This window comes from Blastococcus sp. MG754426 (assembly GCF_021699055.1).
Lineage (GTDB): Bacteria > Actinomycetota > Actinomycetes > Mycobacteriales > Geodermatophilaceae > Blastococcus.
This window is the reverse complement of sequence record NZ_SSXC01000001.1, coordinates 113353-171023: the sequence shown is the minus strand read 5'-3', so window position 1 is coordinate 171023 and position 57671 is coordinate 113353. Positions and strand designations below refer to the sequence as shown.

50 protein-coding genes (2 of these 50 only partly in view) are annotated in these 57671 nt (G+C 73.7%); 36 read left to right on the top strand and 14 right to left on the bottom strand.

Annotated features, from left to right (window positions below; all coding sequences use genetic code 11):
* From E9549_RS00835 to E9549_RS00780, 12 genes are all read left to right on the top strand, one after another.
* Positions 1–137, top strand: partial view of a hypothetical protein gene (locus E9549_RS00835; protein WP_236824677.1) — the 3' end only. 346 nt of this gene lie to the left of the window's left edge; the window shows 137 of its 483 coding nt (coding positions 347–483); the start codon falls outside the window, past its left edge; the stop codon is at positions 135–137.
* A 92-nt stretch (positions 138–229) separates the two neighbouring features.
* Entirely contained in the window at positions 230–478 is a 249-nt protein-coding gene (locus E9549_RS00830; RefSeq protein ID WP_236824676.1) for a hypothetical protein, read from the top strand.
* Positions 475–1302: a F0F1 ATP synthase subunit A gene (gene atpB / locus E9549_RS00825; RefSeq protein ID WP_236824675.1), complete on the top strand. Its 828-nt coding sequence runs from the start codon at positions 475–477 to the stop codon at positions 1300–1302. Before E9549_RS00830 ends, atpB begins: the two co-directional genes overlap by 4 nt.
* Positions 1303–1416: 114 nt before the next feature.
* Entirely contained in the window at positions 1417–1644 is a 228-nt protein-coding gene (atpE, locus tag E9549_RS00820) for an ATP synthase F0 subunit C (protein ID WP_236824674.1), read from the top strand.
* A 52-nt stretch (positions 1645–1696) separates the two neighbouring features.
* Positions 1697–2269, top strand: coding sequence for a F0F1 ATP synthase subunit B (locus E9549_RS00815; protein WP_236824673.1), 573 nt, complete (start codon positions 1697–1699; stop codon positions 2267–2269).
* Positions 2269–3141, top strand: coding sequence for a F0F1 ATP synthase subunit delta (locus E9549_RS00810; RefSeq protein ID WP_236824672.1), 873 nt, complete (start codon positions 2269–2271; stop codon positions 3139–3141). Before E9549_RS00815 ends, E9549_RS00810 begins: the two co-directional genes overlap by 1 nt.
* 48 nt (positions 3142–3189) lie before the next feature.
* Positions 3190–4827, top strand: coding sequence for a F0F1 ATP synthase subunit alpha (atpA, locus tag E9549_RS00805; RefSeq protein ID WP_255714380.1), 1638 nt, complete (start codon positions 3190–3192; stop codon positions 4825–4827).
* 4 nt (positions 4828–4831) lie between these two features.
* Positions 4832–5800 (top strand): F0F1 ATP synthase subunit gamma, encoded by a 969-nt coding sequence (locus E9549_RS00800; RefSeq protein WP_236824671.1) that lies wholly within the window; start codon positions 4832–4834, stop codon positions 5798–5800.
* Positions 5801–5848: 48 nt separating this feature from the next.
* Positions 5849–7291, top strand: a complete 1443-nt coding sequence (gene atpD / locus E9549_RS00795; protein ID WP_236824670.1) for a F0F1 ATP synthase subunit beta — start codon at positions 5849–5851, stop codon at positions 7289–7291.
* 184 nt (positions 7292–7475) lie between these two features.
* Positions 7476–7664, top strand: coding sequence for a hypothetical protein (locus E9549_RS00790; protein WP_236824669.1), 189 nt, complete (start codon positions 7476–7478; stop codon positions 7662–7664).
* Between the two features lie 141 nt (positions 7665–7805).
* Positions 7806–8195 (top strand): F0F1 ATP synthase subunit epsilon, encoded by a 390-nt coding sequence (locus tag E9549_RS00785; protein WP_236824668.1) that lies wholly within the window; start codon positions 7806–7808, stop codon positions 8193–8195.
* A 21-nt stretch (positions 8196–8216) separates the two neighbouring features.
* On the top strand, positions 8217–8618 hold the full coding sequence (locus tag E9549_RS00780; RefSeq protein ID WP_236824667.1) for a DUF2550 domain-containing protein: 402 nt from the start codon (positions 8217–8219) through the stop codon (positions 8616–8618).
* A gap of 7 nt (positions 8619–8625) precedes the next feature.
* Here the strand turns inward: E9549_RS00780 and E9549_RS00775 are convergent, their stop codons facing one another.
* Complete coding sequence (locus E9549_RS00775; RefSeq protein WP_236824666.1) at positions 8626–9237, bottom strand: cob(I)yrinic acid a,c-diamide adenosyltransferase; 612 nt, start codon at positions 9235–9237, stop codon at positions 8626–8628.
* A gap of 178 nt (positions 9238–9415) precedes the next feature.
* Here E9549_RS00775 and murA point away from each other — a divergent pair, with 178 nt between their 5' ends.
* The gene (murA, locus tag E9549_RS00770) at positions 9416–10696 is read left to right on the top strand and encodes a UDP-N-acetylglucosamine 1-carboxyvinyltransferase (protein ID WP_236824665.1); all 1281 of its coding nucleotides are present in this window, start codon (positions 9416–9418) and stop codon (positions 10694–10696) included.
* On the opposite strand, the gene E9549_RS00765 is transcribed toward murA, so the two are convergent.
* Entirely contained in the window at positions 10693–11022 is a 330-nt protein-coding gene (locus E9549_RS00765) for a hypothetical protein (protein WP_236824664.1), read from the bottom strand. The two genes, murA and E9549_RS00765, sit on opposite strands and share 4 nt — an antisense overlap.
* A gap of 100 nt (positions 11023–11122) precedes the next feature.
* Between E9549_RS00765 and E9549_RS00760 the strand changes: the two genes are divergently transcribed.
* From E9549_RS00760 to E9549_RS00750, 3 genes are all read left to right on the top strand, one after another.
* On the top strand, positions 11123–13141 hold the full coding sequence (locus E9549_RS00760; RefSeq protein WP_236824663.1) for a protein meaA: 2019 nt from the start codon (positions 11123–11125) through the stop codon (positions 13139–13141).
* Between the two features lie 257 nt (positions 13142–13398).
* Positions 13399–14169 (top strand): enoyl-CoA hydratase-related protein, encoded by a 771-nt coding sequence (locus E9549_RS00755; protein WP_236824662.1) that lies wholly within the window; start codon positions 13399–13401, stop codon positions 14167–14169.
* A gap of 233 nt (positions 14170–14402) precedes the next feature.
* Positions 14403–15749, top strand: coding sequence for a dicarboxylate/amino acid:cation symporter (locus E9549_RS00750; RefSeq protein WP_236824661.1), 1347 nt, complete (start codon positions 14403–14405; stop codon positions 15747–15749).
* 52 nt (positions 15750–15801) lie between these two features.
* On the opposite strand, the gene E9549_RS00745 is transcribed toward E9549_RS00750, so the two are convergent.
* Complete coding sequence (locus tag E9549_RS00745; RefSeq protein ID WP_236824660.1) at positions 15802–16683, bottom strand: hypothetical protein; 882 nt, start codon at positions 16681–16683, stop codon at positions 15802–15804.
* A gap of 45 nt (positions 16684–16728) precedes the next feature.
* Complete coding sequence (locus E9549_RS00740; RefSeq protein ID WP_236824659.1) at positions 16729–17946, bottom strand: EAL domain-containing protein; 1218 nt, start codon at positions 17944–17946, stop codon at positions 16729–16731.
* A gap of 113 nt (positions 17947–18059) precedes the next feature.
* Here E9549_RS00740 and nucS point away from each other — a divergent pair, with 113 nt between their 5' ends.
* The 3 genes from nucS (at position 18060) to E9549_RS00725 (ending at position 20906) form a co-directional block, all read left to right on the top strand.
* Positions 18060–18731 (top strand): endonuclease NucS, encoded by a 672-nt coding sequence (gene nucS, locus E9549_RS00735; RefSeq protein ID WP_236824658.1) that lies wholly within the window; start codon positions 18060–18062, stop codon positions 18729–18731.
* A gap of 84 nt (positions 18732–18815) precedes the next feature.
* On the top strand, positions 18816–20597 hold the full coding sequence (locus tag E9549_RS00730; protein ID WP_236824657.1) for a 3-hydroxyacyl-CoA dehydrogenase family protein: 1782 nt from the start codon (positions 18816–18818) through the stop codon (positions 20595–20597).
* A 3-nt stretch (positions 20598–20600) separates the two neighbouring features.
* Positions 20601–20906, top strand: a complete 306-nt coding sequence (locus E9549_RS00725) for a hypothetical protein (protein ID WP_236824656.1) — start codon at positions 20601–20603, stop codon at positions 20904–20906.
* Positions 20907–20915: 9 nt separating this feature from the next.
* On the opposite strand, the gene E9549_RS00720 is transcribed toward E9549_RS00725, so the two are convergent.
* The 4 genes from E9549_RS00720 to mce form a co-directional block, all read right to left on the bottom strand.
* Positions 20916–22073 carry a class F sortase gene (locus E9549_RS00720; protein ID WP_255714447.1) on the bottom strand — a complete coding sequence of 386 codons (1158 nt, stop codon included), beginning with the start codon at positions 22071–22073 and terminating at the stop codon, positions 20916–20918.
* A 134-nt stretch (positions 22074–22207) separates the two neighbouring features.
* Entirely contained in the window at positions 22208–23449 is a 1242-nt protein-coding gene (locus tag E9549_RS00715) for a hypothetical protein (RefSeq protein ID WP_236824655.1), read from the bottom strand.
* 156 nt (positions 23450–23605) lie between these two features.
* Positions 23606–24937, bottom strand: a complete 1332-nt coding sequence (ccrA, locus tag E9549_RS00710) for a crotonyl-CoA carboxylase/reductase (RefSeq protein WP_236824654.1) — start codon at positions 24935–24937, stop codon at positions 23606–23608.
* 112 nt (positions 24938–25049) lie between these two features.
* On the bottom strand, positions 25050–25511 hold the full coding sequence (gene mce / locus E9549_RS00705; protein WP_236824653.1) for a methylmalonyl-CoA epimerase: 462 nt from the start codon (positions 25509–25511) through the stop codon (positions 25050–25052).
* A gap of 211 nt (positions 25512–25722) precedes the next feature.
* Here mce and E9549_RS00700 point away from each other — a divergent pair, with 211 nt between their 5' ends.
* From E9549_RS00700 to E9549_RS00675, 6 genes are all read left to right on the top strand, one after another.
* A complete protein-coding gene (locus tag E9549_RS00700) occupies positions 25723–26913 on the top strand; it encodes an acetyl-CoA C-acetyltransferase (protein ID WP_236824652.1) in 1191 nt (396 codons plus the stop codon).
* Positions 26910–27932 carry a methylmalonyl Co-A mutase-associated GTPase MeaB gene (gene meaB, locus E9549_RS00695; protein WP_236824651.1) on the top strand — a complete coding sequence of 341 codons (1023 nt, stop codon included), beginning with the start codon at positions 26910–26912 and terminating at the stop codon, positions 27930–27932. The genes E9549_RS00700 and meaB overlap by 4 nt, the downstream gene beginning before the upstream one ends.
* A gap of 62 nt (positions 27933–27994) precedes the next feature.
* Positions 27995–29464 carry an NAD(P)/FAD-dependent oxidoreductase gene (locus tag E9549_RS00690; protein WP_236824650.1) on the top strand — a complete coding sequence of 490 codons (1470 nt, stop codon included), beginning with the start codon at positions 27995–27997 and terminating at the stop codon, positions 29462–29464.
* 58 nt (positions 29465–29522) lie between these two features.
* A complete protein-coding gene (locus E9549_RS00685; RefSeq protein ID WP_236824649.1) occupies positions 29523–30038 on the top strand; it encodes a MarR family winged helix-turn-helix transcriptional regulator in 516 nt (171 codons plus the stop codon).
* Positions 30039–30077: 39 nt separating this feature from the next.
* A complete protein-coding gene (locus tag E9549_RS00680) occupies positions 30078–31757 on the top strand; it encodes a methylmalonyl-CoA mutase (protein ID WP_236824648.1) in 1680 nt (559 codons plus the stop codon).
* A gap of 164 nt (positions 31758–31921) precedes the next feature.
* Positions 31922–32884 carry a tetratricopeptide repeat protein gene (locus E9549_RS00675; protein ID WP_236824647.1) on the top strand — a complete coding sequence of 321 codons (963 nt, stop codon included), beginning with the start codon at positions 31922–31924 and terminating at the stop codon, positions 32882–32884.
* 7 nt (positions 32885–32891) lie between these two features.
* Here E9549_RS00675 and E9549_RS00670 read toward each other — a convergent pair whose 3' ends face one another.
* The 5 genes from E9549_RS00670 to E9549_RS00650 all read right to left on the bottom strand — a co-directional run bounded on the left by E9549_RS00670 (position 32892) and on the right by E9549_RS00650 (position 42620).
* Positions 32892–34283: a hypothetical protein gene (locus E9549_RS00670; protein ID WP_236824646.1), complete on the bottom strand. Its 1392-nt coding sequence runs from the start codon at positions 34281–34283 to the stop codon at positions 32892–32894.
* A 120-nt stretch (positions 34284–34403) separates the two neighbouring features.
* A complete protein-coding gene (glgB, locus tag E9549_RS00665; RefSeq protein ID WP_236824645.1) occupies positions 34404–37244 on the bottom strand; it encodes a 1,4-alpha-glucan branching protein GlgB in 2841 nt (946 codons plus the stop codon).
* Between the two features lie 52 nt (positions 37245–37296).
* Positions 37297–38679, bottom strand: coding sequence for a phosphotransferase (locus E9549_RS00660; RefSeq protein ID WP_236824644.1), 1383 nt, complete (start codon positions 38677–38679; stop codon positions 37297–37299).
* The gene (gene treS / locus E9549_RS00655) at positions 38676–40493 is read right to left on the bottom strand and encodes a maltose alpha-D-glucosyltransferase (RefSeq protein ID WP_236824643.1); all 1818 of its coding nucleotides are present in this window, start codon (positions 40491–40493) and stop codon (positions 38676–38678) included. Before treS ends, E9549_RS00660 begins: the two co-directional genes overlap by 4 nt.
* A gap of 93 nt (positions 40494–40586) precedes the next feature.
* Entirely contained in the window at positions 40587–42620 is a 2034-nt protein-coding gene (locus tag E9549_RS00650; protein WP_236824642.1) for an alpha-1,4-glucan--maltose-1-phosphate maltosyltransferase, read from the bottom strand.
* Positions 42621–42766: 146 nt separating this feature from the next.
* Between E9549_RS00650 and glgP the strand changes: the two genes are divergently transcribed.
* Both glgP and E9549_RS00640 read left to right on the top strand, forming a co-directional pair.
* Positions 42767–45316: an alpha-glucan family phosphorylase gene (gene glgP / locus E9549_RS00645; protein ID WP_236824641.1), complete on the top strand. Its 2550-nt coding sequence runs from the start codon at positions 42767–42769 to the stop codon at positions 45314–45316.
* Positions 45317–45437: 121 nt separating this feature from the next.
* Positions 45438–46385: an FHA domain-containing protein gene (locus E9549_RS00640; protein WP_236824640.1), complete on the top strand. Its 948-nt coding sequence runs from the start codon at positions 45438–45440 to the stop codon at positions 46383–46385.
* Between the two features lie 63 nt (positions 46386–46448).
* Here E9549_RS00640 and glgX read toward each other — a convergent pair whose 3' ends face one another.
* On the bottom strand, positions 46449–48599 hold the full coding sequence (gene glgX / locus E9549_RS00635; protein WP_236824639.1) for a glycogen debranching protein GlgX: 2151 nt from the start codon (positions 48597–48599) through the stop codon (positions 46449–46451).
* Between the two features lie 111 nt (positions 48600–48710).
* Between glgX and E9549_RS00630 the strand changes: the two genes are divergently transcribed.
* From E9549_RS00630 to E9549_RS00590, 9 genes are all read left to right on the top strand, one after another.
* A complete protein-coding gene (locus E9549_RS00630) occupies positions 48711–49478 on the top strand; it encodes an ABC transporter ATP-binding protein (RefSeq protein WP_236824638.1) in 768 nt (255 codons plus the stop codon).
* A 10-nt stretch (positions 49479–49488) separates the two neighbouring features.
* The gene (locus tag E9549_RS00625; RefSeq protein WP_236824637.1) at positions 49489–50277 is read left to right on the top strand and encodes an enoyl-CoA hydratase/isomerase family protein; all 789 of its coding nucleotides are present in this window, start codon (positions 49489–49491) and stop codon (positions 50275–50277) included.
* 5 nt (positions 50278–50282) lie between these two features.
* The gene (locus E9549_RS00620; RefSeq protein WP_236824636.1) at positions 50283–51395 is read left to right on the top strand and encodes a PLP-dependent cysteine synthase family protein; all 1113 of its coding nucleotides are present in this window, start codon (positions 50283–50285) and stop codon (positions 51393–51395) included.
* A gap of 117 nt (positions 51396–51512) precedes the next feature.
* Complete coding sequence (locus E9549_RS00615) at positions 51513–52292, top strand: electron transfer flavoprotein subunit beta/FixA family protein (protein ID WP_236824635.1); 780 nt, start codon at positions 51513–51515, stop codon at positions 52290–52292.
* Positions 52293–52326: 34 nt separating this feature from the next.
* On the top strand, positions 52327–53289 hold the full coding sequence (locus E9549_RS00610; protein ID WP_236824634.1) for an electron transfer flavoprotein subunit alpha/FixB family protein: 963 nt from the start codon (positions 52327–52329) through the stop codon (positions 53287–53289).
* A 94-nt stretch (positions 53290–53383) separates the two neighbouring features.
* Positions 53384–54784: an MFS transporter gene (locus E9549_RS00605; RefSeq protein ID WP_236824633.1), complete on the top strand. Its 1401-nt coding sequence runs from the start codon at positions 53384–53386 to the stop codon at positions 54782–54784.
* Positions 54781–55986, top strand: coding sequence for a cysteine desulfurase family protein (locus E9549_RS00600; protein ID WP_236824632.1), 1206 nt, complete (start codon positions 54781–54783; stop codon positions 55984–55986). Before E9549_RS00605 ends, E9549_RS00600 begins: the two co-directional genes overlap by 4 nt.
* Complete coding sequence (gene mnmA, locus E9549_RS00595) at positions 55983–57065, top strand: tRNA 2-thiouridine(34) synthase MnmA (protein ID WP_308191111.1); 1083 nt, start codon at positions 55983–55985, stop codon at positions 57063–57065. Before E9549_RS00600 ends, mnmA begins: the two co-directional genes overlap by 4 nt.
* Positions 57062–57671, top strand: the 5' portion of a protein-coding gene (locus E9549_RS00590) for a methionine synthase (protein WP_236824630.1). 401 nt of this gene lie beyond the right edge of the window; only the first 610 of its 1011 coding nucleotides appear in the window; it begins with the start codon at positions 57062–57064; its stop codon lies beyond the right edge, outside the window. Before mnmA ends, E9549_RS00590 begins: the two co-directional genes overlap by 4 nt.

Here is a 57671-nt window from a genome sequence, read left to right as displayed (position 1 = left end):
CGCTGGCCTGGAGCGCCTTCCAGATGCGCTGGGTCTGGACCCGGCAGCTCTACTACGTCCCGCCCCCCGCGCCGCCGCGGCCGGCGGCCGGGTCCCCCGGTCGGGCGGACCAGGAACACCCCTCGGGACGCGGCTGATAGTGTCCACGTCGATGGCCGAGGACACCTCCAGGACCGGGGGTGCCCGGCCGCGCCCTGCACCTCACGCTCGTCAGCCCAGCGGGGCCGACATGGCCTGGGGGGTCACCGGGACCTTGCTGTCCGGGATGGCCGTGTGGGGCGGGGCCGGGTGGCTGCTCGACCAGTGGCTGGACACGCGCGTGTTCTTCCCGGTCGGGATCATCCTCGGTGCAGCAGTGGCCATCTACGTGGTGGTCGTCAAGTACGGCACCGTCCCCCCGACCACCGGGGGGACGGCGAACAGCGCCACCGCGGGCCGGCGACGGAGCCGGCCCAGGACGCAGAAGGGACAACGGTGACCTCCAGCGCCCTCGCGCTCGACGGCGTGCTCGCTGTGGAGAGCGACCCCGGCGGCGGCTTCGTGGCCCCTGGCGTCGGGGAGTTCTTCCCCGAGACGCTGTTCGGCTTCTCGGTCCTCGGCATCCAGTTCGACATCGACCGGATCATCCTGGCGCTGTGGCTCGCGACCGCGGCGATCCTGGTCTTCCTGGTGATGGCCGCGCGGAAGGCGGAGATCGTCCCGGGCCGCCTGCAGTTCGTCGGCGAGTCGGGCTACTCCCTGGTGCGCGACGGCATCGCCCGCGACGTGGTCGGCCCCAGAGGTCTGCCCTTCGCGCCGTTCCTGGCGTCGCTGTTCTTCTTCATCCTCGCCAACAACGCGCTGGCGATCATCCCCGGCATCCAGATCTCGCCGATGGCGCGGTTCTCCTTCCCGCTGGTCCTGGCGGCGATCTGCTGGTTCGTCTACATCGGCGTGGGGATCAAGAACCAGGGCCTGTGGCCCTACTTCCGCGACATCATGTTCCTGCCGGGCGTGCCGAAAGCGGCCTACATCCTGGTGACGCCGCTGGAGCTGCTGCAGAACTTCATCGTGCGGCCCTTCACCCTGGCGATCCGACTCTTCGCCAACCTGTTCGCCGGCCACATGCTCCTGGTGACGTTCGCGCTGGGTGCGGTCTACCTGTTCCAGGTCGGCAACTTCTCCGCGGTCTTCTTCCCGCTGTCGGCGCTCATGGCCATCGTGATGACGTTCTTCGAGCTGCTGATCATCTTCCTGCAGGCCTACGTCTTCACGATGCTGATGGGCACCTACCTCAACGGTTCCGTCGAGGCCGCGCACTGATCAGCTTCGTGGTGGCCGGTACGCCGGCCCTCCGCAAGCGCACCACCGCTTCCCGCACCACCCCGCAAGCCGCCCGGCACCCGCTGGGCGACGACACAGGAGGAAACACCCGCAATGGATCTTCTGGCACAGGTCACCGGCAGCGTCGGGTCCATCGGCTACGGCATCGCCACGATCGGCCCGGGCATCGGCGTGGGTCTGGTCTGGGCCGCCTACATCCAGGCGACCGCCCGCCAGCCCGAGTCGGCCGGCCTCACCCGTACCTACGCCTTCCTGGGCTTCGCGCTCGCCGAGGCGCTGGCGCTCATCGGCTTCGTCGCCCCCCTCGTCTACGGCACCTGATCCGTACGCCGCCCGCGTACGGTCACCCATTCCAGACAGGGACGTTGAGAGCATGAGCATCCTGGCAGCGGAGAGCCCGAACCCGCTCATCCCGGTGGTCGGCGAGATCATCATCGGGACGATCGCATTCGCGGTCCTCCTCTTCGTGATGTGGAAGTTCGTCGCGCCCGGCTTCGAGAAGGCCTACCAGGCGCGTCGCGCGGCGATCGAGGGCGGCATCGAGCGCGCCGAGGCCATGCAGGCCGAGGCCAAGGCCGCGCTGGAGCAGTACCGCGCGCAGCTGGCCGAGGCCCGCAACGAGGCCGCGCAGATCCGCGACCAGGCCCGCGCCGAGGGCCAGCAGATCCTCGAGGAGCTGCGGGCGCAGGCGCAGGAGGAGTCGGCGCGGATCGTCGCCCGCGGCGAGGAGCAGATCGCTGCTGCCCGCCAGCAGGTGGTCAACGAGCTCCGCGGCCAGGTCGGCGGCCTCGCCGTCGAGCTCGCCGGCCGGGTCGTCGGCGAGTCCCTCGCCGACGAGGCGCGCCGGCAGGGCACGGTGGACCGCTTCCTCGATCAGCTCGACGGGATGGTCGCCGGCAGCCCCGACGGCCGCAGCGGCAGCACCGTCGCCGGGGGCACCCGCTGATGGACGCCTCGAGCCGTGCGGCGCTCCTCGCCGCCCGGGACCGGCTGGACGAGCTGACCCGGGATCCCTCGGGGTTCCTCGGGAAGGCCAAGGACCGGCTCACCGGCCAGGCCCGCGCCACCGGCGCCGAGGAGCAGCTCGCGCTGGCCGAGGAGCTGTTCTCGGTGGCGCGGCTGCTGGACGCGCAGCCGTCGCTGCGCCGGGCGCTCACCGACCCCTCGGGCAAGCCCGAGGAGCGGGCGGCGCTGGTGCAGCGGCTCTTCAGCAGCCGGCTCTCCCCGGTCGCCCTCGACGTCGTCGAGTTCAGCGTCCGGCAGCGCTGGTCGCGGCCGTCGGACCTCATCGAGGGCGCGACGTCCCTGGCCACCGAGGCGGCGTTCGACGCGGCCGGTGCCCGCGGCGAGCTGGACGGCGTGGAGGACGAGCTCTTCCGCTTCGGCCGGATCGTCGAGGGTGACCGGGAGCTGTCCCGGATCCTCAGCGACCGCAAGGCCCCGGCGGCGGGCAAGGCGGCCCTGCTCGACCAGCTGCTCTCCGGCCGGGTCAGCCCGGTGACCGAGCTCCTGCTGCGGAACGTGCTCACGACCTCGCACGCCGGCACCGCCGGGGTCGCGGTCGAGCGGCTCTCCGACATCGCCAGCCGGCGCCGCGGCCAGTCCGTGGCACGGGTGACGACGGCGGTGGCCCTCACCCCGGCGCAGGAGCGGCGGCTGACCGAGGTGCTCGGCCGCATCTACGGGCGCACCATCGGGTTGCAGGTGACCGTCGACCCGACGGTCCTCGGGGGCCTCCTCGTCCAGGTGGGCGACGAGGTCATCGACGGCAGCATCGCCCACCGGCTGGAAGCCGCCCGCCGGCAGCTCGCCGGCTGACCGCCCACCACCACAGATCACGACCCCGCAGGGAAGAGGACCAGAGCCATGGCCGAGCTGACGATCTCCGCAGAAGAGATCCGCAGTGCCATCCAGAACTACGTCACCGAGTACTCGCCTGACGTCTCCCGCGAAGAGGTCGGGATCGTCACCGAGTCCGGCGACGGCATCGCCCGGGTCGAGGGCCTGCCCTCGGTCATGACCAACGAGCTGCTCGAGTTCGAGAGCGGCGTCCGCGGTCTCGCGCTGAACCTGGACGTCCGCGAGGTCGGTGTGGTCATCCTGGGTGACTTCTCCGGCATCGAGGAGGGCCAGCAGGTCCGGCGGACCGGCGAGGTGCTCTCGGTCCCCGTCGGCGACGGCTACCTCGGCCGCGTGGTCGACCCGCTGGGCAACGCGATCGACGGTGCGGGCCCGATCGCCACCACCGGCCGGCGCGCCCTGGAGCTGCAGGCCCCCACCGTGGTCCAGCGCCAGTCGGTGCACGAGCCGATGCAGACCGGCATCAAGGCCATCGACGCCATGACGCCGATCGGGCGCGGCCAGCGCCAGCTGATCATCGGTGACCGCCAGACCGGCAAGACGGCGATCGCGATCGACACGATCATCAACCAGAAGCAGGCCTGGGCCACCGGCGACCCGTCGCAGCAGGTGCGCTGCATCTACGTCGCGGTGGGCCAGAAGGGCTCGACGATCGCCTCGATCCGGTCCGCCCTCGAGGACGCCGGCGCGATGGAGTACACCACCATCGTCGCGGCCCCCGCGTCCGAGGCCGCCGGCTTCAAGTACATCGCCCCCTACACCGGCTCGGCCATCGGCCAGCACTGGATGTACGAGGGCAAGCACGTCCTCATCGTCTTCGACGACCTGTCCAAGCAGGCCGAGGCCTACCGCGCGGTCTCGCTGCTGCTGCGCCGCCCGCCGGGCCGCGAGGCCTACCCGGGTGACGTCTTCTACCTCCACTCCCGCCTGCTGGAGCGCTGCGCCAAGCTCTCCGACGAGCTCGGCGCGGGGTCGATGACCGGCCTGCCGCTCATCGAGACCAAGGGCAACGACGTGTCGGCCTACATCCCGACGAACGTCATCTCGATCACCGACGGGCAGATCTTCCTCGAGACGGGTCTGTTCAACTCCGGTGTCCGCCCCGCGATCAACGTCGGCATCTCGGTGTCCCGCGTGGGTGGGTCGGCGCAGATCAAGGCCATGAAGGCGGTCGCCGGCCGTCTTCGGCTGGACCTGGCCCAGTACCGCGAGCTCGAGGCCTTCGCCTCGTTCTCCTCGGACCTCGACGCCTCCAGCCGCGCGACCCTGGAGCGCGGCCAGCGCCTGGTCGAGCTGCTCAAGCAGGGCCAGTACTCGCCGTACTCGGTGGAGCGCGAGGTCGTCTCGCTCTGGCTGGGCACCACCGGCAAGCTCGACGTCGTCCCGGTGAGCGACGTGCGCCGCTTCGAGTCGGAGTTCCTGGACTACGTGTCCCGCAGCAACGACGGCATCTTCGACACCATCCGGACGTCGAAGAAGCTCGAGGACGACACGGTGCGGAACCTGGAGCAGGCGGTCGACGCCTTCTACGGCCAGTTCACCACCGGCGAGGGCGAGTCGCTCAAGGTGAACGAGCCCGAGGTCGAGGCCATGGACGCCTCGGAGCGGGGTCAGGAGCGCGTCCAGGTCAAGAAGAAGGCCTGACGCGATGGCAGCCTCTCTCCGCGCGCTGCGGCGCCGCATCCGCTCCACCCAGTCGACGAAGAAGATCTTCTCGGCGCAGGAGCTGATCGCCGGCGCCCGCATCGTGCGCGCCCAGGCCCGGGTGGAGGCCTCCAAGCCCTACGCCCGGGAGATCACCCGTGTGCTGTCGGCGCTGGCGTCCTCGGCGTCGCTGGACCACCCGCTGCTGACCGAGCCGGAGAACCCCCGCCGGGCCGCCGTCCTGGTGATCACCTCCGACCGGGGGTTCGCCGGCTCGTACAACGTCAACGTGCTGCGGCGGACCGAGGAGCTGCTCTCCTTGCTCCGGCAGGAGGGCAAGGAGCCGCTGCTCTACGTGGTCGGCCGGAAGGGGGAGACCTACTACTCCTTCCGCGACCGCGAGATGGCCGAGACCTTCACGGGCTTCTCCGAGCAGCCCGGCTACGCCGACGCCCAGCGCGTGGGTGAGCAGCTGATCGCCGCCTTCACCGCCGGCCTCGACGACGAGGACGGCGGTGCGGGTGCCGACGGCATCGCCGGCGTGGACGAGCTGCACATCGTCTACACCGAGTTCCGGTCGCTGCTCTCGCAGGTCCCGGTCGCCAAGCGGATGGCTCCGCTGGAGGTCGAGGAGGTCGAGGAGTTCGACTACGAGCGGGAGGAGCGGGAGCGGGGCGCCGGCGCCACCGAGATCGCGCCGTCGTACGAGTTCGAGCCCTCGGCCGAGGGGCTGCTCGACGCGTTGCTCCCGAAGTACATCACCACGCGCATCTACGCGGCGATGCTCGAGGCGGCCGCCTCCGAGTCGGCCTCGCGCCGCCGGGCGATGAAGTCGGCCTCCGACAACGCCGAGGAGCTGGCGAAGAACCTCTCGCGGCAGGCCAACCAGGCCCGCCAGGCGGAGATCACGCAGGAGATCAGCGAGATCGTCGGTGGCGCCGACGCGCTGGTCTCGGCCGGCTCGAACGACTGACCCACCGAACAGCAGACCACCGAGCCCCAGGGCAGGAGAGCAGTACAGATGACCGTCACCGAGGACCGTCCGACCACCTCGCAGACCACCGGCAGCGGCCGCGTCGTGCGGGTCACCGGGCCGGTCGTCGACGTCGAGTTCCCGCGCGACGCGATGCCCGACCTGTTCAACGCCCTGAAGGTCGATGTCACGCTGGCCGACCTCAGCAAGACCATGACCCTCGAGGTGGCCCAGCACCTCGGCGAGAACGTCGTCCGCACCATCTCCATGCAGCCGACCGACGGCCTCGTCCGGGGCGCCGAGGTGACCGACACGGGCTCGGCGATCAGCGTGCCGGTCGGTGACGTGACCAAGGGCCACGTCTGGAACGCGCTGGGCGAGTGCCTCGACCAGCCGGGCTACGCCGCCGACGCCCCGCGCTGGGAGATCCACCGGCACGCCCCGCGGTTCGACCAGCTCGAGGGCCGCACCGAGATGCTCGAGACCGGCATCAAGGTCATCGACCTGCTCACCCCGTACGTGGCCGGTGGGAAGATCGGCCTCTTCGGTGGTGCCGGCGTGGGCAAGACCGTCCTCATCCAGGAGATGATCCGCCGGGTCGCCCAGGAGTTCGGTGGCGTGTCGGTGTTCGCCGGCGTCGGCGAGCGCACCCGCGAGGGCAACGACCTCATCACCGAGATGACCGAGTCCGGCGTCATCGAGGCCACCGCGCTCGTCTTCGGGCAGATGGACGAGCCGCCGGGCACCCGGCTGCGCGTCGCGCTGTCGGCCCTCACGATGGCCGAGTACTTCCGCGACGAGCAGAACCAGGACGTGCTGCTCTTCATCGACAACATCTTCCGGTTCACCCAGGCCGGGTCCGAGGTCTCCACGCTGCTGGGCCGCATGCCCTCCGCGGTCGGTTACCAGCCGACGCTGGCCGACGAGATGGGGGAGCTGCAGGAGCGGATCACCTCGACCCGTGGTCGCTCGATCACCTCGCTGCAGGCGATCTACGTGCCCGCCGACGACATCACCGACCCGGCGCCGCACACCACGTTCGCCCACCTCGACGCGACGACCGTGCTCTCCCGGCCGATCTCGGAGAAGGGCATCTACCCGGCCGTGGACCCGCTGGACTCCACCAGCCGGATCCTCGACCCGCAGTACGTCGGCAACGAGCACTACGACATCGCCCAGCGGGTGAAGCAGGTGCTGCAGCGCTACCAGGAGCTGCAGGACATCATCGCGATCCTCGGCATCGACGAGCTGTCCGAAGAGGACAAGGTCACCGTCAACCGGGCCCGCCGCGTCGAGCGCTTCCTGTCGCAGAACATGTTCGTGGCCGAGGCCTTCACCGGTCAGCCGGGTTCCTTCGTCCCGCTGTCGGAGACGCTGCAGGCGTTCAAGGCCATCACCGAGGGCGAGTACGACAACGTCCCGGAGCAGGCCTTCTTCATGTGCGGCGGTCTCGAGGACCTCGAGAAGAACGCCGCGAAGCTCAAGCGCTGATCCGTCGTCGGACACCCCCGAGGCCGGGTCCCTCCCAGGAGGGGCCCGGCCTCCGGCGTCCCCGGCGGCTGGGCGCATCCTCCGTCGGGGTGAAATCCGCCCGCCGGGCCTGCGGTGCGCACGCCGGCCCGCCGACGATCCCGTCAGGCGCACCCGGCCGACGGGTGCTGGCACGGGGGGCGACGTGGAGCGGGACAGCGCAGTGGTGCCGCGCGGGGGCCGGGAGGCGCTCGACTGGACCTGGCCGCCGTACGCGCCCGTGGAGGTCCGCACCGCGGACTTCGACACCGAGCGCTGGGCGTCCGCGACGTGCGTCCGGCGCCCGTGGGTGCGCGTCGGGCGCTGGACGCTGCTCTACCGCCGCGCCGCCTGAAGACCGTTCCTCCTGCCCCCGCACCTCGCCGTCCCCCGCGAGCGGGAGGTGCCCCCAGCCGCGAGCGGGTCCCTGCAGGCAGGCCGGCAGCCACACGTCGCTACAGTGAGCGTGACCCGTCCGTTCCAACCGAGGAGTGTCGTGGCGACCCTGCAGGTCGAGTTGGTGGCCGTCGAGCGCAAGATCTGGTCCGGCGAGGCGACCAGCGTCATCGCCCGCACCACGGAGGGCGAGCTCGGTGTCCTCCCCGGTCACGCGCCGCTGCTGGGGCAACTGGCCGAGGGTGGCGTCGTGACGATCCGCACCGAGACCGGCGAGGACATGGTCATCGCCGCCCACGGCGGCTTCCTCTCCGTCACCGAGAAGGGGGTCTCGATCCTCGCCGAGACCGCGGAGATCTCCAGCGAGATCGACGTGGAGCGCGCGCGTGAGGCGCTGCGCCGTGCCGAGAGCGAGGGCGACGACCCCGACGCGGTCGCCGCCGCGCGCCGCGCCCAGTCGCGGCTGAGGGCGGCCGGCGCGAGCGACTGAGCTCGACGGCGAGCGCGCGGGATGACCACCGCCCTGTGGGTGCTGACCGGCGTCCTGCTGCTGCTCGTCGTCGTGGTCTTCCTGCTGCGCCGCCGCTTCCTGCTCTCGGGGCTCGGTGCGGTGACGATGTGGCTGCGCCCCGAAGGTGCGTCCCGGTGGTCGGTGGGTGTCGCCTGGTACGGCGACGACGCGCTGCTCTGGTACCGGGCGCTCTCGCTGTCGGTCCGGCCGCAGCAACGGCTCACCCGGGCCGGCTTCCGGGTGCTCGCCCAGCGACCGGCGCACCGCGACGACCTGGCCCTGCCGGCCGACGTCCTCGTGCTGCGGTGCACCACCGTCCAGGGGCAGCGGGAGCTGGCGATGGACCGTTCGACGGTGACCGGCTTCCAGTCCTGGCTGGAGTCGGCCCCGCCGGGCAGCTGACCGGCCCCTACTCCTGCGGCGCCGCGGCGGCGCGCTGGGCGTGCACGCCGCTGTGCGCACCGGGCTCCCAGAGGATGTCGCCGTCGGGGTTGGCCACCCGGCCGAGGATGAACACCAGGTCCGACAGCCGGTTGAGGTAGCGCGCCGTCTCGGGGTTGGTCCGCTCGGCGTCGCTCTCCAGCAGCGCCCAGACGCTGCGCTCGGCCCGGCGGACGACCACCCGCACCTGGTGCAGCAGCGCCGCCAGCGGCGTGCCCCCGGGCAGGATGAAGCTGTCCAGCTTCGGCAGCGTCTCGTTGTAGGTGTCGCACGCCGCCTCGAGCCGCTCGGTGTAGGCCGCCGTCACCCGCAGCGGCGGGTACTGCGGCTGCGCGACGATCGGCGTGCAGAGGTCGGCCCCGACGTCGAACAGGTCGTTCTGGATGCTGCGCAGCAGGTCGGCGAGGGCCGGCTCCGGGGAGCCGAGGGCGATCGCGACGCCGATCGCGCTGTTGGCCTCGTCCACGTCGGCGTAGGCGACCAGTCGGGGGTCGGTCTTGGCCACCCGGCTCATGTCGCCCAGGTGGGTCTGGCCGGCGTCGCCGGTCTTCGTGTAGATGCGCGTCAGCCGGACGGTCATGCAGCGAGCCTAGGAGAAGGACCCTCCTGCCCCCCACACCTCGCTGGCGCTCGGCGCGGGTCCCTGCAGGAGGGTCGTTCCACACGTGCACCGCTCGCACGCTCGCGGCGGGCCTCTGCAGCAGGGCCGTTCCAGCACGTGGTGGGGCGTCGCCGCGGGGTCCCCGTAGGGTGGTCCGGTGCAGTGCTTCGAGGTGACCGGGGGAGCGAGGCTCGCGGGCCGGGTGCGGGTCACCGGTGCCAAGAACAGCGCCCTCAAGCTCATGGCGGCGGCGCTGCTCGCGCCCGGGCGCTCGACCATCGACGAGGTCCCCGACATCCTCGACGTGGCGATCATGAGCGAGGTGCTCCGCCGGCTGGGCTGCGCCGTCTCCTACGAGCGCACGCCCGGCAGCGGCGGCGGCGGCCGGCTGACCATCGACGTCCCGGACGCGCCCTCGACCGAGACCGACTACGACCTGGTCCGCCGGATGCGCGCCTCGATCAGCGTCCTGGGCCCGCTCGTCGCCCGCTGCGGCAGCGCGCGGGTGGCGCTGCCCGGTGGGGACGCCATCGGCTCCCGCGGGCTGGACATGCACATCTCCGGCCTGGAACGCCTCGGCGCCACCATCGTCAGCGAGCACGGCTTCCTCGTGGCGACCGCCCCCCAGCTCACCGGCACCTCGATCTGGCTGGACTTCCCCTCCGTCGGCGCCACGGAGAACCTGGTGATGGCCGCGGTGCTGGCCGCGGGGACCACCGTGGTCGACAACGCCGCGCGCGAGCCCGAGATCGTCGACCTGTGCCGGATGCTCGGCGAGATGGGGGCGCGCATCGACGGCGCCGGCACCTCCACGATCACCGTCGAGGGCGTCGACTCCCTGCAGCCGGTCGAGTACACGACCGTCCCCGACCGCATCGTGGCCGGCACCTGGGCGATCGGGGCGGTGATGACACGCGGCGACGTCGTCATCGAGCGGGGTGTGGCCGAGCACCTGACCGTCGCCCTGGACAAGCTCACCGACGCCGGGGCCGTCGTCGAGGCGCTGCCCGGCGGCATCCGCGTGGCCATGGAGGGCCGCCCGCGCTGCGTCGACGTCGTCACCCTGCCCTTCCCCGGGTTCCCCACCGACCTGCAGCCGATGGCGGTGGCGCTGGCCGCCGTCTCCACCGGGACCGCCCTGATCACCGAGAACGTGTTCGAGGGCCGGTTCATGTTCGTCAACGAGCTGGTGCGGCTGGGCGCCGACGTCCGCATCGACGGCCACCACGCCGTCGTCCGGGGCCGCGAGCGCTTCTCCAGCGCCCCGGTGCTCGCGACCGACATCCGCGCCGGTGCCGGGCTGGTGCTGGCGGGCCTGTGCTCCGACGGCGTCACCGAGGTGCAGGACGTGCACCACGTCGACCGCGGCTACCCCGACTTCGTCGACCAGCTGGCGGGTCTGGGCGCGGTGGTGCGGCGCACCGAGCGCCCGGGCTAGGAACCGCCGCCGAACGAGGCGGCCAGCTGCCGCGCGCGGTCGGCGTCCTCCGGGAACACCAGGACCTCGGCGCGGTGGGCCGCGGGGAACCGCACGGTGGAGCGGATGCCCGCGTCGGAGAGCACCGCCCGCAGCGCCAGTGCCGATTCGCGCTGGCTCAGCGTGGCGATGTGGGTGAGCAGCCCGTCGTCGGCCGGCTCGCGGTGCCGGCGGTCGCGGGCGAGGTCGCTGCCGAAGGCCCACCGGGTGAACAGCGCCAGCAGCGCGAACGCCGTCAGGGCGATGACCGGCCCCCCGGCGTGCAGCAGGCTGTCCGCGACCGCCACGGCCCTCCTCCTCCCGGGTGCACCCGTCAGCGAGTGTGCCACCGCACACATCGCCGGGCGGGGCTGCTACCGGCGGGTAACCGCCCTACACTCCGCCGGTATGCCGTTCCCGCAGAAGCCGGAGGAGCGTGACCGCCCCTGGGTCATGCGCACCTACGCCGGCCACTCCTCGCCGGCCGAGTCCAACGCCCTCTACCGCCGCAACCTGGCGAAGGGGCAGACCGGTCTCTCGGTCGCCTTCGACCTGCCCACGCAGACCGGCTACGACCCCGACGACGAGCTCGCCCGCGGGGAGGTCGGGAAGGTCGGCGTGCCGGTGTCCCACATCGGTGACATGCGCGCGCTCTTCGACGGCATCCCGCTGGACGAGATGAACACGTCCATGACCATCAACGCCACGGCGATGTGGCTGCTGGCGCTCTACCAGGCGGTCGCCGAGGAGCACGGCCACGACGTCAGCAAGCTCGCCGGGACGACGCAGAACGACATCATCAAGGAGTACCTGTCGCGGGGGACGTACGTCTTCCCGCCGGCGCCCTCGATGCGGCTGATCACCGACATGGTCGCCTACACGGTGACGGCGATGCCGAAGTGGAACCCGATCAACATCTGCAGCTACCACCTGCAGGAGGCCGGTGCCACACCGGTGCAGGAGATCGCCTACGCGATGAGCACCGCGATCGCGGTCCTGGACTCGGTCCGCGATTCCGGGCAGGTGCCGCAGGAGCGCTTCGGCGAGGTGGTCGCGCGCATCTCCTTCTTCGTCAACGCCGGGGTCCGGTTCGTCGAGGAGATGTGCAAGATGCGGGCCTTCACCCAGCTCTGGGACGAGCTGACGAAGGAGCGCTACGGCGTCGAGGACCCCAAGCACCGCCGCTTCCGCTACGGCGTGCAGGTCAACTCCCTCGGCCTCACCGAGGCGCAGCCGGAGAACAACGTCCAGCGCATCGTGCTGGAGATGCTGGCGGTCACCCTGTCCAAGGACGCCCGCGCCCGCGCCGTGCAGCTGCCGGCGTGGAACGAGGCCCTGGGCCTGCCGCGGCCCTGGGACCAGCAGTGGTCGCTGCGCCTCCAGCAGGTGCTCGCCTACGAGACCGACCTGCTCGAGTACGACGACCTGTTCACCGGCTCGGTCGTGGTGGAGAAGAAGGTCGCCGAGCTCGTCGAGGGCGCCCGGGCCGAGATCGCCCGGGTGCAGGAGATGGGCGGCGCGGTGGCCGCGGTCGAGTCGGGCTACATGAAGGGCGAGCTGGTCGCCTCGCTGGCCGAGCGCCGGCGCCGGATGGAGAGCGGCGAGGACGTCGTCGTCGGGGTCAACAGGTTCGACACCACCGAGCCCAACCCGCTCACCGCGGATCTCGACACCGCGATCATGGTCGTCGACCCGGCCGTCGAGGCCGCCGCCCAGGAGGCCGTCCGGAGGTGGCGTGCGGGCCGGGACCAGGAGGCGGCCGGCAAGGCCCTCGACGCGCTCCGCGAGGCGGCGGCCGGCGATGTGAACCTGATGCCCGCCACGCTCGACTGCGCTCGCGCGGGGGTGACGACGGGGGAGTGGGCCGGCGTGCTGCGGGAGGTGTTCGGCGAGTACCGGGCGCCCACCGGCGTCGCCGCCGCCGCCGGTGGCGGGGAGGCCGACGAGACCCTCACCGCGGTCCGCGAGCGGGTCAGCGCCACCGGCGAGGAGCTCGGCGGCCGGCTGCGGTTCCTGGTCGGCAAGCCCGGGCTCGACGGCCACTCCAACGGCGCCGAGCAGATCGCGGTGCGGGCCCGTGACGCCGGCTTCGAGGTCATCTACCAGGGCATCCGGCTGACGCCCTCGCAGATCGTGAGCGCCGCCGTCGAGGAGGACGTGCACGTGGTCGGCCTGTCGGTGCTCTCCGGTTCCCACCTGCAGGTGGTGCCGGCGGTCCTGCAGGGGCTCAGGGAGGCCGGTCTGGACGACGTCCCCGTGGTCGTCGGCGGGATCATCCCCGACAGCGACGCCCGCCGGCTGCGCGAGCAGGGGGTCGCCCGGGTGTTCACGCCCAAGGACTTCGGGCTGAACGACATCATGGGCCAGGTGGTCGACGTCGTCCGCGAGGCCAACGGCCTCCAGGACCGGGTTCCCGCCCCGGTCTGACCGCCGGGCCGAACCGGACGTCGACGCCGGGGGAGAAGCGCACGCGGTCGGGCGGGCCGGGCACATCGCCCAGCCCGGCCGTCCGGGCCGGTGCAGGCCCCAGCGGGTGGTCAGGGAGTGGTCCAGCCGATCCGGCTCGGGCAGCCGGTCGCCCCCCGGAGCGTGCGCCGGCTGCGCGCACCGGGCACCCACCCAGCTTCCCGCTCCCGCCGCTGATCGTCATTGCCGACCGCGGCCGGGCGTGGTGGGGTCGGGGCATGGCTGACGGTGCACCCCGGGTCGAGCGCGACGGTGACGTCGTCCGCATCACGATGACGCGCGCGGCGAAGCGCAACGCGCTCTCCCGCGAGCACCTGGGGCAGCTGCTCGCCGCCGTCACCGAGGCGGGGGAGAGCGACGCCGCGGCGATCGTGCTGGGTGCGGAGGGGCCGGTGTTCAGCGCCGGCCACGACTTCGCCGACGTCGCCGGCTCCTCGCTGCCCGAGGTGCGCAGCCTGCTGCAGCTGTGCACCGAGCTGATGCAGACCGTGCAGGACGTGCCGCAGGTCGTCGTGGCGCGTGTGCACGCCCTCGCCACCGCCGCCGGCTGCCAGCTGGTGGCGTCCTGCGACCTGGCGGTGGCGGCGGAGTCCGCGGGGTTCGCCGCGCCCGGCGGCAAGGGCGGCTGGTTCTGCCACACGCCGATGGTGGCGATCGCCCGCAACGTCGGCCGCAAGCGGGCGATGGAGCTGGCGCTGACCGGTGACGTCATCGACGCGGCGACGGCGCTGGACTGGGGGTTGGTCAACCGGGTGGTGCCCGACGCCGAGCTCGACGCCGCCGTCGACGACCTCGTCGCGCGGGCCACCCGGGGCTCGCGGGCCAGCAAGGCCTGGGGCAAGCAGACGATGTACGCCCAGCTGGACCGGCCCGAGCGGGACGCCTACACCACCGCGATCGAGGTCATGGCGGCGGCGAGCCGGCTCCCCGGCGCGGTCGAGGGGATGTCCGCCTTCCTGGAGAAGCGGCGCCCCGTCTGGCCCGACTGACGGGACCCCGTTCCTTCGTTCTCCGCAGGCCCGGGGCGAGCCTCCGGACGGGGCCGCGGTGAAGCCGGCCACAGGGCGGAATGCCCGGAGGTGCTGGGGGACTGACACACGCGTGCAGAACATCTGGGGGCTGACGCGGCGGCGCACCGTCGACTTCGGCCGCGTGACGGTGGAGCGCTGTCGGGGCTGACGCGCCCCCACCCGCTCCTCCACCCCCTCTGAACGGAAACCTCGTGCTCGCTCGTCCCCGCCGTGTGCCCTTCGCGGCGCAGGTGCTCCTCGGCCTGGTCGTGGGCGTGGCCCTCGGCTTCCTCGCCCGGGAGATCGGCCCCGTCGCCGACGGCTCGCCCAACTGGCTCACCACCACCCTCCAGACCATCGGCAGCACCTTCGTCACGCTGCTGAAGACGCTGGTCCCGCCGCTGGTCGTCACCGCGGTGATCGTCAGCATCGCCAACCTCAAGCAGGTCTCCAACGCCGCGCGGCTGGCCGGGCAGACGCTGCTGTGGTTCGCCGTCACGGCGCTCATCGCCGTCGGCATCGGCATCGGGCTCGGCCTGCTCACCGAGCCCGGCCGCAACAGCTCGGTCGACGCCGCGGCGCAGCAGGACCCCACCCGCACCGGCTCCTGGTTCGACTTCCTGGGCGGCATCGTGCCCGGCAACGTCCTCGGCCTGCAGGGCTCGGCCGAGGGTGCGCTGTCGTTCAACGTGCTCCAGCTGATCGTCATCGCCGTCGCCATCGGCGTCGCGGTGCTCAAGGTCGGCGAGGCGGCGGAGCCCTTCCTGGGCGTCGTCCGCTCCGCGCTGGCGGTCGTCCAGAAGGTGCTGTGGTGGGTCATCCTGCTCGCGCCGCTGGGCACGGTCGGCCTGATCGGCAACGCCGTCGCCAGCTACGGCTGGGAGTCCCTGGGCTCGCTCGGCGTCTTCGCCGGCGCCGTCTACGCCGGTCTGGCCCTGGTGCTGTTCGTCGTCTACCCGGTGCTGCTCGGGCTGCACGGCATCTCGCCGCTGCGGTGGTTCGCCGGCGCCTGGCCCGCCATCCAGCTCGCCTTCGTCTCGCGCTCGTCGATCGGCACGCTGCCGGTGACCGAGCGGGTGACCGAGCAGAACCTGGGCGTCCCGCGGTCCTACGCCTCCTTCGCCGTCCCGCTGGGCGCGACGACGAAGATGGACGGCTGCGCGGCGATCTACCCGGCGCTGGCGGCCATCTTCGTCGCCCAGTTCTTCGGGGTGGACCTGGGCCTGACCGACTACCTGCTCATCGCCCTGGTGTCGGTCGTCGGCTCCGCGGCCACCGCCGGCGTCACCGGCGCGGTGGTCATGCTGACCCTCACGCTGTCCACCCTCGGCCTGCCGCTGGCCGGCGTGGGCCTGCTGCTGGCGGTCGACCCGATCCTCGACATGGGGCGCACCGCGGTGAACGTGGCCGGCCAGGCGCTGGTGCCGACGATCGTGGCCAAGCGCGAGGGCATCCTCGACCTCGAGCGCTACCGGTCGACGCGGACGGTCGACCCGCTCGCCCCGGCCGAGGAGCGCGCCGGCGTGGACGCCGACCTGCGGCAGCCCGCCACCGCGTAGGCGGCGGGTCTCCGACGGGCCCGGACCTCGGCACGAGATCCGGGCCCGTCGCTCATCGGTCGGTCAGGTCCGCGCAGCCGGACTCGTGCGGCAGCAGCGGCCGCAGCACCACCGACCAGCGTGACCCGTCCTCGCCGACCCACGGGGTGGCCGCGTTGCCCTCCGCGGCCGCCCGCAGCACCGCCTGCGCCTGCTCGCCGGTGGCCGTCACGCACGTGGTCCCGGGCGCGATCGGCTCACCCGGCAGCGCCGGGCCCGGCCACGGCAGCTCGGCCTGCGGGGGATCCACCTCGACGTAGGGGCTCACCACCGCGGCCACGGCCTCCGGCTGGTAGGGCTCGGGGCCGCTCACCCGGTCGGCGCCCAGCGCGGCGACCGGGTCGCGCAGCGCCTCGGCCAGCTCCGAGAGCCGGGCGCGGGCGGCCGCCTGCTCCTCGGTGATCCCGGGGTCGAGCTCCCCTCGGGGTCCGGCGCCCATGCCCAGGGCGTACACCTCCCGGGTGACCGTCTCCCCGCCGGTGCGGACGGTGAAGCGGGTGCTGGTCACGTCGGCGACCGGCGGGGTGCCGAGGTCGCCGGTCTCGGTCACCCCGGCGGCGATCGCGCGGTCGACCAGGTCGCGCACGCCACCGTCGCCCAGCCGGTGCACCTGCAGGTTCGGCAGCGCGGGGGCCGGCCAGATGGCGATCACCGGGCCGTCGGTGATCAGCCGGCCGTCGGCGTACAGCGTGGCGGAGGGCACCCGTGCGGCGAGCATCGCCGGGGTGGTGAAGCCGCCGACCTCGCTGACCTGGAGCACGACGGTGGCGTCGTCGCCGGCGGGGGACGACGGCTCCGCCGGGGACCCGCCGGCACCACCGCCGGTGTCGGCGCAGGCGGTCAGGAGCAGGGCCAGGGCCAGCAGGCCGGCGATGCGCAGGGGGCGGGTGCTCATACCCCTGACGACGGGCCGGGGTGGCCGGGAGGTTCCCCGGGGAGCTCAGGCGGGCGATCCGCCGAGCACCTCGGCCGCCGGCCGCGGGCGGCCGAGCAGGTACCCCTGCCCGTAGCGGACCCCGCGGGCGACGAGGACGTTGCGCTCCTCGGTGTGCTCGACGCCCTCGGCCACCAGCCGCGCGCCGGTCTCGTCGGCGAACGCCACCATCGCCGAGGTCATGGCCTGCCGGGCGGGGTCGGTGTGCAGCCCCACGACCAGCCCGATGTCGAGCTTGATGACGTCGGGGTCCAGCCGCAGGATGTGCCGGAGGCTGGCGTAGCCGGCGCCCGCGTCGTCCACGCTCACCGCGACGCCGGCGCGGCGGAGCCCCCGGGTGACCGCGACGACCGCCTCGTAGTCGTCGACGCGGCTGTGCTCGGTGATCTCCACGGCCAGCGGGCAGCCGGCGTGCTCCAGCAGCGCGTCGACGACGGTCGGGCAGAGCAGGGCGTCCGGTGAGAGGTTGACCGCCAGCGTCAGCCCATCGGGCAGCCGGCCGGCCCCGGCCAGCGTCGCGCGCAGCGCCGCCTCCTCGAGCTCGACGCCGACCCCGACCGCGGCGGCCTCGGCGAACAGCGCCGCGGGCCCGTCGCCACCCCAGCCGGGGAAGCGGCTGAGCGCCTCGTACCCGGCGGTGCGCCCGGTCGTCAGCTCGACCACCGGCTGGAGGTGGACCTCGACCGCACCCTGCGCCAGGAAGGCGCGCACCCGGGCGCGGCGGGCGGCGAGGTCGGGCGCGGTGCCGGCACCGGCCTGCCGGAAGTGGTCGCTGATCAGGTCGGCCAGCAGCTCGACGGTGCGGACGGACTCGCCGTCCAGCTGCGCGCCGGCGTCCCGGCTGAGGCAGCAGAGCATCCCGATGGGGCGCGCGTCGGGCCCCCGGACCGGGGCGCCGACGTAGGAGCCGATGCCCAGCTCGCCGGTCACCTCCAGGTCGCGCGTCCGGGGGTCGCGCCCGGCCCCGGTGACGACGGCGGGCAGCTGGCCGCTGAGCACCCGCACGCAGTAGGAGCCCTCCAGCGGCGCCCGCATGCCCTCCTGGACGTTCATGGCGTCGAGGTCACCGGTCGCGGCGGTGATGAGCTGGCTGCCCTCGGTGAAGAGCGACACCCAGGCGACCTCCATGCCCAGCCGCGTGCGGGCGGCGTCGAGCAGCCAGTGCACCCAGTCGCCGGCCGGCCGGTCCGTCTGAGGGGTGCCGGTCGCCGCCGCTGCGCTCACGCCCCCATTCTGGGACGCCGGGGGCCCGGAGGACCACGCTTCCGCACCGGCGTCTTTCCGGAACTCGGCACCGGGTCCGGCCACCCGCCGCGGCGCGGGTAGCGTCGGCGCCCGTGCGCCTGGTCATCGCCCGCTGCTCGGTCGACTACGTCGGTCGGCTCACCGCCCACCTGCCCATGGCGACCCGCCTCCTGCTGGTCAAGGCCGACGGCTCGGTGTCCATCCACGCCGACGACCGCGCCTACAAGCCGCTCAACTGGATGACACCGCCCTGCACGCTGAAGGACGAGCTCGTCGACGGCAGCGGCACCTGGACGGTCACCAACAAGGCCGGCGAGCAGCTGATCATCACGATCGAGGCCGTCGAGCACGACCACGCGCACGATCTCGGCGTCGACCCGGGGCTGCAGAAGGACGGCGTCGAGGCGGAGCTGCAGCGGCTGCTCGCGCTGCACGTGGAGACCTTCGGGCAGGGGTGGTCGCTGGTGCGCCGCGAGTACCCGACCGCCATCGGCCCGGTCGACCTGCTCTGCCGGGACGCCGACGGGGGGACCGTCGCCGTCGAGATCAAGCGCCGGGGCGAGATCGACGGCGTCGAGCAGCTCACCCGCTACCTGGAGCTGCTCAACCGCGACCCGCTGCTGGCCCCGGTCAAGGGCGTGTTCGCCGCGCAGGAGATCAAGCCGCAGGCGCGGGTGCTCGCCCAGGACCGCGGCATCGACTGCGTCACCGTCGACTACGCCGTGCTCAAGGGCACCGACGACCCGTCCCAGCGCCTGTTCTGAGCGGGCCGCCCGCAGAGGGGCCGGGGACCGCCGTCCGCCGTGATGAGAGACTTCCCGCCATCACCGGCGATGGGAGACGGCAACGTGGCCAGGGAACTGAACGAGGTCGGCGTCGTGGGGCTGGGCACCATGGGTGCCGGCATCACGGAGGTGCTCGCGCGGGCGGGGCTGTCGGTCACCGCCGTCGAGACCGGTGACGAGGCGCTGGCCCGCGGCCGCGGCCACGTCGAGCAGTCCACCGACCGGGCGGTCGCCCGCGGCAAGCTCGACCCCGCCGACCGGGACGCCATCTTCGAGCGGATCCGCTTCTCCACCTCGCTGGAGGACCTGGCCGACGCGGAGCTGGTGATCGAGGCCATCCCGGAGCGGATGGAGCTCAAGGCCGACGTCTTCGCCAAGCTGGACAAGATCTGCCCGCCGGACACGATCCTGGCGACCAACACCTCCAGCCTCTCGGTCACCGAGCTCTCGGTGGTCACCGGCCGCCCGAGCAAGGTCATCGGGATGCACTTCTTCAACCCGGCGCCGGTCATGAAGCTCGTCGAGGTGGTCCGCACCGTCGTCACCGAGCCCGAGGTCGTCGAGACCGTCGAGGCGCTCGCCGACCGCCTGGGCAAGGTGGACGTGACGATCGGCGACAAGGCCGGGTTCATCGCCAACGCGCTGCTGTTCGGCTACCTCAACCACGCGGTGTCGATGTACGAGAACCGCTACGCCTCGCGCGAGGACATCGACGCCGCCATGCGCCTGGGCTGCGGCCTGCCCATGGGCCCGCTGTCGCTCATGGACCTCATCGGCATCGACACCGCCTACGAGATCCTCGACACGATGTACAAGCAGTCGCGGAACCGGCTGCACGCCCCCAGCCCGGTGATCAAGCAGATGATGACCGCCGGCCTGCTGGGCCGGAAGTCAGGCCGCGGCTTCTACACCTACGCCGAGCCCGGCTCGGCCGAGGTCGTCCCGGACGACCGGACGCCCACCCCGGGTGGTGCCGCGGCCGGTGCCCGCGACGTGCGGACCGTCGGCGTCGTCGGCTCGGGCACGATGGCCACGGGGATCATCGAGGTCGTCGCCAAGGGCGGGTACGACGTGCGGTTCGTCGCGCGCTCGCCCGAGAAGGTGGAGGCCGTCACCACGGCGCTCGGCAAGTCGCTGGACAAGCAGGTCGTGCGCGGTCGCCTCGAGGAGGCGGCGAAGGCGGAGATCCTGGGCCGGGTCTCGGGGACGACGTCGCTGGACGACCTCGCCGACCGCGACCTGGTCATCGAGGCCGTCGTCGAGTCGCTGCCGGTCAAGGAGGCCCTGTTCGCGAACCTCGGCGAGATCGCCAAGCCGGGCGCGGTGCTGGCCACCACCACCTCGAGCCTCCCGGTCATCGAGTGCGCGAAGGCCAGCGGCCGCCCGGCCGACGTCGTGGGCATGCACTTCTTCAACCCCGCGCAGGTGATGAAGCTCGTCGAGGTCGTCTCCACGATCTCCACCGCACCCGACGTCGCCGCCACCATCCACGCCGTCTCGGCGCAGCTGGGCAAGCACGCCGTCTCCTGCACCGACCGCGCCGGCTTCATCGTCAACGCGCTGCTCTTCCCCTACCTGAACGACGCGGTGAAGATGCTGGAGGCGCACTACGCCACCGCCGACGACATCGACGCCGCGATGAAGGTCGGCTGCGGCTACCCGATGGGGCCCTTCGAGCTGCTGGACGTCGTGGGTCTCGACGTCTCGCTCGCGATCGAGAAGGAGCTCTACACGGAGTTCCGGGAGCCGGGCTTCGCGCCGGCCCCGCTGCTGGAGCACCTGGTGACGGCCGGCTACCTCGGCCGCAAGACCGGCCGCGGGTTCCGGGACTACGCCGGTCGCTGACGGGTGCCCCGTCGCCGTCCCCGGGCCGGTCCCCGACCTGCTGGCCGGGGACCGGCCCGGCGCGTCGACCCGGTCGAGGAGGCCGGCGACGGCGACTGGGTCGTCCGGCCGATCACCGGTGCCGCCACCGGCAAGACCTACCGCTGCCCGGGCTGCGACCAGGAGATCCGCCCGGGCACGCCGCACGTGGTGACCTGGCCGGCCTACGTCCGCGACTCCGACCTGGACCCGTGGGACGTCGACTCGGCGGCCGACCGCCGGCGGCACTGGCACACCGGCTGCTGGCGCTCGCGGCAGCGGCGCAGGTAGCGGCCGCGCTCAGCCGGCCAGCCGGGCCGAGACCACCACGTTGTCCCGGTAGCTGCCCGTCGCCGCGTCGAACGCCCCGCCGCAGGTGATCACGCGGAGCTCCGCGGCCGGGGTCGGGGCGTAGACGGCGTCGCCGGGGAACGCGTCCTTCGCGTACCGCTCCACGGCGGTCACCCGGAACCGGGCGACGCCGCCGTCGGCTCCTTCGACCAGCACCTCGTCACCAGGGGCTACCCGGTCGAGCCGGCCGAGCGCCCCGGGGCGTCCCGCCCAGTCGACGTGCCCGGTGAGCACCGCGGGGCCGGTGGCGCCGGGCCGGGGGCTCCCGGTGAACCAGCCGACGAGGGCGGGGTCCGCCGGCGGGGAAAGCGCGCCGCCACCGTCCAGCCCGGCGCCGACCACCGACGCGTCGATCCCGGCGGCCGGGACGCGCAGCCGCACCGGCGCTGCCGGCACCGGCCGCGCCGCCGCGGGTCCCCCGACCGCGGCGGAGACGGCGCGGAGCAGCCGGCCGGCGAGCGGGCCCGCCGGGCCGCCTCCTGCATCGACCCCGCCCGCGGGTCGCACCGCGGGACCGGTGGCGTCGGCCACGACCCGCAGCTCGATACCACCCCCGGGTCGTGCCAGGACCAGCACCGTCCGCACCGAGCCCGCGGGCAGGTCGACCTCGGCGTCGTCGCCGGTCGAGGGCAGGCGGGCGCGGTACCGGCCGCCGGGCACCGTCACGGGGGTCGCGGCGCCCGGGGAGCGCAACTCCTCGGCGAGCGGCGGCCCACCGTCGAGCACGACGTCGAGGGGGCCGGTGCCGGGCGCCGCCCCGAGCACGCGCACCCGCGCCGCGCCGGCGGGCGGGGCGCTGAGGTCGTCGTCCAGCGGCTGGAGGGCGAGGTCGGCGAAGGCGCCCGCGAGCGTCACCGTGCGGGCCTGCCCGGCGGAGAGCTCGAGCCGGGCCGAGAGCACCGGCGGCGTCGTGGCGGGTGAGCCGGCGGCCCGGACGCTGACCGCGTACGCACCCGCGGGCAGCTCGGCGAAGGCGCTCACCCCGCCGTACCCCATCCCGGTGGCGAGATCGGGGCCGGGATCGGTGAGCAACTCACCGGGCGGTGCCGCGGGCGTCAGCGAGACGTCGACCGCCGGGGTGTCGGGGGAGAGGTGGGCGACCCGCAGGAGCGCGGTACCGGTCTCCCCGGCCGCAGCGCTCGCCGGTGCGGCCAGGCCGCCCAGCAGGACCGCCAGCGCGAGCGCGAGGAGGCCGGCGCGGACCGGGGAGCGGCGCCGGGTGCGCGGGGAGCCGACCTGCGTCAGGAGCGGCCGACCGGCTCGTCGACCGACTCCTCCGACTCCTGCCCGGCAGGGGCCGTTCCGGCGGTCGGTCGCGGGGGCAGGGGGAGCGCGCGCGTCGTCGGCTCGGCCCGCTGGACGGCCGGGAAGGTGGCGGTCACCGGATCGGAGCGGGTGGGCTGGCGGGCCGCGGCAGCCTCGCCCTGAGGGACCTGCACCGCGGGCTGCTGCCCCGTCTGCGGCCCGCCGGCCGGGGCCGGTGCCTCCGGACGCTCGGGCTCCGCGGCCCGGACCGGCTGGGGTGCGGTGGCCGGCTGCGCCGCGGGCTGCTGGGGAGCCGCCTGCTGGGGAGCGGTCTGCGGGCGAGCGGGCTGCTGGGGGGCGGCCTCGGGGGTGCGGGCGGTCGGCTGCGGGCGGCGCTCGGTGCCGGCGTCGGCACGCGCATCGTCGCGGGGGCCCTGCGGGCGGTCCCCGAGGTCGGGCAGGTCGTCCAGCAGGCGGCGGGCCTGGACCAGCCGGCTGGTGAGCTCGTCGCGGACCTCGCGGATGGCCTCGGCGCGGGCCTCGGCGTCGGCCACGAGCTGGGCGGCATGCTGCTCCGCGGCGGCGATGCGCTGGCGGGCGGCCTGCGTGGAGACGCGCTCGCGCTCCTCCTCGGCCCGGGCGGCCTCGGCGCGGCGGGCGCGCTGGGCGATGTCGAAGTCCTCCTCGACCTTGGCGCGACGGGCCTGGGACTCGGCGTCCAGCCGGGCGACCCGCTCCTGCGCCTTGGCGACCAGCTCGTCGGCCCGCTGCTGCGCCTTCTGCGCGATCTGCTCGGCGCTCTGCCGCGCCTCGGCGATCATCCGCTCCACCTCCGCCTGGCCGGCGGCGTGGCGTTCCAGGAGTGCCCGCTCCTCGGCGGCCGTCTGCTCGCGCACGGCCATGGCGTCGGCCTCGGCGGCGCGGCGGATCTCCGCGGCCTCCTCCTCGGCGAGCTGCAGCATGTGCTGGATGCGCTCGCTGATGTTCTCGAAGGTGGGGGCCGCGGCGTTCGCCGCCTTGCGGCGCAGCGTCTCGATCTCGCCGTGGAGCGCCGACAGCTGGCTGGCCAGGTCGGAGGAGCGCGCGACGGCGGCGTCGCGGTCGGCGAGCGCGATGCGGAAGTCCGCCTCGAGCCGTTCGATCGTGTCGGCGACCTGGCTGCGGTCGTACCCCCGCAGGACCACGTCGAACGAGTGCTGGGCCTCGTGCACCGGCATGTCGCGGCGGGGGTCGTTCATGGTCGCCATCCTCGCAGAAGGGCAGGGGCTCGTCACCGTCCCGGGCGGGGTCGGTCCCAGATGTCCCGGGCGTCCCGGCCGACACGCCGGGCGGTGCGCGCAGGGGGCCGGATCGCGAGCGCGGCCCGGCCCCCGGTGAGCCTCTGGACGGGGTCCTCAGATGCCGCGGAAGCGGTTGATCGCCTCGATGTGCTTCGCGCGCTTCTCGGCGTCCTTGACGCCCAGCCCCTCCTCGGGGGCGAGGGTCAGGACGCCGACCTTGCCCTGGTGGGCGTTGCGGTGGACGTCGAGGGCGGCCTGGCCGACCTGCTCCATCGGGTAGACCTTCGACAGGGTCGGGTGGATGAGGCCCTTGTCGATGAGCCGGTTGGCCTCCCACGCCTCCTTGTAGTTGGCGAAGTGCGAGCTCAGGATCTTCTTGAGGTTCATCCAGAGGTACCGGTTGTCGTACTCGTGCATGTAACCGGTGGTGGACGCGCAGGTGATGATCGTGCCGCCCTTCTTGGCCACGTAGACGCTGGCCCCGAAGGTCTCCCGGCCGGGGTGCTCGAAGACGATGTCGACGTCCTCGCCACCGGTCAGCTCGCGGATCTTCTTCCCGAAGCGCTGCCACTCCTTCGGGTCCTGGGTGTCCTCGTCCTTCCAGAACTGGTAGCCCTCGGCGGAGCGGTCGATGACCAGCTCGGCGCCCATCCGGCGGACGATCTCGGCCTTCTCCGGGCTGCTCACCACGCACACCGGGATGGCGCCGCCGTTGAGCGCCATCTGGGTGGCGTAGGAGCCCAGGCCGCCCGAGGCGCCCCAGATGAGCACGACGTCGCCCTGCTTCATGTTGGCGCCGTTCTTGCTCACCAGCTGGCGGTAGGCGGTCGAGTTGACCAGCCCGGGGCTCGCCGCCTCCTCCCACGACAGGTGCGCGGGCTTGGGCATGAGCTGGTTGCTCTTGACCAGCGCCAGCTCCGCGAGGCCGCCGAAGTTGGTCTCGAAGCCCCAGATGCGCTGCTGCGGGTCCATCATCGTGTCGTCGTGCCCGGCCGGGTCCTCGAGCTCCACCGAGAGGCAGTGCGCGACGACCTCGTCGCCCGGCTTCCACTTGTTGACCCCGGGGCCCACGCGCAGGACGACGCCGGCCAGGTCCGAGCCCACCACGTGGTAGGGCAGGTCGTGCCGCTTGGTGAGCTCGGAGACGCGGCCGTAGCGCTCGAGGAAGCCGAAGGTGGAGACCGGTTCGAAGATCGACGTCCAGACGGTGTTGTAGTTCACCGACGACGCCATGACGGCCACGATCGCCTCGCCCGGGCCGAGCTCCGGCGTCGGGACCTCCTCGACGTGGAGGGACTTGCGCGGGTCCTTCTCCTTGGTGGGCAGGCCCACGAACATGTCCTGCTCGTCCTTGCGGACCAGCACGGCGCGGTAGGACTCCGGCACGGCCAGGCCGCCGAGGGCGTCCAGCTGGTCGGCGAGGATGGCGTCCCTGATCTCGTTCACGCGTTCTCCCGGGTCATCGGTGGCCGTGGTCGGCCGGGCTCGGAGGGCGGTGCGGGTGCGGAGAGGTTACCGATGGGTAACCGCTGGCTCCGGGGTGGTCGGTGCGCGGTGGTCAGTGCGAGCTCGTCGCGGCCGGCTCGACGAGCTCGACCAGGACGCCGCCGGCGTCCTTGGGGTGGACGAAGTTCACCCGGCTGTCCGACGTGCCGCGCTTGGGCGTGTCGTAGAGCAGCCGCAGCCCGCGCTCGCGCAGCGTGGCGCTCACCGCCTCGACGTCGTCGACCCGGAAGGCGAGCTGCTGCAGCCCCGGCCCGGAGCGGCCGATGAACTTGGCGATGGTGGACTCCGGGGTCAGCGGCGCGAGCAGCTGGATCCGCGTCTCGCCGGTGCCGACGGCGAGCATGGCCTCGCGGACCCCTTGCTCCTCGTTGGTCTCCTCGTGCACCGAGTGGACCCCGAAGGCTCGGGCGTAGAAGGCGATCGCCTCGTCCAGGTCCGGGACGGCGATGCCCACGTGGTCGATGGTCGTCAGCAGGCCCTCGGGCAGCCCGGGGCGCTCGGCGTCGGTGCTCACGCAGGCATAGTGCCGTCAAGACGTCTGAGACGACAGGTCGGTGTGGTGGGCCTCACGCCGGTGCCGTGACCCGGGCCACTCGATCGGCCCTGCCGCCCGTCGGGCGGCCGTCCTATCCTTCCCGGAAGGCCCGACGCCGCGCCGGCACCACCGTCGCGGTGCGTCCCGACAACGAGGTCGCCACCGGCGGCGGCCCGGCACTGGAGGCAGCATGTCCCGCTCGGTCATCGTCAGCGGCGCCCGGACCCCGATGGGCCGGCTGCTCGGCTCGCTGAAGGACTTCTCGGCGGCCGACCTCGGCGGCGTCGCCATCAAGGCCGCGCTCGAGCGGGCCGGCATCTCCGGCGACCAGGTCGACTACGTGATCATGGGCCAGGTCATCCAGGCCGGCGCCGGCCAGAACCCCGCCCGCCCGGCCGCGGTGGCCGGCGGCATCCCGATGTCGGTGCCCTCGCTGACCATCAACAAGGTCTGCCTCTCCGGCCTGAACGCCATCGCGCTGGCCGACCAGCTCATCCGCGCCGGCGAGTACGACGTCGTCGTCGCCGGGGGCATGGAGTCCATGACCCAGGCGCCGCACCTGCTGGCGGGCTCCCGCACCGGCACCAAGTACGGGGACACCAAGCTCATCGACTCGATGGCCCACGACGGCCTCTCGGACACCTTCGACCAGGTGGCGATGGGCGCGCTCACCGAGCAGGCCAACAGCCGGTACGACCTGACCCGCGAGGAGCAGGACGAGTTCGCCGCCGCCAGCCACCAGAAGGCCGCGCGCGCCGCCAAGGACGGGATCTTCGACGAGGAGATCACCCCCGTCCTCATCCCCCAGCGCAAGGGCGACCCCATCGAGTTCCGCGAGGACGAGGGCATCCGCCCCGACACCACCGCGGAGAGCCTGGCGAAGCTGAAGCCGGCCTTCGCCAAGGACGGCACGATCACCGCCGGCACCGCCTCGCAGATCTCCGACGGCGCCTGCGCGGTCGTGGTCATGAGCGCCGAGAAGGCCGCGGAGCTCGGCTGCACCGTCATCGCCGAGATCGGCGCGCACGGCGTCGTCGCCGGCCCGGACGCGACGCTGCAGAGCCAGCCGTCGCGGGCGATCCAGAAGGCTTGCGAGCGCGAGGGCATCGACCCGAGGTCGCTGGACCTGGTCGAGCTGAACGAGGCCTTCGCCGCGGTCGGCATCGTCTCCACCCGCGAGCTCGGCATCGACCCGGAGAAGGTGAACCCCAACGGTGGCGCCATCGCCCTGGGGCACCCGGTCGGCATGAGCGGGGCGCGGATCGTCCTGGACCTGGCGCTCGAGCTCCGCCGCCGCGGCGGCGGCGTCGGCGCCGCGGCGCTCTGCGGCGGCGGCGGTCAGGGCGACGCCCTCATCCTGCACGTGCCCGCGAAGGCGTGACGGACGGCCTCGCCGTCCAGCCCGACGCCCCCACCGGCCCGCGCGGCCGGCGGGGGCGCCGGGCCGTCGACGTCCCGACCTTGGTCGAGCGCGCCCGCGAGGGCGACGCCCGGTCGGTGGCCCGGCTGATCTCGCTGGTGGAGGACGCCAGCCCCGCGCTGCGCGAGGTGGCCGCCGCGCTGGCGCCGCACACCGGCCACGCCCAGGTGATCGGCCTCACCGGCTCGCCCGGCGTGGGCAAGTCGACGTCGACGACGGCGCTGGTGCGCGCGTTGCGGCAGGCCGGCAAGCGGGTCGGGGTGCTCGCCGTCGACCCGTCGTCGCCGTTCTCCGGGGGCGCGCTGCTGGGCGACCGCGTGCGCATGCAGGACCACGCCGGCGACAGCGGCGTCTTCATCCGCTCGATGGCCTCCCGCGGGCACCTCGGCGGGCTCTCGTGGGCCACCCCGCAGGCGCTGCGCGTGCTCGACGCGGCCGGCTGCGACGTCGTGCTCATCGAGACCGTCGGGGTGGGGCAGTCGGAGCTGGAGATCGCCTCGCTCGCCGACACCACGCTCGTGCTGGTCGCCCCCGGCATGGGTGACGGCATCCAGGCGGCCAAGGCCGGGATCCTCGAGGTCGCCGACGTCTTCGTGGTGAACAAGGCCGACCGGGACGGTGCCGACCAGACGGTCCGCGACCTCCGCTACATGCTCTCCCTCGGCGGCCGGCACTCCGAGGCCGGGCACTGGCGCCCGCCGATCTGCCGCACGGTCGCCGCCCGCGACACCGACAACGGCGTCGACGAGGTGCTGGCCCGGATCGAGGAGCACCGGCAGTGGCTGGAGTCCTCGGGCGAGCGGCACCGCCGGCGCAGCGAGCGGGCCGCGCGCGAGATCGAGGCGATCGCGCTGGCCACGCTGCGCGAGCGCATGGGCGACGTGCGCGGGTCCGCGGCGCTCGGTGCGCTGGCCGACGCCGTGGTGGGCGGCGGGACCGACCCCTACCGCGCCGCCGACGAACTGCTCGGCCAGCTCTAGCCTCTGACCGAGCAGGTCGGTCGCCCACCCGCCAGGATGGGGCGGGTGAACGGACTGCGGCAGTGAACGGCAAGCCGGACGCCGTCGTCGTCGGCGCGGGCCCCAACGGGCTGGCCGCCGCACTCCGGCTCGCCGCCGCGGGCCTGCGGGTGCAGGTGGTCGAGGCGGCCGGGCGACCCGGCGGCGGGATGCGCACCGAGGAGCTCATCCGCGCCGGGTTCCACCACGACGTCTGCTCGACGGTGCAGCCGCTGGCCGCCGCGGCACCCTTCTTCCGCGAGTTCGACCTGCCGTCGCGCGGGGTCCGGCTCGTCCACCCGGACGTCAGCTTCGCGCACCCGCTGGACGGCGGCCGCGCGGCGGTCTCCCACCGCTCCCTGGAGCGAACCGCGGCCGGGCTGGGCGCGGACGCCGACGCCTACCGCCGGCTGTTCAGGCCGCTCGTGGAGCACGGCGGCGACATCGTCGACTTCTTCCTCACCAGCCGGCTGCGCAGCCTGCCGACGCGCAGCCCCGTGCAGATCGCCCGGTTCGGGCTCACCGGCCTGCCCGACGTCCGCTGGCTGGCGCACCGGTACTTCGACACCGCCGAGGGGCGCGCGCTGCTGGGTGGTGCCGCGGCCCACGGGATGCTCGACCTCCGCCGGCCGCTGACCTCGGCGCTGGGCATGCTGCTCGCGATGCTGTCCCACCACGTCGGGTGGCCGCTGGTCGAGGGCGGGTCGCAGCAGCTTGCCGACGCCATGGTGACCGCCCTCGAGGAGCAGGGGGGCGAGGTGGTCACCGGGCACCTGGTCACCGATCTGCGGGAGTTCGAGGGGGTGCCCGCGGTCCTGCTCGACACCACGCCCGACGCGTTCGTGGCGATGGCCGGCGACCGGGTGCACGAGGGCTACCGCCGCTGGGTCCGGCGCTACCGGCACGGCGCCGGCGTCTTCAAGATCGACTGGATCCTCTCCGAGCCGGTGCCCTGGGCGAACGCCGACGTCCGCCGTGCCGGCACGGTCCACGTCGCCGGCACCCTGGAGGAGACGATCGAGGGGGAGCGGGCGCCCAACGAGGGCCGCCTCACCGACCGGCCCTACGTGCTCGCCGTGCAGCCGACGGTGCCCGACCCCAGCCGGGCGCCGGACGGCGGGCACATCTTCTGGGCCTACGTGCACGTCCCGCACGGCTCCGACGTCGACATGACCGAGGCGATCGAGCGGCAGGTCGAGCGGTTCGCACCCGGCTTCCGCGACACGGTCGTCGACCGCCACACGAAGAGCGCCGTCCAGATGGAGCAGTGGAACCCCACCTACCTGGGCGGTGACATCTCCAACGGGCAGACCACCCTCCGGCAGATGCTCGCCCGGCCGGTCCCGCGCTGGAACACCTACAAGACGCCGGTCCCGGGGGTGTACCTCGCGTCCTCGGCGACCCCGCCCGGTCCGGCCGTCCACGGCGCCTGCGGCGACCAGGCCGCGCGCGTCGCCCTGCGCGAGGTGTTCGGCGTGCGGCACGTCCCCCCGCTCCGGCCGCCGCTGCGCTGACCCGCGTGCGTCCCGCGGTGATCCGGGGCGTCCGGGGCGCGCAGGTACCGTGCCGCGCATGGTCCGACCGCTGGGGCTGCCGTTCGACCCGATCGAGCGCGCCGGGGAGAAGTGGGAGACGCACTTCGGCCCGTCGTCGGCGATGCGGGCGGCGACGTCGGTCTTCCGCGTGCAGCAGATCCTGCTGGCCCGCTTCGACGGGGTGCTGCGCCCGCTGGAGCTGACCTTCGCCCGCTACGAGGTGCTGGTGCTGCTCACCTTCAGCCGGTCGGGGGAGCTGCCGCTGAAGGTGATCGGCAGCCGGCTCATGGTGCACCCGACGAGCGTCACGAACGCCATCGACCGGCTGGCCGCCGCCGGGTACGTCGACCGCCGCCCGAACCCGGCCGACGGCCGCGGCGTCCTGGCCGCGATCACCGAGCGCGGCCGTGCCGTCGTGGACGAGGGGACCCGGGCGCTGACCGCGATCGACTTCGGCCTGGCGGACCTGGCGGAGGACGAGCAGGAGGCGCTGTTCACGACGCTGCGCCGCGTGCGGCTGGGTGCGGGCGACGTCGCCGGCGACTCGCCGTGACGCTCGACACACGATAGTTGGACGTCCTAGCATCTCGTCATGAGCGACGACGCCCGGCAGCGGTGGCAGCAGCGGTACGACGCGGCGCTGGCCGCCGGGCGGGTCCGCGACGCGGACTTCACCACGCTGTCGGGGGTGGAGGTCGACCCGGTGTACGGCCCGGCCGACGAGGGCGCCGTCGAGGGGTTCGACCGGATCGGCTACCCCGGCGAGTTCCCGTTCACCCGGGGTCTGCACGCCACCGGCTACCGCGGCCGGGCCTGGACGATCCGGCAGTTCGCCGGCTTCGGCAACGCCCGGCAGACCAACGAGCGCTACAAGATGATCCTGGCCGAGGGCGGCGGCGGGCTGAGCGTCGCCTTCGACATGCCCACGCTCATGGGCCGCGACTCCGACGACCCGCGCAGCCTCGGGGAGGTCGGGCACTGCGGCGTGGCCGTGGACACCGCCGTCGACATGGACGAGCTCTTCGACGGCATCGACCTCGAGGCCACCACGACGTCGATGACGATCAGCGGCCCGGCCGTCCCGGTGTTCTGCATGTACCTGGTCGCCGCCGAGCGCCAGGGCGCCGACACCGGCCGGCTCAACGGCACGCTGCAGACCGACATCTTCAAGGAGTACATCGCGCAGAAGGAGTGGCTCTTCCCGCCGGAGCCGCACCTGCGCCTGATCGGCGACCTCATGGAGTACTGCGCCGAGAACATCCCGGCGTACAAGCCGATCAGCGTCTCCGGCTACCACATCCGTGAGGCCGGCTCGACGGCCGCGCAGGAGCTCGCGTACACGCTGGCCGACGGCTTCGCCTACGTGGAGCTCGGGCTCTCCCGCGGCCTGGACGTCGAGCAGTTCGCCCCCGGGCTGTCGTTCTTCTTCGACGCGCACATCGACTTCTTCGAGGAGATCGCCAAGTTCCGCGCCGCGCGCCGCATCTGGGCCCGCTGGCTCCGCGACGTCTACGGCGCCACGACCGAGAAGGCGCAGCAGCTGCGCTTCCACACCCAGACCGCCGGCGTCAGCCTCACCGCCCAGCAGCCCGACAACAACATCACCCGGACGGCGGTGGAGGCGCTGGCCGCGGTCCTCGGCGGCACCCAGTCGCTGCACACCAACGCCCTGGACGAGGTACTGGCGCTGCCCAGCGCCAAGGCCGCGCAGATCGCGCTGCGCACCCAGCAGGTCATCGCCGAGGAGACCGGGGTCATGAACGTCGCCGACCCGCTCGGCGGCTCCTGGTACGTCGAGGCGCTCACCGACGAGCTCGAGCGCCAGGCGGAGGAGATCTTCACCCGCATCAAGGACATGGGCACCGACGGGACGATGACCAGCGGCATCCTGCGCGGGATCGAGGACGGCTGGTTCACCGGCGAGATCGCCGAGGCGGCGTTCACCTACCAGCGGGCGCTGGAGAAGGGCGACAAGAAGGTCGTCGGCGTGAACACGCTGGTCGGCTCGGTGGACGCGCACGACAAGCTGGACATCCTCCGCGTGAGCCACGAGGTGGAGGTCGAGCAGAAGGCGGAGCTCGCCGTGCGCCGGCAGCAGCGGGACGACGACGCCGCCCGCGCGGCGGTCGCACGCCTCGTCGAGGTCGCGCGGACCGAGGCCAACATGGTCCCGGCGATGCTCGACGCCGTGCGCGCCGAGGCATCCCTGGGCGAGATCTGCGACGCACTCCGCGCCGAGTGGGGCGGCTACACCGAACCGGCCCGCTTCTGAGCGCACTGTCGCGCTCCGCGCTCCGACCGCGGCCAGGAGGCGTTCCCGAGCTGCGCTGAGCCGTTCCGGCGAGTGCCGCCCCCTGTGCCGACGGGCGGCACCCCGGTGTCTCCGGCAGGACCCTACGGGCCCGTGCCGGAACCACCGGTGGGATCATCGGTCCCATGCAGCCCACCCGCCCCGGACGTCCCGACCCGCGCGCGCAGGCACAGCAGGCGCAGATGGCCGCCGCCATGGCCGGCGCCGTCGACCTCGCCGCCGTCAAGGCGCGCTCGGAGGCCGCAGCGCGCGCCCAGGCCGCGCCGCCGCCGAGCGCCACCGCGCCGGCGGGCGCCCCCGGTGGCGCGGTCGTCGACGTCACCGAGGCGACCTTCCAGGCCGAGGTGCTGGACCGGTCGTTCCAGGTGCCGGTCGTGCTCGACCTGTGGGCCGAGTGGTGCGGGCCGTGCAAGCAGCTCTCCCCGGTGCTCGAGCGGCTGGCGGTCGAGGGCGGCGGCTCCTGGGTGCTGGCGAAGGTCGACGTGGAGGCGAACCCGGCGCTGGCCCAGGGGCTGCGCGTCCAGGGCATCCCCGCCGTCAAGGCGGTGTGGCAGGGGCAGCTGGTCGCCGAGTTCACCGGCGCGATCCCCGAGGAGCAGGCCCGCCAGTTCGTCACCGAGCTGGTGCAGGCCACCACCGGTGGGGCGGTCCCCGGCGCCGAGCCGCAGGCCGACGTGGAGGACCCGCGGCTGGACGCCGCCGAGGCAGCGCTCGAGCGGGGTGACCTGGCCGCGGCCGAGGCCGCCTACGAGGCGATCCTCGCCGAGGAGCCCGACCACCCCGACGCCGGTATCGCGCTGCGCCAGGTGCAGCTGTTCCGGCGGGCCGAGGAGGCCGGCCCCGACGCGCTGGCCGCCGCGGACGCCGCGCCCGACGACGTCGCCGCGCAGACCCGGGCGGCCGACTTCCTCCTGGGCACCGGCGACATCGAGGGGGCCTTCGACCGGCTGCTCGACGTGGTCCGCCGCACCGGGGGAGAGGACCGGGACGCGGCCCGCAAGCACCTCGTGGAGCTCTTCGCGGTCGTCGGCGACGCCGACCCCCGCGTCGCGTCCGCGCGCCGCCAGCTCACCGCCGCGCTCTTCTAGGCGGGGGTCAGCCGCCGATCCCGCAGGCCTCCCCGCCGTCCAGGAACCCGTTCCGGAAGGCGCCGACCAGCTCGAAGCCCGAGGCGTCGGTCCCCGGGAAGACGTCCTCCTCGACGCCGTACCGCAGCAGGAACTGGACGGCCTCGTCGAGGTCGCCCGGGCTGATCTCCGCCCCGACGACGTCGGCGAACTCGCCGTCGTACCACTGCGCCTGGTACCAGCCGGTGAGGCAGACCGCCGAGCGGATCGCCTCGCCGTCGTCCACCGACAGGCCGGCCTGGTCGCGCACCGCCAGTGCGTAGGGCAGGGCCATGGCGGTGGCGAGCGCGAAGTCCCCGATCTCGTCGTAGGCGGGCACCGCCAGGTCGGCCTCGTCGATGTAGACGGTGCCGTCCTCGGCGCAGTAGCCCAGGTCCCGGCCGTCGAGCCCGTCGCAGCCCGGCGCGCGCCCGGTGAACCCGGCGACCTCCGGTTCGTCGAACTCCCCGCCGAACGCGGCCGGGAAGACCTCGCCCCAGAAGGCCTGCAGCGTGGTGCCGACCCAGTCGACGATGTCGTCGAACGCGGCGTTCCCCTGGTCGAGGTCGTAGGGGGTGAACTCCGCGGCGGTGAACAGCCGGTCCTCGCCGAACGCGTCGCGGCAGGTGTCCAGGCCACGCTCGAACCCGTCGTAGAACGCGGAGACCCGGTCGAAGTAGGAGCCGTGCGCCTCGACGTCGTCGGGGTCGCTGCCCACGTCGTCGCGGAGCAGGAGGTACCCGCGCACCACGTCGTCGAGCTCCGGCTCGCGCAGCGAGACGTGGGTGGCCTGCCCGTCGGCGACCCAGCGCGTCCACGCGCCGGCCAGGCAGTCGGCCTGGGTCTCGTCCAGGATGCTGCGGCCGGACTCGGCGAACCCGAAGCGCCCCTGCATGGCGTGGCCGAACTCGTGCGCCATCACCACGGGCACCAGGAAGCGGCCGTAGTCGTCGGAGAGCTCCTGCAGCAGGGCGCGGTCGTAGGCGATCACGTCGCAGGCGGGGTCGTAGAACGCGTTGCCGGCGACGTCCTCCGGTGCCGTCCAGGAGCCCTGGCAGCCGATCCCCGTCTCCGGGTAGGCGCTCTCGTCGAGGCCCTCGGAGTCGACCGAGAAGTAGCCGCCCCGCAGCGGGGTGAACTCCTCGCCGAAGTGCTCGGGGTAGGCGTCGGTCCAGAAGACGACGAGGTCGGCGAGGGCGTTGCGGGCGAACTGGTCGATCGGTTCGTCGCCCGCCCCGGTGACGGGGAACTCGTCGGCGGGCACGTCGACCGGTCCGCCGTCGGGCGGGGTCGCCTGGCCCCGCACCGCGCCGGTGGCGCAGCCGGTGAGCAGCAGCCCCGCGACGACCGCGGGGGCCACCCGGCGCAGCAGGGATCTCATCGGGGGCGTTCCTCCACGGGCGGGCGGGCGTGCGCCGCACAGCATGCCCGGTGCTCCGGCGGACCGGGCACCACCCCGGCCGCACCGGAGCGGCGCGGTCGGGGTGGGTCGGATCGGGGATCAGCCCTCGTGCAGGAACCAGACGGTGCCCAGCGGCGGGGCGGAGATCGTCGCCGAGTACGGCTGGCCGTGCCAGGGCTCCGGCTCGGCCTCGATGCCGCCGTAGTTGCCGACGCCGGAGCCGCCGTACCCCTCGGCGTCGGTGTTGAGCACCTCGCGCCACTGGCCGGGGCGGGGCAGCCCGATCCGGTACTCGTGGTGCGGGGCGCCGGAGAAGTTGACGACGCAGGCCAGCACCGAGCCCTCCGCGGCCCCGGTCTGCTCCTCACCCTCCGCCGCGGCGGCGGGGGACGCGTTCTGCGGCGCGGCGCCGTAGCGCAGGAAGGACAGCACGTTGCCCGAGGCGTCGTTGGCGTCGATCCACTGGAACCCGGCCGGGTCGACGTCCTGCGACCAGAGGGCGTCGCACTCCTTGTAGCGGCCGTTGAGGTCGGTGACCAGCTGCAGCATGCCGCGGTGCGCGGGGTCGTCGAGGTGCCACCAGTCCAGCGAGCGGCTCTCCGCCCACTCCGAGTCCTGGGCGAACTCCGACCCCATGAACAGCAGCTGCTTGCCCGGGTGGGCCCACATGTAGGCCAGGTAGGCGCGCAGGTTGGCCAGCTGCTGCCACCGGTCCCCGGGCATCTTCCGCAGCATGGAGCCCTTGCCGTACACGACCTCGTCGTGGCTGATCGGCAGGACGTAGTTCTCGCTGTACGCGTAGTGCATCGAGAACGTGAGCTGGCCGTGGTGGTAGCTGCGGTAGATCGGCTCGCGCTCCACGTAGGAGAGCGAGTCGTGCATCCAGCCCATGTTCCACTTGAAGCCGAAGCCCAGGCCGCCCAGGTGGGTGGGCCGGGTGACGCCCGGCCAGGCGGTGGACTCCTCGGCGATCGTCACGACGCCGGGGACCTCGCGGTAGACGGTCGCGTTGAACTCCTGGAGGAAGGCGACCGCCTCCAGGTTCTCCCGCCCGCCGTACTGGTTGGGCACCCACTCGCTGCGGGAGTAGTCCAGGTAGAGCATCGAGGCGACCGCGTCGACGCGGATGCCGTCGACGTGGAACTCCTTGCACCAGTACAGCGCGTTGGCGACGAGGAAGTTGCGGACCTCGGAGCGGCCGAAGTCGAAGACGTAGGTGCCCCAGTCCAGCTGCTCGCCCCGGCGCGGGTCGCCGTGCTCGTAGAGCGAGGTGCCGTCGAAGCGGGCCAGCGCCCACTCGTCCTTGGGGAAGTGGGCGGGCACCCAGTCCACGATGACGCCGATGCCGGCCTGGTGCGCCCGGTCGATCAGGTAGCGCAGGTCGTCCGGGGTGCCGTAGCGGGACGTCGGCGCGTAGTAGGAGGTGACCTGGTAGCCCCAGGAGCCGCCGAACGGGTGCTCCGCGAGCGGCATGAACTCGATGTGGGTGAACCCTGCGTCGCGGACGTAGTCGACGAGCTGGTCGGCCATCTCGCGGTAGGACAGGCCCTGGCGCCACGAACCGGCGTGCACCTCGTAGACGCTCATCGGGCGCTGGTGCCACCCGGCCTCGGCGCGCTGCTCGAGCCAGGCGTCGTCGGCCCACTCGTAGGTGGACTCGGTGACGACGGAGGCGTTCAGCGGCGGCACCTCCGTGGCGAACGCGAGCGGGTCGGCCTTCTCCCGCCACGTGCCGTCGGCGCCCAGGACGTGGTAGCGGTACCGGGTGCCCACCTGCACGCCCGGGACGAAGATCTCCCAGACGCCGGAGGAGCCGAGCATCCGCATGGGGTAGGCGCGGGCCTGCCAGTAGTCGAAGTCGCCGGTGACCTTGACGCCCTGCGCGCTGGGCGCCCAGACGGCGAAGGAGACGCCCTCGACGGTGCCGCGCGGGGTCTCGTAGCGCCGCACGTGCGCGCCGAGCACCTCCCACAGCCGCTCGTGGCGCCCCTCGCGGATGAGGTGCTCGTCGACCGGCCCCAGGGTGGGCAGCCAGCGGAAGGGGTCGTCGACCGTGTGCGTCGTCGTCCCGCCCTGGCCGTCGCCGTAGACGACCTCGATCCGGTAGTCCCCGGGCTGGCGGGGGAGGGTCGCCTCGTAGATGCCGCCCCCGTGCAGCTGCCCGGCCTCGTGGCGGCTGCCGTCCTCGTCGAGGACGGCGACGCTCACCGCGTCGGGGCGCAGCGTGCGCACCGCCCAGCCCTCGGCGGTGCGGTGGGCGCCGAGGATGCGGTGGGGGTCGCGCGACCAGCCCTCGACGATCGCCCGCAGGTCCTCCTCGCCGAACTCCTCGACGCCGGTGTCCCCGGCCGCGCCGGCGGTGGTGCCACCGGCGGGCGCGGCGGCGTCGGCAGGGGAGACGTCGGCGGGGACGACCGGCGCGGCGGGTTCGGCGGAGCCGGCCCGGTCCTCGTCCGGCGCCTGCGGGGTGGGCGGCGTCGCCGGGTCGGGGTCGGGGGCGACCGGCTGGCCGGCCGGGGCGCCGGTACCGTCACCGGGCTCGGCGATCGGCGCCGGCGCGACCACCGGGTTGGCGGTGACCTCGGTGTCCTCGCTGCCGGGCTCCGGGGTGGCCTCGGTGGCGGTGGGTGCGGCGGCGGCCTTCTTGGCCGTGGACCGCTTGGCCGCCGTCGCCCTGGTGCCGGTGGCCGCGTCGGCCGTGGCCGCCTTCTTGGCCGGGGCCGTCTTCTTGGCCGGGGCCGCCTTCTTGGCGGCTGCGGCCTTCTTCGCCGGCGCCGCCTTCTTGGCGGCGGCGCGCTTCGTCGTCTTCTTGGCCGGCTCGGCGTTCACCGGTGGCTCGCTGCCCGCGGCCGCCTCCGCCTGCGCCACCTTCTCCTCCACGGCGCGCTGCAGATCGTCCTTGCCGGCCACGGGGCTGTCGCCTCGGTCGTCGGTCGTCATCGTCTCGCCGTCCTCGTCCGTTCTCGGTGCTCTGGTCCGTCGGTTCGGGGGCTCAGTCGCGGCCGGCGAGCCGGGCGATCGACTGGAGCGGGATCATCAGCCAGTGCGGACGGTTCCTCGCCTCGTAGACGCATTCGTAAACCGCCTTGTCCGCCTCGAACGCCCGGAGGAGTGGTGACTCACCGCAGGGGTCCATGCCGCTGGCCTCGGAGTACCCCGCGCAGAACGCGGCCCGGTTGCGGGCCGCCCACTCCTGGGCGCGGTACTCCCGCTGGGAGTCCTCCGGCAGCTCGACGAGCAGGTGCCGGGCGGCGTAGTCGAAGCTGCGGAGCATCCCGGCGACGTCGCGCAGCGGGCTGTCGAGCTCGCGGCGGGCGGCCAGCGGGCGGGCCGGCTCGCCCTCGAAGTCGAGGATGATCCAGCCCGTGGCGGTGCGCAGCACCTGCCCCAGGTGGAGGTCGCCGTGCACCCGCTGGCGCACCACCGGCTCCGCGCTGCCGGCGACGGCGGCGTACACCTGCCGCAGCGCCTCGGCGTGCTCCCGCAGCTGCGGCACGATCTCCGTGGCGGCGTCCAGCCGGTCCGACATCTGCTGGGCGACGGTAGCCAGCCAGCCGGGCTCGGCCTGCTCGGTGGGCAGGACCTGCGCCAGGTCGGCGTGCACCGAGGCCGTCGCGGCGCCGAGCCGCTCGCTGTCGGCGGCGAAGTCCCCGCCGACCTCGTCGGCGTGCAGGTCGCCCTCGGCGTAGAGGTCCCGGACGCTGGCGGTGGCCAGCCGCCAGCCGTCGCTGGCGTTCGGGACGAAGGTCTGCAGCATGGCGACCGTCGCCGGGTCGCCGCCCTGCGCGTCGTCGATCTCGACGTGGCCCAGCAGCGCGGCGATGTGCGGGTTGTCCGCCCGGCGGAGGGCGTCGTGGATCTCGACGTCGGGGTTGAGCCCCGGCTCCAGCCGGCGGAAGAGCTTCAGGATCGCCTCCTGGCCGTAGACCAGCGAGGTGTTGCTCTGCTCGGTGGAGACGATGTCGCCCGGCAGCCCCTCGGGGATGTCGCCCTCCCCGGCCGGGGTGAAGCGCATCGGCCCGATGGTCGAGCCCTGGGCCAGGTGGATCAGCCACGGCGCGGTGGACTCCCGGTCGCGCATCGCGTCGTAGGCGTAGGTCTCGGTGCCCTCGTTGGACACCGCCCCGACCAGCGCGGTCTCCAGGTCCTCGGCCGGGTGGTCGCGCCAGGACAGCGGCACCAGGTAGGTCTCGACGACGTCGTCGGTGTACCGGATGCGCACGCGGTGCACCGAGAGCACCGGGTTGCCGCGGTCGAGGAAGAACCCGTCCTCGGTGACCTCGGCCCACTCGCGGCCCTTCCCGCCGAACCACCGCTGGTGCGGGATCCAGTCGCGGAAGAGGTCGGTCAGCGCGGTTCGGGGATCGGCGCTCATCGGGGGTCTCCGGACTCGTCGGACGGCTCGTCGGCGGCGCTGACCACGCCCGCGGCCAGCAGGGTGTCGGCCACCGCGCTCGACGTCGCGCTGGCCCAGTCCTCGTGCTCGTCGGGGACCGGTTCGGTCGGCTTGGACAGCTCGAACCAGTAGAAGCCGTGCCCGGCGAGGGTCAGCATGTACGGCAGGACGCCGATCTGGGGGAACTCCACCCGCCCGGTCAGCTCGATCGGCGTGTAGCCCTCGAACTCGCGCAGGTCCAGCTCCACCGGCTGCGGGAAGCGCGAGAGGTTGTTGACGCAGAGCACGATGTCGTCGCCGAACCGGCGGACGAACGACAGCACCGTCGGGTTGCGGGAGCCGACCTCCTCGAACGTGCCCAGCCCGAACGTGGGGTGCTGGCCGCGCACCTGGATCATCCGCCGCACCCACTGCAGCAGCGAGTTGGTGTTGCGCAGCTGCGACTCCACGTTGGTGACCTGGTAGCCGTACACCGGGTCCTGGTTCAGCGGCAGGTACATCCGCTGCGGGTCGGCGGTGGAGAAGCCGCCGTTGCGGTCGGGGGTCCACTGCATCGGGGTCCGGACGCCGTCGCGGTCACCGAGCCAGATGTTGTCGCCCATGCCGATCTCGTCGCCGTAGTAGAGGACCGGGGAGCCCGGGAGCGAGAGCAGCAGCGCGTTGAACAGCTCGAGGGTGTTGACGTCGTTGTCCAGCAGCGGGGCCAGCCGCCGGCGGATGCCGATGTTGGCCTTCATGCGGGGGTCCTTCGCGTACTCGGCCCACATGTAGTCGCGTTCCTCGTCGGTGACCATCTCGAGGGTCAGCTCGTCGTGGTTGCGGAGGAAGACGCCCCACTGGCAGTTGTCGGGGATGTCCGGCGTCTGCGCCATGATCTCCGAGATCGGGAACCGCTGCTCCCGCCGGACGGCCATGAACAGGCGCGGCATCACCGGGAAGTGGAAGGCCATCTGGCACTCGTCGCCGTTCTCGCCGAAGTACTCGACGACGTCGGCGGGCCACTGGTTGGCCTCGCAGAGCAGCACGCGGTCGGGGTAGTCCGCGTCGACGACCTTGCGCACCTCCTTGAGGAACTCGTGGGTGCGCGGCAGGTTCTCGCAGTTGGTGCCCTCCTCCTCGAAGAGGTAGGGCACGGCGTCCAGCCGGAAGCCGTCGATGCCGAGGTCGAGCCAGAAGCGCAGGGCGTCGAGGATCGCCTCGCGCACCTTCGGGTTCTCGAAGTTCAGGTCGGGCTGGTGGGAGAAGAACCGGTGCCAGAAGTACTGCTTGCGCACCGGGTCGAAGGTCCAGTTGGAGCTCTCGGTGTCGACGAAGATGATCCGCGCGTCGGCGTAGCCGCTGTCGTCGTCGGCCCACACGTAGAAGTCGCCGTAGGGGCCCTCGGGGTCGCTGCGGCTGGCCTGGAACCAGGGGTGCTGGTCCGAGGTGTGGTTCATGACGAAGTCGATGATCACGCGCATGCCGCGGGCGTGGGCCTCGTCGAGGAACTCCTTGAAGTCCTCGATGGTGCCGAACTCGGGCAGCACCGCGGTGTAGTCGCTGACGTCGTAGCCGCCGTCCCGCAGCGGGGAGGCGAAGAACGGCGGCAGCCAGAGGCAGTCGACGCCGAGCCACTGCAGGTAGTCCAGCTTGTCGCGCATGCCGCGGAGGTCGCCGACGCCGTCGGCGTTGCTGTCGGCGAAGCCGCGGACGAGGACCTCGTAGAAGACGGCGCGCTTGTACCACTCGGGGTCGGTGCCCGGCGGCGGCAGGGCGGAGTGGCTCGCGGGTGCGTCGGGGACGGGAACGGACATCGGGAGCGGGTTCCCCTCTCGGTGGGAGGACCCCGCCGGCCCACCCTCGCTGGCTCGGGGTGGGACCCGGGACGGGGCCGGAGATCGATCTCGCTAGGCGACGGGCGGGGGGAACTGGACGGAGCGCGGGAAGCTCAGCGCGAAGACGTGCGCCGGCTCCCGGTAGGGGTCGAGCTCCACGTAGTTGAACTGGCCCCAGTCGTACCGGGCGCCGGTCAGCTCGTCGGTGACCCCGAAGCGCTCGTGCCAGTCCAGGCCGAGCGCCGGGAGGTCCAGCGCCGTCGTCCCGATCTGCGTGTCCCGGCTGGACAGGTTCACGACGACCAGGACGGCGTCGTCGGACGCCGGGTCGGTCTTGGAGAAGCAGAGCAGGTTGGGGTTGTCGACCTGGTGGAACCGCAGCGTGCGCAGCTGCTGCAGCGCGGGGTGGGCCCGGCGCACCTCGTTCAGCCGCCGCAGGTAGGGGGCGAGGCTCCGCCCCGAGGCCTCGGCGCCGGCCCAGTCGCGCGGCCGGAGCACGTACTTCTCGCTGTCGAGGTACTCCTCGCTGCCGGGCTTCACGGCCACGTGCTCGAACAGCTCGAAGCCGGAGTAGACGCCCCAGGTCGGGCTCATCATCGAGGCGAGCACGGCGCGGATCTTGAACATCGGCGGGCCGCCGAACTGCAGCGACTCGTGGAGGATGTCCGGGGTGTTCACGAAGAAGTTCGGCCGCATGTAGTGGCTGTTGGACGCCAGCTCCCGGCCGTACTCCTCCAGCTCCTGGCGCCCCGTGCGCCAGGTGAAGTAGGTGTAGGACTGCGTGAAACCGAGCCGGGCGAGCTGGTGCATCATCGCCGGCCGGGTGAACGCCTCGGCGAGGAAGAGCACGTCCGGGTGGCTCTGCTTGACGTCCCAGATCAGCCAGTGCCAGAAGTTGAGCGGCTTGGTGTGCGGGTTGTCGACGCGGAAGATCTTGACCCCGGCGTCGACCCACACCTGGATGACCCGGCGGCACTCGGCGTAGATGCCCTCGGGGTCGTTGTCGAAGTTGACCGGGTAGATGTCCTGGTACTTCTTCGGCGGGTTCTCCGCGTAGGCGATCGTGCCGTCGGGCTTGGTGGTGAACCACTCCGGGTGCTCGGCCACCCACGGGTGGTCCGGCGCGGCCTGCAGCGCGAAGTCCAGCGCCACCTCCATGCCCAGCTCGCGGGTGCGGGCGACGAAGGCCGTGAAGTCGTCCATGGTGCCCAGCTGCGGGTGGACCGCGTCGTGCCCGCCCTCGGCGCTGCCGATCGCCCACGGCGAGCCCACGTCGTCCGGGCCGACCTCGTGCGGGTTGCCGCCGGGGAACTGGCTGGAGTTGGGTCCCTTGCGGTTCACCCTGCCGATCGGGTGGATCGGCGGCAGGTAGACGACGTCGAAGCCCATCTCGGCGACGGCGGGCAGCCGGTCGGCGGCCGTGGTGAAGGTGCCGTGGGTGGGCACCCCGGCCACCACGGGGCCCTCCGACCGCGGGAAGAACTCGTACCAGGAGCCGAACAGCGCCTCCTTGCGGTCCACCCACACCTCGTAGGGCTGCGAGCGGGTGACCAGCTCGCGCACCGGGTGCTCGTGCAGGTAGCGCTGCAGGCCGGCGGCGAGCGCGGGTGCGATGCGGACGGTGAGCTCCTGCGAGGTGTCCCGCAGCGCGGCGGCGGCGGCCTCGACGCGGCCGCGCCAGTCCTCCTCGGCCTCGGCGGCCACCCGGTCGAGCAGCCGGGCGCCCTCCTCGAGGTCGTTGGCCAGCTCGTCGGGGCCCTGCCCCGCCTCGACCTTCACCTCGACGTGGTGCCGCCAGGTGGAGAGAGGGTCGCTCCACGCCTCGACACGGAAGGTCCACAGCCCCTCGCGGTCGGGCACGACGGTGGTCAGCCACCGGTCGGGCTCGGGTGGCAGCTTGGCCATGCGGAGGAAGGGTCCGCCCGCCTCGTCGCCGCCCGGCGGCGTCCAGACGACGTTGGCCGCGACGGCGTCGTGGCCCTCGCGGAAGACGGTGGCCGTGATCGGGACGTGCTCACCGATCACGGCGCGGGCGGAGAAGGACCCGCAGGACACGACGGGGGCGACATCGGTGATGCCGAGGCGGAGATCAGCGCGGCCAGTCATCGCCGACCACGCTACTGAGCTGCCGCCTCACCAGCATCTCGGCGGCCGATCCGGCTCCCGGGGGTCACCCGTCCGGGCTGGGGCGCGCCCCGTGGACGGTGCGCGACGCACCTGCCGGTGGGCCCGGATCTCGTTAGGCTCGCCCGGTGCGAGCACTCCGCCGGTTCACCGTCCGCGCGGCTCTGCCGGAGCCGCTCCTGCCCCTGTCCCAGCTGGTGATGAACCTCCGCTGGTCCTGGCACGCCGAGTCCCGTGATCTCTTCGAGGCGCTGGACCCCGACCTGTGGCGCCGCTGCGGCGGCGACCCGGTCAAGGTGCTCGGCGAGGTCTCGGCCGAGCGGCTGGCCACGCTGGCCAAGGACCGCCGCTTCGTCCGCCGGCTCACCGACGCCGTCGACGACCTGGAGGAGTACCTCAGCACGCCCCGCTGGTACCAGTCGCTGGGCGACGAGGCGCCGCGCAGCATCGCCTACTTCTCCGCCGAGTTCGGCATCACGGAGGTGCTGCCGCAGTACTCCGGTGGGCTCGGCATCCTCGCCGGCGACCACCTCAAGGCGGCCTCGGACCTCGGCGTCCCGCTGATCGGGGTGGGCCTGCTCTACCGGGCCGGCTACTTCAGCCAGGGGCTGTCCGCCGACGGCTGGCAGCTCGAGCACTACCCGTCGCTGGACCCGCACGGCCTGCCGATCAAGCTGGTCCGCCAGGCGGACGGCTCGGCCGTGGTCATCACCGTGCCGCTGCCCGAGGGGCGCACGCTGCACGCCCACGTCTGGCGCGCCCAGGTGGGCCGGGTCTCGCTGCTCCTGCTCGACAGCGACATCGAGGAGAACGCACCCGCCGAGCGGCTGGTCACCGACCGGCTCTACGGCGGCGACGAGGACCACCGCCTGCGGCAGGAGATGCTGCTGGGCATCGGCGGGGTGCGGGCGGTGCGCGCCCACTGCTCCTCGACCGGCACCCCGCAGCCGGAGGTCTTCCACGCCAACGAGGGTCACGCCGGCTTCCAGGGCGTCGAGCGCATCCGCGAGCTCAGCGAGGCGCACGGCCTGAGCTTCGCCGAGGCGCTGCAGGCCGTCCGCGCGGGCACGGTGTTCACGACGCACACCCCGGTGCCGGCGGGCATCGACCGGTTCCCCAAGGCGCTGATCGAGCGCTACTTCGCCGGGTTCGGCGTGCCGATGGACCAGCTGCTGCCGCTGGGCGCGGAGGACGACCCGGCGAAGTTCAACATGGCCCACATGGGGCTGCGCCTGGGGCAGCGGGCCAACGGCGTGAGCCGGCTGCACGGGCACGTCAGCCGGGGCATGTTCAACGACCTGTGGCCCGGCTTCGACGAGGGCGACGTGCCCATCGGCTCGATCACCAACGGGGTGCACGCCCCCACCTGGACCGCGCGCGAGCTGGTCGAGATGGGCACGCAGACCTCCAGCCAGGGCGACCCGGTGGAGGTCGACGGCGAGGTGCACTTCGACGGGGTCGACCGCATCCCGGCCGCCGAGCTGTGGGGCACCCGGCGCATGCTGCGCGCCCGCCTCGTCGACGAGGTGCGCCGGCGCGTCCGGGACACCGCGCTCTCGCGGGGGGCCACCGCGGCCGAGGTCGGCTGGACCGACCAGGTCCTCGACCCCGACGTGCTCACCATCGGCTTCGCCCGGCGGGTGCCCTCCTACAAGCGGCTCACGCTGATGCTGCGCGACCCCGCACGGCTCAAGGCGCTCCTGCTGGACCCCGAGCGACCGGTCCAGCTCGTCATCGCCGGCAAGAGCCACCCGGCCGACGACGGCGGCAAGAAGCTCATCCAGCAGATGGTCGCCTTCGCCGACGACCCGGAGATCCGGCACCGCATCGCCTTCCTGCCGGGCTACGACATCGGCATGGCCCGCTACCTCTACTGGGGCTGCGACGTCTGGCTGAACAACCCGCTGCGCCCGCTGGAGGCGTGCGGCACCTCGGGCATGAAGGCGGCGCTCAACGGCGGGCTGAACCTCTCCATCCGCGACGGGTGGTGGGACGAGTGGTTCGACGGCCAGAACGGCTGGGCGATCCCGACGGCGGACGGCGTCGCCGACCCCGACCGCCGTGACGAGGTCGAGGCCCGGGCGATCTACGACCTGCTCGAGACCCAGGTGCTGCCCCGCTTCTACGAGACCGACCACGACGGCATCCCCGGCCGGTGGGTCGAGATGGTGCGGCACACGCTCCGGGAGACCGGCCCGCGGGTGCTCGCCACCCGCATGGTGCGCGACTACGTCCGCAACCTGTACGTGCCGGCCGCGGGCTCGGCCCGGGCGATGGCGGCCGAGGGGTACGCGCCGGCGCGCACCGAGGCCTCCTGGCGGGCGCACCTGCTGGCCCACTGGCACGACGTCCGGGTTGCGCACGTGGAGGCCACCGGGGGCGGCGACACGCCGGAGATCGGCTCGACCCTGGCCCTGCGCGCGGAGGTGCAGCTGCCCGGGCTGCAGCCCGACGACGTCGAGGTGCAGGCGGCCTACGGCCGGGTCGACGACGCCGACGGCCTGCACGAGGTGACCACGGTGCCGATGAGCCACGAGCAGACCGACGGTTCGCGGCACTGGTTCACCGCCACGCTGCCGCTGGAGCGGACGGGTGCGTTCGGCTACACGGTGCGGGTGCTCCCGCACTCCGAGCACCTGGCCGACCCGGCGGAGCTCGGTGTGGTGAGCACGGCCTGAGGGGAACCAGCGGGCACTCGGGCCACGCCGGTCACAGTGACCTCGTGTGACGTCGTCGCGCCCCGGCGTGGCGGTGGCCCGCGGCCAGCCAGAACGCTCGCGCATCACTAGGCTGGACGCCATGCCCGACCGCTGTGAAGTCCTCCCCGGAGATGCCGTCGTCGCTCGCCGTGGCGGCGGCCTGCTGTGGGTCGACGCTCCCGGCTCGCCCGCCCTCGTGTCGGCCCTGCACGCCTGCCTGGGCGTGTCGGGTCCCGGGGCCGACCGCGTGCTGGCCGCCGTGGCCGGTGAGGTGAGCTCCCTGGCCTCCGGTGGCGCCTCGTTCGCCCTCGTCCTCGCCTCCGACTCCGGCACCGGCGTCGCGCTGTGGGCGGGCAAGGGCCAGCCGGCCGTCGACGGCGTCCCGGTCACCGGCTCGTCGATCGACGGGGGCAGCCTCGCCACCGGCTTCTCGCTGGGCCAGTCGCTGTACGTCGGCCCCGGCCAGTCCGCCCCGCGCACCCCGCCGGGGGTGAGCTACGACCTGGTCGAGGGCACCGTGCCCGGCGGCGGGGCCACGCTGCACCTGGCCGGGACGGCGGCCGCCGCCCCCGCCGCGGCCCCGGCGCAGTCGTTCTCGGCGAGCACGGACTCCGGTTTCGGCGCCGGCCGCGGTGCCGCCGCGGCCGCGGACCGGCCCGAGTCGGGCGAGCAGACCGCCTTCTGGCGGCCCGAGGCGAACGAGGCCGCGCCGATCCTGCGGTTCGACGACGGCATGGTCGTCACGATCGACGAGGACCTGGTGCTCGGGCGGCGTCCCGACAACCACGAGATGGTCTCCAGCGGCTCGGCCCGCGCGGTGCCGATCGCCGACACCCAGAACGTGCTCTCCTCGGCCCACGCGGCGCTGACCCGCAACGGCCGCGAGGTCTCGCTGGTCGACCTGGGCTCGCTCAACGGCACCCACGTCGCCGGCCCCGAGGCCACCGAGTGGACCCAGCTCGAGCCGGGGGTGGCCCACCCGCTCTCCGACGGCGACCGCCTGCTGCTCGGCTGGACCGTCATCACCTTCGAGCAGCCGCAGGACTGACGTCCACGACGTGCGCTGAGGCCGGGCCCCGACCGGGGAACCCGGCCTCGGCGCACTCCGTCGTCAGGGGCGGCGCTCGACCCGCAGCAGCCAGACGCACCGGCCGGGCAGCTGCACCGGCCCCGGCGGCAGGAAGGTGAGCGCCGGCGGCGTGCCGCGGGCGTACTCCGTCGAGAGCACCAGCTCGTAGCCGTCGGCCCACGGCGGGCCGGGCAGCTCGACGGTCACCGGGTCGGGCCCCGCGTGCAGCTGCACCAGGTAGGAGTCGTCGACCACCGGGTGGCCGTGCTCGTCGCGGTGCCGGATGCCGCGACCGTCCAGGTACATGCCGATCGTCTGCAGCCCGGTGTCGAACCAGTCCCCGGTGGTCAGCTGACCGCCGCCGGGGGCGAACCAGGCCAGGTCGCGCGTGCCGCCGGTGCCCGCCAGCTCGTGGCCCTCGAAGAACGCCTCCTGCCGCAGCACGGGCGCGCCGCGGCGCAGCCGGACCAGCCGGGTGACGAAGGCCAGCAGGTCCTCGTCGGCGGCCGCCCAGTCCAGCCAGGAGATCTCGTTGTCCTGGCAGTAGGCGTTGTTGTTGCCGCCCTGCGTGCGGCCCAGCTCGTCACCGGCGGTGAGCATCGGCACCCCGGTGGAGAGCAGCAGCGTGGTGAGCATGTTCCGCACCTGGCGGGCCCGCAACGCCGTCACCCCGGGGTCGTCGGTGGGGCCCTCGACGCCGCAGTTCCAGTTCCGGTTGTGGCTCTCGCCGTCCCGGTTCTCCTCGCCGTTGGCCTCGTTGCGCTTGTGCTCGTAGGTGACCAGGTCGGCCATGGGGAAGCCGTCGTGCGCCGTCACGAAGTTGATCGAGGCGAACGGCCGCCGCCCGTCGGAGCGGTAGAGGTCCGACGAGCCGGTCAGCCGGTAGGCGAGGTCGCGCACGCCCACGTGCGCGCCCGCCCAGACGTCGCGCACGGTGTCGCGGTACCTGCCGTTCCACTCGGTCCACGGCGGCGGGAAGTTGCCCACCTGGTAGCCGCCGGGGCCGACGTCCCACGGCTCGGCGATCAGCTTCACCTGGCTGACCACCGGGTCCTGGTGGACGACGTCGAAGAAGGCCGAGAGCCGGTCGACGTCGTGCATCGACCGGGCCAGCGCCGAGGCGAGGTCGAAGCGGAAGCCGTCGACGTGCATCTCGGTGACCCAGTAGCGCAGCGAGTCCATGAGCAGCCCCAGGACGGCCGGGCGGCGCACGTCGAGGGTGTTCCCGCAGCCGGTGTAGTCGGTGTAGCGGGCGGGGTTGCCGCCGTCGAGCCGGTAGTAGCCGGGGTTGTCGATGCCCTTGAACGACAGCGTCGGCCCGGTGTGGTCGCCCTCGGCCGTGTGGTTGTAGACGACGTCGAGGAGCACCTCGATCCCGGCGGCGTGCAGTTCCTTCACCATCGTCTTGAACTCGGTGACCTGCTGGCCGCCGCTGCCCGAGGCGCTGTAGGCCGCGTGCGGCGCGAAGTAGCCCAGGGTGTTGTAGCCCCAGTAGTTGGTCAGCCCGCGGCGCAGCAGGTGCGGCTCGCTGACGAAGTGGTGCACCGGCAGCAGCTCCACCGCCGTCACCCCGAGCGACAGCAGGTGCTCGACGAACGCCGGGTGCGCGAGGCCGGCGTAGGTGCCGCGCAGGTGCGGCGGCACGTCGGGGTGCCGGGCGGTGGCGCCCTTGACGTGCACCTCGTAGATGACGGTGTCCGACCAGGAGCGCCGCAGCGGGCGGTCGCCGTCCCAGGGGAAGGGGTCGTGGACGACGACGCCGCGCGGCACGTGGGGCGCGGAGTCCTGGTCGTCGGCGACGGGGGAGTCGGGGTGGTCGAAGGGGTGCCCGAAGAGCGCGGGGTGCAGCCGCAGCTCGCCGTCGACCGCCCGCGCGTAGGGGTCGAGGAGCAGCTTGGCGGGGTTGTAGCGGGAACCGGAGGCCGGGTCGTAGCCGCCGTGCACGCGGTACCCGTAGCGCTGCCCCGGGCCGACGCCCGGCAGCCGGCCGTGCCACACCTGGTGGGTCGTCTCCTCCAGGCGGTGCCGGTGCTCGGTGCCGTCGGGGTCGAACAGGCACAGGTCCACGGCGGAGGCGCCGGCCGACCACAGCGCGAAGTTCGTCCCGCGGCCGTCCCACACCGCCCCGAGGGGGGCCGGTGCGCCGGGCAGCACGTCGGGGACCAGGTGTCCGGCCGCTGGGTGTTCGGTCACCGGACGATCGTGCCTGGTCCGTGCCCGGAGCGGGCGCACCGACCGGCGCGGGGGGTTGGTTGGATGGGGGGCGTGCCGAATGCTGACGCCCTCGCGGGGGCGGTCGTACGGATGACCGGCGTCGACGTCGTGCGGGGCGGGAACCACCTGCTCCGCGGCGTCGACTGGGCGGTGGAGGAGGACCACCGCTGGGTGGTGCTCGGCCCCAACGGGGCGGGGAAGACCACGCTGCTGCAGCTCGCCGCGGCGCAGCTGCACCCGACGCGGGGCGAGGTGCGGCTGCTGGGCGAGACGCTCGGCGCCGTCGACGTCTTCGAGCTGCGGCCGCGCATCGGGCTGACCAGCGCCTCCCTCGCCCAGCGGATCGGGCCGGCGGAGAAGACCGGTGACGTCGTCGTCTCGGCCGGCTACGCCGTGGTCGGCCGGTGGCGGGAGCGCTACGACGTCCACGACCTGACCCGGGCGGGGATGCTCATGGCGCAGTGGGGCGTGGCCCAGTACGCGCACCGGCCGTTCGGCACCCTCAGCGAGGGCGAGCGCAAGCGCACCCAGATCGCCCGCGCCCTGATGCCCGACCCCGAGCTGCTGCTGCTCGACGAGCCCGGCGCCGGTCTGGACCTCGGGGGGCGCGAGGACCTCGTGGCCCGCCTGTCGGACCTGGCGCGCTACCACTACGCGCCCGCGCAGGTGCTGGTCACCCACCACGTCGAGGAGATCCCGCCCGGCTACACCCACGCGCTGCTGCTGCGCGAGGGCGAGGTGGTCGCCTCCGGGGTGGCCGACGACGTGCTGACCGACGGGCACCTCTCCGACACCTTCGGCCTGCCGCTCGAGCTGACCCGCACCGACGGCCGGTTCACCGCACGACGCGCTCGATAAGGTGCCGACCATGGCATCGACGCCCGAGTTCGTGACCCTGCAGGTGGCCGACGGGGTGGGCACGATCCGCCTCGACCGGCCGAAGATGAACGCCATCGACGAGCAGCTGCACATGGAGGTCCGGGCGGTGGCGCTCGAGGCCGGTGAGCGGGCCGACGTGCGCGCCGTCGTGCTCTACGGCGGGGAGCGGGTCTTCGCCGCGGGCGCCGACATCAAGGCGATGTCGCAGCTGGACGGGCGGTCGATGGTCGCCTGGGGCCGCGAGCTGCAGAACTCCTTCCGCGCCGTGGCGCGCATCCCGAAGCCGGTGATCGCCGCGGTCACCGGCTACGCCCTCGGCGGCGGCTACGAGCTGGCGCTGTGCGCGGACTTCCGGGTGCTCGGCGCGGGCGCGAAGGTCGGCCAGCCCGAGATCCTGCTGGGCGTCATCCCGGGCGCCGGCGGCACCCAGCGGCTGGCCCGGCTGGTCGGCCCGGCCCGGGCCAAGGACCTGGTCTTCACCGGCCGGCACGTGGGCGCGGAGGAGGCCCTGGAGATGGGGCTGGCCGACGCGGTCGTCCCCGACGACGAGGTGTACGACACCGCGCTGGCCATGGCGCGCAAGCTCGCCGCCGGCCCGCCGCTGGCCCTGGCCGCCGCCAAGCGCGCCATCGACGAGGGGCTGGACCTGTCGCTGGACCGCGGCCTGGACCTGGAGAGCCGGCTGTTCGCCGAGCTGTTCGACACCGAGGACCAGGTGAACGGCATGCGCTCGTTCCTGGAGAACGGCCCGGGCAAGGCCGAGTTCTCCGGCCGCTGACCCTCGTGGACGACGTCGTCGACCGGTCCGACCCGGGCGGCCGGGCCTGGGTCGACCGGGCGGTCGCCGTCGTCGAGGCCGACGCGCGGCGCAGCGCGGACACCCACCTGCTGGTCTACCCGCTGCCGCCCGAGTGGGGCGTCGACCTCTACCTGAAGGACGAGTCGACCCACCCCACGGGCAGCCTCAAGCACCGGCTGGCGCGGTCGCTGTTCCTGTACGGGCTCTGCTCCGGCCAGATCACCGAGGGCAGCACGGTCGTCGAGGCCTCCAGCGGGTCGACGGCGGTGAGCGAGGCCTACTTCGCCCGGATGCTCGGCCTGCCGTTCGTCGCGGTGATGCCGCGCTCCACCAGCCCGGAGAAGGTCGCGCTCATCGAGTTCCACGGCGGACGCTGCCACTTCGTCGACCGGGCGCCCGACATCTACGAGGAGGCCCGCCGGCTGGCCGCCGAGTGCGGGGGTCACTACCTCGACCAGTTCACCTACGCGGAGCGGGCCACCGACTGGCGCGGCAACAACAACATCGCCGAGTCGATCTTCGAGCAGCTCTCCGCCGAGCCGCACCCGGTCCCCGAGTGGGTCGTGGTCGGGGCGGGCACCGGCGGCACCAGCGCGACCATCGGCCGCTACCTGCGCTACCGGCGGCACCCCACCCGGCTGGCCGTCGTCGACCCGGAGAACTCCGCCTTCTTCCCCGGCTACGCGGCGGTCGACCCGGGCTGGACGACCGGTACCCCGTCGCGCATCGAGGGCATCGGGCGGCCGCGGGTGGAGCCCTCGTTCGTGCCCACCATCGTCGACCGGATGATCGCCGTGCCGGACGCGGCCTCCCTGGCCGCGATGCGGCACCTGGAGCGGGTCACCGGGCGACGGGCCGGGGGATCCACCGGGACCAACCTGTGGGGCGCCTTCGGGCTGGTCGCCGAGATGGTCGCCGCCGGCCGCCGCGGGAGCGTGGTGACGCTGCTCTGCGACGGCGGGGAGCGGTACGCCCGGACGTACTACTCCGACGACTGGGTGGCGGCCCAGGGGCTGGACCTGGCGCCGTACGCGACGACGCTGGAGCGGTTCGCCGCGACGGGGGAGTGGGCGGTCCCACCCACCTCGCCGCCGTGACGTGCCTCACCCGCCCCTCCTGCCCCGGCGGCGTTACCCCGCAGTAGCCTCCATCCTTGGAGCCAGGCGGGCCCGCGTGCCCGCATCCTGAACGCGTCCTGAGGAAGGTTCAGCGCGATGAACATCGTCGTTCTTGTCAAGCAGGTCCCGGACTCGGGTAGTGAGCGGAAGCTGGACCCGGCCGACAACACCGTCGCCCGGGCCGCCGCCGACAACGTCATCAACGAGATGGACGAGTACGCCATCGAGGAGGCGCTCACCATCAAGGAGGCGCAGGGCGGCGAGGTCACCGTGCTCACGGTCGGCCCCGAGTCGGCCACCGACGCCATCCGCAAGGCGCTGTCCATGGGCGCCGACAAGGCCGTGCACGTCGTCGACGACGCCATCCACGGCTCGTGCGCGGTGCAGACCTCCGCGGTCCTCGCCGCGGCGCTGGGCCAGCTGGAGTACGACCTGGTCATGTGCGGCGCGGAGGCCACCGACGCGCAGCTCTCGGTCATGCCCGCCCTGCTCGCCGAGCGGCTCGGGATCCCGCAGCTCTCCGGTGCCCGCAAGGTCACCATCGAGGGCGGCACCGCGAAGGTGGAGCGGCAGACCGACGGCGGCTACTGGGCCCTCGAGGCCCCGCTCCCGGCGATCATCTCGACCTGGGACACCATCAACGAGCCGCGCTACCCCTCGTTCAAGGGGATCATGGCCGCGAAGAAGAAGCCGGTCGAGACCAAGACCCTGGCCGACCTGGGCGTCGACGCGGGCAGCGTCGGCCTGGCCACCGCCACCAGCAAGGTCCTCGACTTCGCCGGCCGCCCGCCGAAGGGCGAGGGCGTCAAGGTGACCGACGAGGGCGACGGCGCGCAGAAGTTCGTCGACTTCCTCGCCGGCCAGAAGATCGTCTGACCCCGCCCGGATCGAAGGAAGAGGAGAACACCCCATGGCAGAGGTCCTGGTCCTTGCCGAGCTCAACCCGGCCGGCGGCGGTGTCCGCAAGACCACCCTGGAGGCCCTGACCGCGGCCCGCGCGCTCGGTGAGCCGTCGGCCGTCGTCCTCGGCGCGCCCGGCACGGCCGCCGGCGTCCGCGACCAGCTCGCGGAGTACGGCGCCGCCACCGTCTACGTCGCCGAGTCGGCCGACATCGACGACTACCTCGTGGCCCCGAAGGCCGAGGTGCTGGCGCAGCTGGTGAGCGAGAAGTCGCCCGCCGCCGTCGTCATCCCCTCGTCGCCGGAGGGCAAGGAGATCGCCGCCCGCCTGGCCGTCAAGACCGGCAGCGGCTTCCTCACCGACGTCACCGAGATCGCCTCCGACGGCACCGCCACCCAGGTGGCGTTCGCCGGCGCGACGATCGTGCACTCGCAGGTCACCGTCGGCACCCCGATCTACACGCTGCGCGGCAACTCGGTCGCCGCCGAGCCGGCCCCGGCCGCCGGTACGGAGCAGACCGTGGACGTCGCGGTGAGCGACGCCGCCAAGCAGGTGCGGGTCGTCGAGCGCGTCGTCGAGCAGAAGAGCAGCCGCCCCGAGCTCACCGAGGCCTCGATCGTCGTCTCCGGTGGCCGCGGTGTGGCCAGCGCCGAGAACTTCTCGATCATCGAGGGCCTGGCCGACTCGCTCGGTGCCGCCGTCGGCGCCTCCCGCGCCGCGGTCGACTCCGGCTTCTACCCGCACAGCTTCCAGGTCGGGCAGACCGGCAAGACCGTCTCGCCGCAGCTGTACGTGGCCGTCGGCATCTCCGGTGCGATCCAGCACCGCGCCGGCATGCAGACCTCGAAGACCATCGTGGCCATCAACAAGGACCCCGAGGCGCCGATCTTCGAGCTGGCCGACTTCGGCGTCGTCGGTGACCTGAACACCGTCGTCCCGGCCGCCACCGAGCAGATCAACGCCCGCAAGTAAGGGCAGCTGTCGAGCGCCGACCCCTCGCGGGGTCGGCGCTCGACGCGTTCCCGGGGGCGGGAAGCAGCCGGGGGTGCGGGTGGTTGGGCACCGCGTGGACACCGTCGCGCCCCCGGCGCTGTTCGACCGGGCGCACCGGCTCCCCACCGCCGGGCTGCTGATGCTGGTCACCCTCGTCGCCTTCGAGGCGATGGCGGTGGCGACGGCGATGCCGACCGCGGTCGCCGAGCTGGACGGGCTGGCCTGGTACGCCTGGCCCTTCAGCGCCTTCCTCGTCGCCTCGGTGGTCGGGATGGTGCTCGGCGGCGACCTCGGTGACCGCCGCGGCTCCCGGGTGGCGCTGCTGACCGGCGTGGCGGTCTTCGCGGCGGGACTGCTCGCCGCGGGCGTCGCGGGGGACATGGCGTTGTTCGTCGCCGCCCGGGCGCTGCAGGGCATCGGCGGCGGGATCATCGCGGTCGCCCTGTACGTGGTGGCCGGGCAGGCGTTCGAGCCCGCGCTGCGGCCGCGGCTGTTCGGCGCGTTCGCCGCCGCGTGGGTGCTGCCGGCGCTGGTCGGCCCCGTGGTCGCCGGGCTGCTCACCACCCACCTCACCTGGCGGCTGGTCTTCCTCGGACTGCTGCCGCTCATCCTGCTGGGCCTCGGGTTGGTGCTCCCCGCCGCCCGCGCGCTGCCCCGGTCCGCGGCGGCCGCGGTGCCGGCCTCCGCCCGCCGGTGGTGGGCGCTGCTGGCCGGCGTCGGCATCGCCGCCCTGCAGTACGCCGGCCAGCGCCTCGACCTGCTCGCGGCCGCCATCGCCGTCGCCGGGCTGCTGGCGCTGGTCGTCGGACTGCGCCCGCTGCTGCCCGCCGGGACGGCCGCCGCGCGTCCCGGGCTGCCCGCGGTGGTCGCCGGCCGCGGTCTGCTGGCCGGCGCCTTCTTCGGCATGGACGCGCTGCTGCCGCTGGCCCTCACCGAGCTCCACGGCTACTCGGCCACCGCCGCGGGGATCCCGCTGACCGCCGGCGCGCTGGGCTGGGCCACCGCCTCGCAGCTGCAGGGCCGCAACCCGCACTGGTCGCGGGTGCGCCTGCTGCGGCTGGGGTTCGGCGTGCTCACCGCCGGGCTGCTGGCGACGGCCGCCATCGCCGTCCCGGGGGTCGGCGGCTGGCCGGCCTACGCGAGCTGGGCGGTCGCCGGGCTCGGCATGGGGCTGGGCATGCCGAGCCTGAGCGTGCTCCTGCTGGAGCGCTCGTCGGACGAGACGCGCGGCGCGGACTCCGCGGCCTTCCAGATCGCCGACGTCACCGGTGCCGCCGCCTGCGTCGGCGTGGTCGGGGTGCTCGTGGCCGCGGCGGCGGCCGGCACCCTCTCGCTCCCGGCGGCGGTCCTGGCCGGTGTGGTGGTGCTCTCGGCCGTCGCGGTCGCGGGGGCGGTGCTCGCCCCACGGGCGGGTGGTGCTCCGGCGGCGGCAGCCGGCCCCGCCGTCCCCGCGACTACCCTGAGCGCGTCATGACCTACTCGGAACCGGTCTACCTCGACCACGCGGCGACCACGCCGATGCTCCCCGAGGTGCTGGCGGCGATGACCGGCCAGCTCGGCCGCGTGGGCAACGCCTCGTCGTTGCACGCCAGCGGCCGGGCGGCGCGCCGCGCCGCGGAGCAGGCCCGCGAGCGGCTGGCCGAGGCGCTGGGCGCGCGGCCGTCGGAGGTCCTGTTCACCGGCGGCGGCACCGAGAGCGACAACCTGGCGGTCAAGGGGCTGTTCTGGGCCCGGCGCGCGGCGGACTCCCGCCGCCGCCGGATCGTCGTCAGCCCGGCGGAGCACCACGCCGTCCTGGACAGCGTCGAGTGGCTGGCCAAGCACGAGGGCGCCGAGGTCACCTGGCTGCCGGTGGAGCCCTCGGGCCGGGTCACCCCCACCGCGCTGGCCGACGCGCTCGGCGACGGCAGCGACGTCGCCGTCGCCAGCGTCATGTGGGCCAACAACGAGATCGGCACGGTGAGCGACGTCGCCGCGCTCGCGGCGACCGCGCACGACGTCGGGGTGCCCTTCCACACCGACGCGGTGCAGGCGGTCGGGCAGGTGCTCGTCGACTTCGGCGCCAGCGGGGTCGACGCCCTCACCATGACCGGGCACAAGCTGGGCGGCCCGATGGGCGCCGGCGCGCTGCTGCTGCGCCGCGACGCCGAGTGCACGCCCCTGCTGCACGGCGGCGGCCAGGAGCGCGACGTCCGCTCCGGCACGCTGGACGTCGCCGCCATCGTCGGGCTGGCGGTGGCGGCGGACGCGGCCGTGGGCGGGCGCGTCGAGCGGGCCGCCGAGCTGGCCCGGCTGCGCGACCGGCTGGTGGCCGGGGTCGTGGAGCAGGTGCCCGACGCGCAGCTCAACGGGCCGGCGCTGGACGACGTCGTGCGCTCGGGCCCCGGCCGCCTGCCCGGCAACGCGCACCTGTCCTTCCCCGGCGCCGAGGGCGACGCGCTGCTGATGCTGCTCGACGCCAAGGGGATCGAGTGCTCGACCGGGTCGGCCTGCAGCGCGGGGGTGGCGCGGCCGAGCCACGTGCTGCTGGCCGTGGGCGCCGACCCGGAACGGGCGCGCAGCTCCCTGCGGTTCAGCCTCGGGCACACCAGCACCGACGCCGACGTCGACGCCCTCCTCGCCGTCATCGCCCCCGTGGTCGAGCGGGCCCGGCGGGCCGGGACGGGGCGCCGGTGAGGGTGCTCGCGGCGATGAGCGGGGGCGTCGACTCCGCCGTGGCCGCAGCCCTCGCCGTCGACGCCGGGCACGACGTCACCGGCGTGCACCTGGCGCTCTCCCCGGACCGGCAGACGCTGCGCAGCGGCGCCCGCGGGTGCTGCAGCGTCGAGGACGCCCACGACGCCCGGCGGGTCGCCGACGAGCTCGGCATCCCGTTCTACGTCTGGGACCTCGCCGAGCGGTTCACCGAGGACGTCGTCGACGACTTCGTCGCCGAGTACGCCGCCGGCCGCACCCCCAACCCGTGCCTGCGCTGCAACGAGAAGATCAAGTTCTCGGCGGTGCTGGACCGGGCGCGGGCGCTCGGCTTCGACGCCGTGGTAACCGGGCACCACGCGCGGCTGGCCGACGGCGAGCTGCGGCGCTCGGTCGACGCCGCGAAGGACCAGTCCTACGTGCTCGGGGTGCTCACCGCCGAGCAGTTGGCGGCGGCGGTCTTCCCGCTCGGCGGGATGACCAAGGACCGGGTGCGGGAGATCGCCGCCGAGCGCGGGTTCGGCGTCGCGGCGAAGCCCGACTCGCACGACATCTGCTTCATCCCCGACGGCGACACCCGTGGCTTCCTGGCCCGCCGGCTGGGCAGCCGCCCGGGGCCGGTGGTCGACGCCGCCACCGGTGCGACCGTCGGCGAGCACGAGGGCACCTACGGCTTCACCGTGGGCCAGCGGCGGGGGCTCGGGGTCACCGCCGGTGACTCGCGTCCCCGCTACGTGCTCGGCATCGAGCCGGTGACCCGCACGGTGACCATCGGCACCGCCGAGCTCGCCGGGGTGGATGCCGTCGTCACGGCGGCGCCCACCTGGACCGGGACGGCACCGGGGCTGCCGTTCCGGGCGGAGGTGCAGCTGCGCGCGCACGGCAGCCCCGTGCCCTGCGAGGTGACCGGGGACGACGCCGGTGGGCTGCGGCTCCTGCTGGACGCGGAGCAGCGCGGGGTGGCCGCCGGGCAGTCCGCGGTGCTCTACGCACCCGATCCGCAGCGCGGCGACCTGGTCCTCGGCCAGGCCGCGATCCGGAGCGCCGGGGCGTCCGCGTGAGCGCAGGTGCCGACGACGCGGCGGTGGCCGGGGCGCCGTGGGGGCCCGCCGGCGGGGTGGGCTCCCTGCCGGGGAGCGACCCGGCCGAGGCGCTGCGCACCGTGGTGGGCGAGCTGCCGGAGTTCGCGCACCTGCCCGAGCTGCCGGGTCGGGGCGCCGGGGCCGACATGCTCGGGCGCAGCGCCGCCCTGCTGGTCGATCTCGCCGTCGACCTCACCCCGGCGGGCTGGCGGCTGGTCCCGCGGCCCGGGATCGACCAGCAGCGGGCCGAGGAGTTCCTCGCCCGCGACCTGGACGCCCTGCACGACGTCGCCGGTGGCTGGACGGGGCCGTTCAAGGTGCAGGCGGCCGGGCCGTGGACGCTCGCCGCCGGGCTGGAGCGCACCCGCGGCGACCGCGCGGTCGTGGACCCGGGCGCCCGCCGCGACCTGGCCCAGTCCCTGGCGGAGGGGCTCGCTGCGCACGTGGCGGCGGTGCAGGCGCGGGTGCCGGGGGCGCGGATCGTGGTGCAGCTCGACGAGCCGTCCGTCCCCGCAGTCCTCCAGGGCGCGCTGCCGACGGCGAGCGGGTTCGGGAAGCTCCCGGCGGTCGCCGGGGACGTCGTGG

Excerpts from the sequence above, each read along its gene's own strand:
- E9549_RS00830 (WP_236824676.1), top strand. The coding sequence starts at position 230 with ATGGCCTGGGGGGTCACCGGGACCTTGCTGTCCGGGATGGCCGTGTGG.
- atpE (WP_236824674.1), top strand. The coding sequence starts at position 1,417 with ATGGATCTTCTGGCACAGGTCACCGGCAGCGTCGGGTCCATCGGCTAC.
- E9549_RS00815 (WP_236824673.1), top strand. The coding sequence starts at position 1,697 with ATGAGCATCCTGGCAGCGGAGAGCCCGAACCCGCTCATCCCGGTGGTC.
- E9549_RS00810 (WP_236824672.1), top strand. The coding sequence starts at position 2,269 with ATGGACGCCTCGAGCCGTGCGGCGCTCCTCGCCGCCCGGGACCGGCTG.
- atpA (WP_255714380.1), top strand. The coding sequence starts at position 3,190 with ATGGCCGAGCTGACGATCTCCGCAGAAGAGATCCGCAGTGCCATCCAG.
- E9549_RS00800 (WP_236824671.1), top strand. The coding sequence starts at position 4,832 with ATGGCAGCCTCTCTCCGCGCGCTGCGGCGCCGCATCCGCTCCACCCAG.
- atpD (WP_236824670.1), top strand. The coding sequence starts at position 5,849 with ATGACCGTCACCGAGGACCGTCCGACCACCTCGCAGACCACCGGCAGC.
- E9549_RS00780 (WP_236824667.1), top strand. The coding sequence starts at position 8,217 with ATGACCACCGCCCTGTGGGTGCTGACCGGCGTCCTGCTGCTGCTCGTC.
- E9549_RS00775 (WP_236824666.1), bottom strand. The coding sequence starts at position 9,237 with ATGACCGTCCGGCTGACGCGCATCTACACGAAGACCGGCGACGCCGGC.
- E9549_RS00760 (WP_236824663.1), top strand. The coding sequence starts at position 11,123 with ATGCCGTTCCCGCAGAAGCCGGAGGAGCGTGACCGCCCCTGGGTCATG.
- E9549_RS00755 (WP_236824662.1), top strand. The coding sequence starts at position 13,399 with ATGGCTGACGGTGCACCCCGGGTCGAGCGCGACGGTGACGTCGTCCGC.
- E9549_RS00745 (WP_236824660.1), bottom strand. The coding sequence starts at position 16,683 with ATGAGCACCCGCCCCCTGCGCATCGCCGGCCTGCTGGCCCTGGCCCTG.
- E9549_RS00715 (WP_236824655.1), bottom strand. The coding sequence starts at position 23,449 with ATGAACGACCCCCGCCGCGACATGCCGGTGCACGAGGCCCAGCACTCG.
- E9549_RS00700 (WP_236824652.1), top strand. The coding sequence starts at position 25,723 with ATGTCCCGCTCGGTCATCGTCAGCGGCGCCCGGACCCCGATGGGCCGG.
- E9549_RS00685 (WP_236824649.1), top strand. The coding sequence starts at position 29,523 with ATGGTCCGACCGCTGGGGCTGCCGTTCGACCCGATCGAGCGCGCCGGG.
- E9549_RS00680 (WP_236824648.1), top strand. The coding sequence starts at position 30,078 with ATGAGCGACGACGCCCGGCAGCGGTGGCAGCAGCGGTACGACGCGGCG.
- E9549_RS00675 (WP_236824647.1), top strand. The coding sequence starts at position 31,922 with ATGCAGCCCACCCGCCCCGGACGTCCCGACCCGCGCGCGCAGGCACAG.
- E9549_RS00670 (WP_236824646.1), bottom strand. The coding sequence starts at position 34,283 with ATGAGATCCCTGCTGCGCCGGGTGGCCCCCGCGGTCGTCGCGGGGCTG.
- glgB (WP_236824645.1), bottom strand. The coding sequence starts at position 37,244 with ATGACGACCGACGACCGAGGCGACAGCCCCGTGGCCGGCAAGGACGAT.
- E9549_RS00660 (WP_236824644.1), bottom strand. The coding sequence starts at position 38,679 with ATGAGCGCCGATCCCCGAACCGCGCTGACCGACCTCTTCCGCGACTGG.
- treS (WP_236824643.1), bottom strand. The coding sequence starts at position 40,493 with ATGTCCGTTCCCGTCCCCGACGCACCCGCGAGCCACTCCGCCCTGCCG.
- E9549_RS00650 (WP_236824642.1), bottom strand. The coding sequence starts at position 42,620 with ATGACTGGCCGCGCTGATCTCCGCCTCGGCATCACCGATGTCGCCCCC.
- E9549_RS00640 (WP_236824640.1), top strand. The coding sequence starts at position 45,438 with ATGCCCGACCGCTGTGAAGTCCTCCCCGGAGATGCCGTCGTCGCTCGC.
- E9549_RS00630 (WP_236824638.1), top strand. The coding sequence starts at position 48,711 with ATGACCGGCGTCGACGTCGTGCGGGGCGGGAACCACCTGCTCCGCGGC.
- E9549_RS00625 (WP_236824637.1), top strand. The coding sequence starts at position 49,489 with ATGGCATCGACGCCCGAGTTCGTGACCCTGCAGGTGGCCGACGGGGTG.
- E9549_RS00615 (WP_236824635.1), top strand. The coding sequence starts at position 51,513 with ATGAACATCGTCGTTCTTGTCAAGCAGGTCCCGGACTCGGGTAGTGAG.
- E9549_RS00610 (WP_236824634.1), top strand. The coding sequence starts at position 52,327 with ATGGCAGAGGTCCTGGTCCTTGCCGAGCTCAACCCGGCCGGCGGCGGT.
- E9549_RS00600 (WP_236824632.1), top strand. The coding sequence starts at position 54,781 with ATGACCTACTCGGAACCGGTCTACCTCGACCACGCGGCGACCACGCCG.